This is a genomic window from Mycobacterium sp. MUNTM1 (assembly GCF_054660795.1).
The window spans coordinates 255,871-312,504 of the sequence record NZ_BAAGDE010000001.1 but is presented as its reverse complement, the minus strand read 5'-3'; the positions used below and the strand labels follow the sequence as shown (position 1 = coordinate 312,504).

Genomic DNA, 56,634 nt, shown 5'->3' with positions numbered 1-56,634 from the left:
CGGCGCGCCACAGGGCGTCGAGGTCGCGCTGGTCGGGAACGATCGCCAGCGCCGATCGGCCGGTCCGCACGGTTTGCGCGGCGGCCTCGGCGAAGCGGTCCGTCCACGACTCGCCCGGCAGCGCCTGCCAGACGGCCCGCGCGGCCCGCGATTCGGCTAGCGCGGCCAGGAACTGAGCGCCCCGGCCGTAGCCGTCCCAGCCCGACGGGTCGACGGGCTCCGGGACCGCCGCATCGCGGCTGACCAGGGCTTCCCGCTCCACCCGGGCGTGCCGGGCCGGCACGGCCAGGCGCAGCACGTCGGGACGGGTGCCGGCGTAGTGCGCGGCCACCGCATCGACCAGCCGGCGGATTTCCGGCGTGAGCACCGGCTCGGCCGACACGACGCGATCGAGCCAGCCGAGCTTGCCGGCGTGATCGGTGTCGTTGCGGCGCTCCAGCACGAACCCGTCGACCAGCCGGCCGTGGAAGCGCACCCGCACCCGCACCCCGGGCTGGGCGTCGTCGGACTGCTCGGCCGACACCAGGTAGTCGAACTCGCGGTCCAGGTGCGGCACCGACAGCATCGGCAGCACCCGGGCGATGGGCTCCACCTCCACGGGCGTGCGCACGCCGGGACTCACCGCGTCCCCGGGCCGCGAATCATGTTGTCATCCAATGTGTTTACCGTCGGAGTCCGCAGCGTACCGGGCACCGGCGACACTCAGCCCTCGGCGGGCGCCGGTGCGTCCCCGGCCGGAAGCTCGCGGCCGAAGAAGAACCCGGCCGTGATCAGGATCTGGGCCGCCGCATACGACCACCAGATCGGCACCGCCAGCGCCTCATTGCCCAGGATGAAACGGGCGATGGCGATCATCGAATCCGAGACCGCGAAACACACCGCCCCCACCGCCGTCCAGATCGTCGGTAGCTTCGCCAGCAGGGCCGTGCACACCATCGCGGTCAGTACCACGATGTAGACGGTCACCGGGAGCGTCAGCTTGTCCGCGCCCAGGTGGGGCCAGAACCAGCCCAGCAGCACGATCGACGCCGCACACATCAGGACCACCGCAACGATGCGCACCGTCGACGGCGGCGAATCCTTCGAGAACGCCGGCACCAGCGGCAGCAACGCGCCCACAAAACACATGTGCGCCAACAGGAATGCCGCCAGGCCCACCAGGAAGGACAGTGTCCACCACGGGATCGCCAGTACCCAGTCGCCGACGGCCGAGAGCAGCAGCGCCAGCATCAGCCACCGCCGCTCGCGCACGTAGGCGTGCCCCGCCGCGGCCAGCGTCAGCAGCAACGCCATCGAGGCCTTGAACGCCGGCTGCAGCACCCAGTGCCCGGTCAGCTCGATCCCCGGCGGTGAGCGCAACGCCAGCACGGTCAGGTAAATGCCGTAGCCGAGGGCCACCCAGCCGGCCACCACCCAGGCCCCGGCCACCAAACGAGGTGCGTACGGTACGTCCATGCCCAGCTTGGATAACACAGCCGACGAGAAACCCGCTATCGACCCCATCCTGCAGAAGGTACTGGATGCGGTTCCCTTCCGGCTATCCACTGAGGACGGCATCGACGCGGCGCGGCAGCGGTTCCGCGACCTGCCACGCCGGCCACTGCATCCCGAGCTGCGGGTCGAGGACCGCACGATTCCCGGGCCAGCGGGCGCCATCGCAGTCCGAATCTATTGGCCGCCAAGCCATTCCGACGACCAATCGGCCGGCACCCCGGTGCCCGTCGTGCTGTATTTCCACGGCGGCGGCTTCGTCATCGGCGACCTGGACACCCACGACGGCACCGCGCGCCAGCACGCGGTCGGCGCCGACGCGATCGTGGTGTCCGTCGACTACCGGCTGGCCCCCGAGCACCCCTACCCCGCCGCCGTCGAAGACGCTTGGGCCGCAACGCTTTGGGTCACCGAGCACGCCGCCGAACTGCACGGCGACCCGAACCGGATCGCCGTCGCCGGGGATTCGGCCGGCGGCACCATCTCCGCCGCTGTGGCGCAGCGGGCGCGGGACAACGCCGCCCCGCCGATCGCGTTCCAGCTGCTGTGGTACCCGTCCACCATGTGGGACGCGTCGCTGCCGTCGTTCGCCGAGAATGCCGCCGCACCGATCCTGGACGTCAAGGCCGTCGCGGAGTTTTCCCGTTGGTACGCGGGCAAAGTCGACATGTCGAATCCGCCGTCGGACATGGCACCGGGGAGGGCGAAGGACCTGACCAACCTCGCGCCGGCCTACATCGCCGTCGCCGGGTACGACCCGCTGCGCGACGACGGCATCCGCTACGGCGAGCTGCTGACCGCCGCCGGCGTCGACGCCCGGGTGCACAACGCCGAGACACTGGTGCACGGCTACCTGGGCTATGCCGGCGTGGTGCCCGCGGCCACCGCGGCGCTCGAGGCCGGCCTGGCCGCGCTGCGAACCGCCCTGCACCGGTGAGGTCGCGGCGTACCGTGAACCCATGAGCGAGCCGAGATGCGCCCGGCCCGGGATCGACCCCACATTCAAGGCGTTGCTCGACGCCTATCCGATGACCTTCCGCGAGGAAGACGGCGTCGAGGTGGCCCGCAAGCGGCTCAAGCTGCTCAAGGTGCCCCCGAAAATGCTGCCCGACCTGCGGATCGAGAACCGCACGATCACCCACCGCGAGCGCACCGACATCTCGGTGCGCATCTACTGGCCCGACAGCGACGTCAGCCCGCTGCCCGTGGTGGTCTTCTACCACGGCGGCGGCTTCTGCCTGGGCGACCTGGACACGCACGACCCGGTCGCCCGCGCACACGCCGTCGGCGCCGAGGCCATCGTGGTGTCCGTCGGTTACCGGCTGGCCCCCGAGCATCCGTTCCCGGCCGGTGTGGGCGACTGCTGGGCGGCCCTGCAATGGGTCGCCGACAACGCGGCCGAGCTCGGCGGCGCCCCGGACAACATCGCCGTCGCCGGCGACTCGGCGGGCGGCAACCTCGCCGCGGTGACGGCGCTGCTGGCCCGCGACAACGCCGACAAGGGCGGCCCGGCGCTGCGCTTCCAATTGCTGTGGTACCCGACGGTCACCGCGGACCTGTCCCTGCCGTCATACACCGACAACGCCGAGGCGCCGATCCTGAATCGTGAGGTCATCGACGCGTTTCTGTCCTGGTACGTGCCCGACCTCGATCTCACCGACCCGAAGGCGCTGCCCACCACCATGGCCCCCGCGAACGCCGCGGACCTGTCCGGGCTGGCGCCCGCCTACATCGGCACCGCCGAACACGATCCGCTGCGCGACGACGGGGCCCGTTACGCCGAGCTGCTGGGCGCCGCCGGCGTGCCGGTGGAGCTGAGCAACGAGCCCACCCTGGTGCATGGGTTCGTCAGCTTCGCCCTGGCGATACCCGCCGCCGCGGAGGCCACCGAGCGCGGCCTCACGGCTCTTTACAAGGCGCTGCACCCCTAGGCAGGCAACGATGGTCCCGAGCAAAGACGAAACCCCCGACTATCACACGCTGATCATCGGCGCCGGGTTCTCCGGCATCGGTGCGGCGATCAACCTGGACAGGGCCGGGCTGCCCGACTACCTGGTGATCGAGGCCGGCGACGGGGTGGGCGGCACCTGGCACTGGAACACCTATCCCGGTATCGCCGTGGACATTCCGTCGTTCTCCTACCAGTTCTCCTTCGAGCAGAGCCGGCACTGGTCGCGGACCTACGCGCCGGGCCGCGAACTCAAGGCCTACGCCGAACACTGCGCCGACAAGTACGGCATCCGCTCGCGGATCCGGTTCAACACCAAGGTGCAAACCGCCGAGTTCGACGACGAGCGCGGCCTGTGGCGGGTGCAGACCGACCCGGTCGGGGAGATCACGGCGCGATTTCTGATCAGCGCCTGCGGCGTGCTGACGGTGCCGAACCTGCCCGACATCGACGGCGTCGACTCCTTCGGCGGCATCACCATGCACACCGCGCGGTGGGACCACGGCCAGGATCTGCGCGGCAAGCGCGTCGCTGTGATCGGCACCGGCGCCTCGGCCGTCCAGGTGATTCCCGAGATCGCGCCAATCGTCACGTCGCTCACGGTATTTCAGCGCACCCCGATCTGGTGCTTCCCGAAGTTCGACGTCCCGCTGCCGGCGCCGGCGCGCTGGGCGATGCGAATTCCCGGCGGCAAGTTCCTGCAGCGCCTGCTCAGCCAGGCCTACGTGGAGCTCACCTTCCCCATCTCGGCGCACTACTTCACGGTCCTCCCGCTGGCCAAGAGGATGGCCTCGCTGGGGAAATACTATCTGCGGCAACAGGTTCGGGACCCAGTCGTGCGCGAACAGCTCACCCCGCAGTACGCCGTCGGCTGCAAACGCCCCGGGTTCCACAACGGCTACCTCGCCACGTTCAACCGCGACAACGTGCGACTGGTCACCGAGCCGATCGACAAGATCACACCCGGCGCGGTGGCCACCACCGACGGCGAGAACCACGAGATCGACGTGCTGATCCTGGCGACCGGTTTCAAGGTGATGGACCCCGACAACGTGCCCACCTTCGCCGTGACCGGCAGCGGCGGAAAGTCGTTGAGCCGCTTCTGGGACGAACACCGGCTGCAGGCCTACGAGGGCGTCACCGTGCCGGGATTTCCCAACCTGTTCACCGTGTTCGGCCCGTACGGTTATGTCGGCTCATCGTATTTCGCGCTGATCGAGGCGCAGACGCATCACATCGTGCGCTGCCTCAAGCGGGCCAAGCGCGTCGGCGCGACGCGCGTCGAGGTGAGCCAGGAGGCCAACGACCGCTACTTCGCCGAGATGATGCGCCGGCGGCCCAAGCAGATCTTCTGGCAGGACAGCTGCCAACTGGCCAACAGCTACTACTTCGACAAGAACGGTGACGTGCCGCTGCGGCCCGGCACCACCCCGGAGGTGTACTGGCGCAGCCGGCGATTCAACCTGGACGACTACCGGTTCACCCGCTAGCGTGCTCACGTGGCGAAGGAATTTCCGAGCATCGACAGGTCGCTTCGCGACTTCATCCGGGAGCAGGCGGTTTTCTTCGTCGCCACCGCCCCGTCCGAGGGTGGGCGAATCAACCTGTCCCCCAAGGGATATCGCGACACATTCGCGGTGCTCGACGAGCACACGGTCGCCTACCTGGACCTGTTCGGCAGCGGCGTGGAAACCATCGCCCATCTGCGCGACAACGGCCGCATCACCGTCATGTTCTGCTCGTTCACCCGCAACTCGCGGATCCTGCGGCTGTTCGGCACCGGGCGGGTGATCCGCCCCGACGGCACCGAATTCGCCGATCTGATGCGACATTTCGGCGACCAGCACCCGGGGGTCCGCGCGATCATCGTGGTCGATGTGGAGCGGATCGCCGACGCCTGCGGGTTCGCGGTGCCCTATTACGATCTCGTCGACGAACGGCCGGTGCTCGACGCCGCGCATCGCAAGGCCAGCGACGGCCAGTATGGCCGGCTGGTCGATCGCAACCGGCGCAGCATCGACGGGCTGCCCGCGCTGGACGCGGACCACCCTTCGCCGCGTTAGATCGCGCGCTTGAGCTCGTCGACCTTGTTCAGCTGCTCCCAGGGCAGATCGACGTCGGTGCGGCCGAAGTGGCCGTACGCGGCGGTCTGCGCGTAGATGGGGCGCAGCAGGTCCAGGTCGCGGATGATCGCGCCGGGCCGCAGGTCGAATACCTCGGGGACGATCTTCTCGATCTTGACCGGGTCGACCGTCGCGGTGCCGAAGGTCTCGATGAACAGACCGACCGGGGCCGCCTTGCCGATGGCGTAGGCCACCTGCACCTCCACCCGCTCCGCCAGCCCGGCGGCGACGATGTTCTTGGCCACCCAGCGCATCGCGTAGGCCGCCGAACGGTCCACCTTGGACGGATCCTTGCCGGAGAAGGCGCCGCCGCCGTGGCGGGCCCAGCCGCCATAGGTGTCGACGATGATCTTGCGGCCGGTCAGGCCGGCGTCGCCCATCGGGCCGCCGAGGACGAACTTGCCGGTCGGGTTGACCAGCACCCGGGTCGCCGACGAGTCCAGGGTGTCGTGGGCCAGCTCCTCGAGCACGGTCTTGAGCACGTGCTGCCGGATGTCGGGATCCAGGGTCTTCTCCAGGTCGATGCCGTCGGCGTGCTGGGTGGAGACCACCACGGTGTCCAGGCGGACCGGAACGTCGTCCTCGTACTCGATGGTGACCTGCGTCTTGCCGTCCGGGCGCAGGTAGGGCAGCGTGCCGTTCTTGCGGACCTCGGTCAGCTTCCGCGACAGCCGGTGGGCCAGCGCGATCGGCAGCGGCATCCGCTCCGGGGTGTCGTTGATCGCGTAGCCGAACATCAGGCCCTGGTCGCCGGCGCCCTGCAGGTCCAGCGGGTCGGCGGCACCCTCGACGCGGTGCTCGTGCGCGGTGTCGACGCCCTGGGCGATGTCGGGTGACTGCGCCCCGATGCCGATGTTGACCCCACACGTGTTCCCGTCGAAGCCCTTGTCCGAGGAGTCGTAGCCGATGTCGAGGATGCGCTCGCGGACCGTGTTGGTGATGTCGGCGAACGCTTCCTTGGCCGTGGTGGTCACCTCGCCCACCACGTGCACCTGCCCGGTGGTGACCAGCGTCTCGACGGCGACACGTGAACGAGGGTCCTGCGCCAGGAGGGCGTCGAGGACCGAGTCGCTGATCGCGTCACAGATCTTGTCGGGATGTCCCTCAGTCACCGACTCACTGGTAAACAGGCGACCCTTTTCGCTCACAATGCCAATCCTTCCAATTAGTTAGTTAGCCGAATTATATCGGTTGGCGTCGGCCCGGCCAGCACCTGCCCCGGTGCCGCGAAGAACTCGACCGTTCTATCCGCCGTCCCCATGCAGGAACGCGGCGATCGCATCCACGATACGACTGGCCATCAATGTCTTGGAGCCGTGCTGCAGCGCCGACTCGGTGCCGTCGGCCGCAAGCAGCCAGCCGTCGTTGCTGTCCACCTCGAAGGCCCGGCCGTCGCCCACCGCGTTGACGACCAACAGATCGCAGCCCTTGTTGCGCAGCTTCGCCCGGGCGTGAAACAGCACGTCCCCGTTGGCGTCGCCGGTCTCGGCGGCAAAACCCACGATGGCACGCATGTTGGGCAGCTCGCCGTTGGCCCGCGCCCGCACCGCACCGGCCAGCACATCGTCGTTGCGGACCAACTCGATCGTGGGCGGCTGGTCTTGCTCCTTCGGGCTCTTTTTGATCTTGGCGGCCGCAACCCGGGCGGGCCGGAAGTCGGCGACGGCGGCGGCCATCACCAGCACGTCCGCCTCGGCCGCGTGCTTGGCGACGGCGTCGCCCAGTTGCTCGGCCGAGCTGACGTGGACCACCTCGACGCCGGCGGGGTCGATCAGCCCGGCGGTGTGCCCGGCGATCAGCGTGACCTCGGCGCCGCGCTGGGCGGCGACCCGCGCCACCGCATAGCCCTGCTTGCCGGAGCTGCGGTTGCCGATGAAGCGCACCGGGTCGACCGGTTCACGCGTGCCCCCGGCCGTCACCAGCACCTTGCAGCCGGCGAGGTCGTAGGGCAGCGCGTCCTGGCGTTCCAGCAGCAGATGGGCCAGCGTGGTGATCTCCTCGGCCTCCGGCAGCCGCCCCGAGCCGCTGTCCGTGCCGGTGAGCCGCCCGGCGGCGGGTTCGAGTACCACCGCTCCCCGGCGGCGCAGCGTGGCCACATTGTCGACGGTGGCCGGGTGCAACCACATCTCGGTATGCATGGCCGGCGCGAACAGCACCGGACATCGCGCGGTGAGCAGGGTGGCGGTCAGCAGGTCGTCGGCCCGGCCGTGCACCGCCCGGGCCAGCAGGTCCGCGGTGGCCGGCGCCACCACGACCAGGTCGGCCTTCTTGCCGAGCTGGACGTGCGGAACCTCCGGCACGTCGTCGAAGACGCCGGTGCGCACCGGCTGGCCGGAGAGCGCCTCGAACGTGGCGGCCCCGACGAAGCGCAGCGCGGACTCGGTCGGGATGACGCGGACCGAATGACCGGCCTCGGCGAGCTGACGAACGACGGTGCACGCCTTATAGGCGGCGATACCGCCGGAGACGCCGACGATGACGTTTTTCGCGACCCGATCGCGGTTGTCCACAGCGCGCCCGGCCCGGCCCTGTTACTCGCCCTCGGTGTGCTCGAGGAGGTCGCCGTGGATCTCGCGCATCGCGATCGAAAGCGGCTTTTCCTGCAGCCCCGGCTCGACCAGCGGACCGACGTATTCGAGGATGCCCTCACCGAGCTGGTTGTAGTAGTCGTTGATCTGACGGGCCCGCTTGGCGGCGTAGATCACCAGGGCGTACTTGCTCGAGACGCGGTCCAGCAGCTCGTCGATGGGCGGGTTGGTGATGCCCAGCGGGGTGTCGTAGGCGCCCGGTCCCCCGGCGGACGGATCGAACCGGTCGGGGACGGCGGACAGTGCCGCGTCGGACTGCGAAATACTCACTGAGGTCAATCTCCTGGCGGATTGGAGCGGCTCGTCGCCGCTGAAAGAAACTGAAAAATCGGTGGTCAATCTTGCTGGGAAGTGGTCCGGCTTCTGGACTGGCCAGACGGGTCATGCCGGCCCGGCGCAGTTCCCACCAGCAAGGATACCAATTCGGAGCACGCTGACTCCAATTCACTGTTCACGACCACCCGGTCGAAGTCGTTTTGGGCCGCCATTTCGATGCGGGCGGTCTCCAGACGCCGCTGCATGACCTCCGGCGTTTCGGTGCCGCGGCCGACGAGCCTGGCCCTGAGGGCCTCCCAGCTGGGCGGCGCCAGGAAGACCGCCAGGGCCTCGGGCATCGCCTTCTTGACGGCCCGGGCCCCGGCCAGGTCGACCTCGATCAGCACCGGGAATCCGCGGGCCGTGGCGGCCCGGACCGGCTCGGCCAGGGTGCCGGATCGGTGCAGCCCGGAGTGGATTTCGGCCCACTCCAGCAGCGCGCCCTCGTCGATGAGCTGCTGGAAGCGGGCCGGGGTGACGAAGTGGTAGTCGACGCCGTCGACCTCCCCGGGCCGCGGCGCCCGCGTCGTGGCCGAGACGCTGAAATGCAGGTCCGGAACCCGCTCACGCAGGCACCGGACCACCGTCGACTTGCCGACCGCGGAGGGACCGGACAGCACGACCACACGTCCGTTACCTGATGGTTCAGGACGTGTCCCGTGCTGGACGTCCGGTCCCCCGCCGGCGCTCACAGGCGCTCCCTGGGCCGGTGCGCCCACGGCTCGGTTAGGAGCCGAACTTTTCCAGCAGGGCCTTGCGCTGACGATCGCCGAGACCGCGCAGACGGCGGGTCGGGGCGATCTCCAGCTCAGTCATGATCTCCTGCGCCTTGACCTTGCCCACCTTGGGCAACGCCTCGAGAAGCGCGGAAACCTTCATCTTGCCCAGGACTTCGTCGGTCTCGGCGTCCTTGAGGACCTGGGTCAGGTTGGTGCCGCCACGCTTCAGGCGGTCCTTGAGCTCTGCTCGCGCTCGACGTGCGGCAGCCGCCTTCTCCAACGCGGCCGCGCGCTGCTCGTCGGTCAACTGGGGAAGGGCCACGATTCCTCCGTATCTGATCAATCAATTTCAATCGATCTCATTTTGTCTCGCCGGTACTTCTGCCAGCGGAGACGACCGTACTCAGGCCTTCTGACGAAATCTAACCCGACCCCCTGCTTAACGGGGCAAAGTCCCAGCATGCACCGGCGCCTGACCGGCCGAAGCGGTGCTTCCGGCGGGGCTTACGACGCCAGCGCCGCACGCGGTCCTGGCATCGGCGCCGGCTCCGTTTCGGTTCGTCAATAAGCCCTCTACCTGCGGTTTCATCGCTCGGCGGCGGCGAAGGCCGGGACTGCCGGGCGGTCCCGGAAAGCCGCCGGTGAGCGGCCGTCACGCCTGGTGCGAGGGATCACGGATTTATCGCGGCGTGTCGCGCGTGTCGCGGCGTCGGTCAAACGCCAGGCCAACACCGCCGTTCGGCCAGCGCGCGGGTCCCGACGGCTCCGTAGGGGCCCCGAGGCGGCCGTGTGGCCGCGAATCCGGCACTGCGGACACCGTTTGACGATCCAGGTCACGCGGGCATCGTCCAGCAACCTGGGACACGGCCGCCGGGATTCGTCGTCGAATCGCCCGCCGGGCCGGCTGCCGCGCTGCGACGGCCCCACGTTCGCTGGTTGGCGTTCGAGCGCGCGCCACGCGAACGACGTCGGACGTGATCAAGATCTGATCGCCTGAACGGATGGTGAACTTTCGCCAACCGCCAAGGGCCGCAGCGCCGTTGGCTGCCGGGTATCAGCCGCGGCGCCGGAGGGGCGCGGGCGATTGCGACCGCTCATTTCCGCGAAAGCCGGGCAATTCCTCGGTAATTTCCGCACCCGCGGACTACAGCCAATCCAAATGCCGTAATTGCGGGACAGCGGTGCCGCCGGGCCGCATTTCAGCTAACCGGCGGGGCCGAATCCGATACGATCGAGAAGTGTCCAACCTGCGAATTCGCCAGGCAGCCGAGCTGCTCGGCGTCAGCGACGACACCGTGCGGCGCTGGATCAACCAGGGCACCCTTGCGGTCAGTCACGACGCCGCCGGCCGCAAGGTGATCGCGAGCGAGGACCTCGCCCGCTTCTCCCGCACCAATGCGCCCGCCCCGCCGGCGGACCCGCTCAGCATCGGCAGCTCGGCCCGCAACCGGTTCGTCGGGCTGGTCACCTCGGTGGTCAGCGACAAGGTGATGACCCAGGTCGAGATGCAGTGCGGGCCGTTCACCGTGGTGTCGCTGATGAGCACCGAGGCCGCCGAAGAACTGCAGCTGCGTCCCGGAAGCGTCGCGGTGGCCGTCGTCAAGGCCACCACCGTCATCGTCGAGACCGCGCGGCCCAGCACCGCGGTGGCGTCGGACTAGCGCCCGCCCACTCACACAGCCAGGTAGGCGACCGCGTCCAGCATGCGGTCGGCCGCCGCACGCAGCTCCGCCACCCCCGGCCCGGCCCGCAGCACCTCGCGGGCCACCGCGGGCAGCAGCTGCCCGGGTTCCGCGCCGCCCAGCCCGGCGAGGGCCTCCGGCCGCCCGCCCTGGACGCCGAGCCCGGGCACCAGGACCGGACCGCCCAGCGCGCTGAGGTCGGGCGCCTGCAACACCGTCGCGCCGACCACCACGCCGACATATCCCGGCCCGGACGGGGTCGCGGAACGGTTCACCACCGCCGCCTGGTCGACCACCAGCTGGGCCACCGTCCGGCCGTCGAAGGCGGCACGCTGCACGGTGGTGCCCTCGGGGTTGGACGTGGCCGCCAGCACGAACACCCCGCGGTCGTGCGCCGCGGCGGCCTCCAGCAGCGGCCGCAGCGAGCCGAAGCCCAGGTACGGGGTGGCCGTCACGGCGTCGGCGGCCAGCGGTGAATCACCCGCCCACGCGGCGGCATACGCCGCCATGGTCGTGCCGATGTCGCCGCGTTTGGCGTCGGCCAGCACCAGCACCCCGGCCGAGCGCAGCGCCGCGATGGTGCGTTCCAGCACCGCGAATCCCGCGGCGCCGTAGGCCTCGAAGAACGCGACTTGCGGCTTGACGACGGCCAACCCGGAAAACGCCTCGATGCAGATGTCGCAGAACGCCGCCAGGCCGTCGGCGGTCGTGGGCAGGTCCCAGGCACGCAACAGCTCGGGATGGGGGTCAATGCCCACGCACAGCGGTCCGCGCTCCGCCTTCGCGTCCGCCAGCCGGACGCCGAACCCGGTCACCGGTCCCCGTTACCGGGCGGGCCGCCCTGACCGATCTGGCTGTGCAGTTCTTGCAGGCTGCGCACGCCGATGTCACCGCGGATGCCCGCCTCGATGCCCTGGACGGCGGCCGAGGCGCCCTGCACTGTGGTGACACAGGGGATGTTGACCGACACTGCGGCCGAACGGATTTCGTAGCCGTCGATGCGCGGGCCGGAGTTGCCGTAGGGCGTGTTGATCACCATGTCGACCTCACCGGCCTTGATGGCGTCGACGGCCGACGTTTCGGGACGACCGGGCTGCGGGTCCTCGAAGTGCTTGCGCACCTCGTCGCAGGGAATCCCGTTGCGGCGCAACATCTCCGCGGTTCCCTCGGTGGCGAGCACGCGGAAGCCCAGGTCGGCCAGCCGCTTGACGGGGAACACCAGCGAGCGCTTGTCCCGGTTGGCCACCGAGACGAAGATGGTGCCCCGGGCGGGCAGCGACCCGTAGGCGGCGGTCTGGCTCTTGGCAAAGGCGCTGCCGAAATCGCGGTCGATGCCCATCACCTCGCCGGTGGACTTCATCTCCGGGCCCAGCAGCGAGTCGATGGCGGCCCCGTCGGTGCGGCGGAAGCGGTGGAAGGGCAGCACGGCCTCCTTGACCGCGATCGGGGCGTCCTGCGCGGCGTGGGCGCCGTCGCCGGTCGCCGCCAGCAGGCCCTCCTCGCGAAGCTGGGAGATGCTGGCCCCCAACATGACCCGGGCGCAGGCTTTGGCGAGCGGGATCGCAGTGGCCTTCGACACGAACGGCACCGTGCGACTGGCGCGCGGGTTGGCCTCCAGGACGTAGAGCACGTCGTCCTTGAGCGCGTACTGCACGTTGAGCAGGCCCACCACGCCGATGCCGTGCGCGATGGCCTCGGTCGCGCGGCGCACCTTCTCGATGTCGCTGCGGCCCAGCGTCACGGGCGGCAGCGCGCACGCCGAGTCGCCGGAGTGGATGCCGGCCTCCTCGATGTGCTCCATGATGCCGCCGATGTAGACCTCGGTGCCGTCGCACAGCGCGTCCACGTCGATCTCCACCGCGTCCTCGAGGAAGCGGTCGACGAGCACCGGGTGCTCGGGTGAGAGCTCGGTGGCGCGGGTGATGTAGCCCCGCAGCGTCTCCTCGTCGTAGACGATCTCCATGCCCCGGCCGCCCAATACGTAGGACGGCCGCACCAGCACCGGGTAGCCGATGTCCTCGGCGATCCGCTGGGCCTGGGCGAAAGTGGTTGCGGTGCCGTACTTCGGCGCCGGCAGGCCGGCCGAGGTGAGCACGTCGCCGAAGGCGCCGCGGTCCTCGGCCAGGTCGATCGCCTCCGGCGGAGTGCCGACGATCGGCACGCCCACGTCGGCCAGGCGCTGCGCCAGCCCGAGCGGTGTCTGGCCGCCCAGTTGCACGATCACCCCGGCCACGCCCGGGCCGTCACCGGCGGACTGCTGCTCGGCGCGGAACACCTCGAGCACGTCCTCGAAGGTCAGCGGCTCGAAGTACAGCCGGTCGGCGGTGTCGTAATCGGTGGACACCGTCTCCGGGTTGCAGTTGACCATGACGGTCTCAAAACCGGCCTGCGACAAGGTCGTTGCCGCGTGCACGCAGCTGTAGTCGAACTCGATGCCCTGGCCGATGCGATTGGGACCCGACCCCAGGATGAGCACCTTGGGGCGCTGCGTCTGCGGCGCCACCTCGGTCTCGGCGGCGGGGTCGAGCTCGTAGCTGCTGTAGTGATACGGCGTCTTGGCCTCGAACTCGGCGGCGCAGGTGTCGACGGTCTTGTACACCGGGTGCACACCCAGCCGCTCACGCAGCGACCGAACGCCGTTCTCGCCGGCCAATTCCGGTCGCAGCGCCGCGATCTGGCGGTCGGACAACCCGCTGTGCTTGCCGCGACGCAGCAGGTCGGCGTCGAGCACCGGGGCGGCGATCAACTCGGCACGCAAATCGATCAGCTCACCGATCTGCGCGACGAACCACGGGTCCACGCCGCTGGCCTCGGCGACCTGCTCCACCGACGCACCCAGCCGCAGCGCCAGTTCGATGTCGTAGAGCCGGCCCTCGGTCGGTGTCCGCAGCCGGGTCAGCACCTCGTCGACGTCGCCCTCGGGGTCCGGCTTGGTCCAGAAACCGGCGCGGGTGGTCTCCAGCGACCGCATCACCTTGCCGAGCGCCTCAACGAAGTTGCGGCCCAACGACATCGCCTCGCCGACGGATTTCATGGTGGTGGTCAGCGTGGGATCGGCGCCCGGGAACTTCTCGAACGCGAAGCGCGGCGCCTTGACCACCACGTAGTCCAGGGTGGGCTCGAAGCAGGCCGGCGTTTCCTTGGTGATGTCGTTGACGATCTCATCGAGCGTGTACCCGATGGCCAGCTTGGCCGCGATCTTGGCGATGGGGAAACCGGTCGCCTTGGACGCCAGCGCGCTGGACCGCGACACCCGGGGGTTCATCTCGATGACGATCAGCCGGCCGTCGACGGGGTTGATCGCGAACTGGATGTTGCAGCCGCCGGTGTCCACCCCGACCTCGCGCAGGATCGCGATGCCCAGGTCCCGCATCCGCTGGTACTCCCGGTCGGTCAGCGTCATCGCCGGCGCGACGGTGACCGAGTCACCGGTGTGCACGCCCATCGGGTCGAAGTTCTCGATCGAGCAGACCACGACCACGTTGTCGTTGCCGTCGCGCATCAGCTCGAGCTCGAATTCCTTCCAGCCGTAGATCGATTCCTCGATCAGCACGTTGGCGCTCGGGCTTTCGGCCAGCCCGGCGCCGGCCATCCGGTCGACCTCCTCGACGGACCGCGCCATCCCCGAACCGAGGCCGCCCATGGTGAAGCTGGGCCGCACCACGACCGGCAGGCCGAGCTCGGCGACCGTCTCGCGGACCTCTTCCATGGTGAAACACACTCGGCTGCGGGCGGATTCACCGCCGACCTTGGCGACGATGTCCTTGAACATCTGCCGGTCCTCGCCGCGCTGGATGGCGTCGAAGTCGGCGCCGATCAGCTCGACGCCGTGCCGCTCCAGCGCCCCGTTCTCGTACAGCGCGACCGCGGTGTTCAGCGCGGTCTGGCCGCCCAGGGTGGCCAGCACGGCGTCGATCTTGTTGCCGCGCTCGGCCTGCTGGGCGATCACCTTCTCCACGAACGCGGCGGTGATCGGCTCGACGTAGGTGTGGTCGGCGTACTCGGGGTCGGTCATGATGGTCGCCGGGTTGGAGTTGACCAGGCTGACCTGCAGCCCCTCCGCGCGCAGCACCCGGCAGGCCTGGGTGCCCGAGTAGTCGAACTCGCAGGCCTGACCGATGACGATCGGCCCCGAGCCGATCACCAGCACGTGGTTGAGGTCGGTGCGACGTGGCACTAGCGGCCCTCCCCTGCCATCAGCTCGATGAATTGGTCGAACAGGTACTCCGCATCGTGCGGTCCGGCCGCGGCCTCCGGGTGGTACTGCACCGAGAAGGCTTGCCCGTCTGCGAGTTTGACGCCTTCGACCACTCCGTCGTTGGCGCAGGTGTGGCTGACGATCGCCCGGCCGAACGGCGTGTCGAAGGACTGGCCGGCCTCGCCCTCGAGCGCGAAGCCGTGGTTCTGGGCGGTGACCGCCACCCGCCCGGTGGCGTGGTCGATCACCGGGATATTGATGCCGCGGTGGCCGAACACCATCTTGTAGGTGGACAGTCCCAGCGCCCGGCCCAGGATCTGATTGCCGAAGCAGATGCCGAACAACGGGATTCCGGCGCCCAGCACCTCGCGGGTGACCGCGACGATGTGGTCGGCGGTGGCGGGATCGCCGGGGCCGTTGGACAGGAAGACGCCGTCGGGTTTGAGGTCGGCGATCTGCTCGTAGGTCGCCGCGGAGGCCAGCACGTGGGTGCGGACGCCGCGCCGGGCGAAGTTGCGCGGCGTGTTGGTTTTGATCCCCAGGTCCAGCGCGGCGACCGTAAACCGCTGTGAGCCTTCGGGTTCCACGACGTAGGTGTCCGGCGTGCTGACCTCGCCGGCCAGGTCGGCGCCCAGCATCGACTGCTGGCCGCGCACCCGCGCCAGCAGTTCGTCCGCATCGGCGAGCGCGTCGCCGGAGAACACGCCCGCCTTCATCGAGCCGCGGGTGCGCAGATGCCGCACCACCGCGCGGGTGTCGATGCCGGCGATGCCCACGATGTGCTGGCGGACCAGTTCGTCCTCCAGGGTGCCGGTGGCCCGCCAGTTGGACGGGCGCGGCGACGGGTCGCGCACCGCGTAGCCGGCCACCCAGATCTTGTCGCCGCGGCTCTCGGCGTCCTCGCCGTTCCAGCCCGTGTTGCCGATCTGCGGCGCGGTGGCCACCACGATCTGCCGGTGGTAACTAGGATCGGTCAGCGTCTCCTGATAGCCGGACATGCCGGTGGAAAACACGGCCTCGCCCAATGTTTGGCCGACCTTGCCGAACGGTGCGCCGGTGAAGACGCGCCCGTCCTCGAGTACCAACTGCGCCTTAGTCACGTGCGCCGCTCCTCCTCACTGTGCGATGCGAGCCAGTCGTCGTAATCGCCACGGTTGTTCGCCCGGAAACCGGTGTCGATCTCGACGCCCGACGGCAGCCGCCAGCGGATCGCCAGAATGCCGATCCGGCCCGTCATCCGGCGCTCCATACGGATCTCCCTGACCGAGTCCCGTGGAATCCAAATCGGTTGGGCCCGTATCCGATCCACCATGATGCCCCCCGCGTAGCGGGTCAGCACCGCTTTGCTGCGGAAACCCAGATCGCCGGCCGCGATCCGCTCACTCCAGCCCGGTGCCATCATGGAACCGCAATAGTGGCCACGGGTGCTGATGGTCGCCGCCCCCACATGGTCCGGGATGTCGGGCAACGCCCCGATCAGCTCCGCCTGTTGCTGCGAGCGGCGATGCCAGGTCCGCATCATCAGCTGGATCACCACCGTGATCACCACCACCACCACGGCCGCGAAGATCAACGATCCCACCAGCGTGCCCGAGTTCATGAGCGCCGCTCTCCCACGCAAGCGGGAGGTGCCCCCACCACATCGCTGCGCTCTGCATCGTCGGCGGCGCGGTTCATGCCGGGGACTTCCCGTCTCGGGCGGTGACCTTGCCGCGCAGCAGCGTGGCGGTCACCGTGGCTGGCAGGGTCATCGCCTCATAGGGTGTGTTGGCCGACCGGCTGGCCAGGTCGGAACCGGCGACCGTCCACGAGGCTGTGGGGTCCACCACCGTGAGGTTGGCCGGCTCACCCACCTCCAGCGGACGGCCGTGATCGGGCAGGCCCACGATGCGGGCGGGGTTTTCGCTCATCACCCGGGCGACGTCGCGCCAGGTCAACAACCCGGGGGTGACCATCGTCTGCACCACGATCGACAGCGCCGTCTGCAACCCCAGCATGCCCGGGCGCGCCGCGGAGAACTCCACGCACTTCTCGTGCTCGGCGTGCGGGGCGTGATCGGTGGCCACACAGTCGATGACGCCGTCGGCCAGCGCCTGGCGCAGCGCCACCGCGTCGGCCGCTTCGCGCAGCGGCGGGTTCACCCGGTTTTGCCCGTCGTAACTGGCCAGCCTGCTGTCGTCGAGCATCAGGTGGTGCGGGGTGACCTCGGCGGTGATCGAGATCCCTTGCGCCTTGGCCCATTTCACGATCTCCACGGTGCCCGCGGTGGAAGCGTGGCAGATGTGCACCCGGGCGCCGGCGTCGCGGGCGAGCAGCGCGTCGCGGGCGACGATCGACTCCTCGGCGGCCCGGGGCCAGCCCGCCAGGCCCAGCCGGGCGGCGGTGGGCCCCTCATGGGCGACGGCGCCGACGGTCAGCCGGGGCTCCTCGGCGTGCTGGGCGACGAGCACGCCCAGACCGGTGGCGTATTCCAGCGCGCGGCGCATCACCAGCGGGTCGTGCACGCAGATGCCGTCGTCGGAGAACATCCGCACCTGCGCGGCCCCGGCCGCCATCATGCCCATCTCGGTGAGCTCCTTGCCGGCGAGCCCGACGGTGACGGCGCCTACCGGGTGCACGTCCACCAGGCCGACCTGCTGGCCTCGGTGCCAGACGTGGTCGGTGACCACCGGGCTGTCGGCGACCGGGTTGGTGTTGGCCATCGCGAACACCGCGGTGTAGCCCCCCAGAGCCGCTGCGGCCGAGCCGGTTTCGATGTCCTCGGCGTATTCGCGCCCGGGCTCGCGCAGATGGGTGTGCAGGTCGACGAGGCCGGGCAGCAGGACCTGGTCGGTGGCGTCGATGACGTCGGCGGTGTCCGGGATGTCCAGCGTCGCCCCGATGTCGGCGATCTGCCCGTCATCGACGAGGACGTCGACGCGATCCCCTTCGCCGTACAGCCTGACCCCACGCAGCAGCACGCTCACGCCGCACCCTCTTCTCCGGCTGATTCGGTGCCGACCAGCACGTGGAACAGCACCGCCATCCGCACGTGGACACCATTGGAAACCTGTTGCAGCACAGCCGATTGCGATGAGTCCGCCACCGACGAGGCGATCTCCATGCCGCGCAGCATCGGCCCCGGGTGCAGCACCACGGCGTGGCCGGGCAGCATCGCCTGGCGGCGATCGGAAAGCCCGTACAGCGAAGAGTATTCGCGCACCGACGGGAAGAACCCGCCGTTCATCCGCTCGGCCTGCACCCGCAGCATCAGCACCGCGTCGGCGGCGGGCAGCTCGGCGTCGAAGTCGTTCGACACGGTGACCGGCCAGCCCTCGACGCCGACCGGCAACAGCGTCGGCGGCGCGACCAGCACCACCTCGGCGCCCAGGGTGTGCAGCAGCATCACGTTGGAGCGCGCGACCCGGCTGTGCAGGATGTCGCCCACGATGACGATGCGACGGCCCTCGATGCCGCCGAGCCGCTGGCGAATGGTGAGCGCGTCCAGCAGCGCCTGGGTCGGGTGCTCGTGGGTGCCGTCGCCGGCGTTGATCACCGACGGCCCCCCGTCGTCGTTGGCCGCGGTCCAGTCGGCGAGCAGGTGCGCGGCGCCGGAGGCCGGGTGGCGGATGATCAGCGCGTCGGCGCCGGCGGCGCGCAGCGTGAACGCGGTGTCGCGCAGCGACTCGCCCTTGCCCACCGACGATCCGGAGGCGCTGACGTTGATCACGTCGGCGCTCATCCACTTGCCGGCCACCTCGAAGGACACCCGGGTGCGGGTCGAGTTCTCGTAGAACATCGTGACGATGGTGCGGCCGCGCAGCGTCGGCAACTTCTTGATCTCGCGACCCACCAGCGCCTGCGCGAACCGGTCGGCGTCGTCGAGGATGGCGGTGGCGTCATCGCGGCTCAGGTCGCCGGCCGCCAGCAGATGCCGCGTCATCGTGAGATCACCACCCCGTCATCGCCGTCGTTCTCGCTCAGCAGCACGTGCACGCTCTCGGCGCGCGAGGTGGGGACGTTCTTGCCCACATAGTCGGCGCGCAGCGGCAGTTCGCGATGGCCGCGGTCGACCAGCACCGCCAGCTGCACCACCCGCGGCCGACCCACGTCGCGCAGCGCGTCCAGCGCGCAACGCACCGAGCGGCCGGAGTACAAGACGTCGTCGACCAGGATCACCAGCGCGTCGTCGATGCCGCCGGCCGGAATCGAGGTGGCTTCCAGCGGTCGCGGCGGCTTCTGCATCAGGTCGTCGCGGTAGAGCGTGATGTCCAGGGCGCCGTGGCCGACCTCGACGCCGCTGTATTCGCCGATGTTGGTGGCGAGCCGATTGGCGAGGATCACACCGCGGGTCGGGATGCCGAGCAGCACCACCCGTGGCGCGTCGGGACCGTCCAGCGCGGTCTTTTCGATGATCTGATGCGCAATGCGGGAAATGGTGCGGCCCACATCGGCCGCCGACATCAACTCCCGGGAATCGCTGCCCAAGCCGGTGTCGCCCGCAGCACCCATGACGAAACTTGACCTCCTTCTCCGCCTCGCCGGACGGATCGTTAAAGGATGTCGACTGCGTGGCAGCGTAGCACTTGTTTCGGGTGCTGCGGTCGGCGTGTCCGCGGGATGAGCTACTATCGAATGTATGTTCGAATCACCGGAGGAAGCCGCGTTGCTCGCGCGGATCGCCGCGCAGGAGCGAGCCAAATCGGCGGCTGCGGCGGACCAGGCGCGGGCGGCCGCGGCGCTGGATGCGCTGCGCCGCTCGAACGAGGCGGCCGCCGGGGTGCCGGTCCCTCAGCGCGGCCGCGGCGTGGCCAGCGAGATCGCCTTGGCACGACGGGACTCGCCCGCCCGCGGCGGCAGGCATCTCGGATTCGCCAAGGCATTGGTCCACGAGATGCCACACACCCTGGCGGCGCTCGAGCGCGGGCAATTGTCCGAATGGCGGGCCACCCTGATCGTGCCTGATCGTGCGTGAGTCGGCATGCCTGGACGTCGACGATCGCCGCGCGCTGGACGCCGAATTGTGCGGCGACACGTCCTCGTTCGACGGTATGGGAGATGCCCGGATCGCGGCGGCGGCAAGGGCAATCGCCTATCGGCTCAATGCGCAGGCGGTCGTGGATCGTGCCGCGAAGGCCGAATCCGAACGGACAGTGACGATCCGGCCGGCCCCCGACACCATGACGTGGGTGACAGCCCTGTTGCCCGTGGCCCAGGGCGTCTCGGTGTACGCGGCCCTCAAGCGGGCCGCCGACACCACCTTCGATGAACGCTCGCGTGGCCAGGTGATGGCCGACACGCTGGTTGAGCGCGTCACGGGACGACCCGCCGGGGCCGCTCAGCCGGTGGCGGTCAGTCTGATCTTGTCCGACGAGACCCTATTCGGGAACGCCGCCGAGGCGGCCATCGTCGATGGGTATGGCCCGATTCCGGCGGCCGTGGCCCGCCAGCTGGTAAGCGCTGCGGTCACTGACGCTCGGTCGCGGGCCACGCTGCGACGGCTCTATCGGCATCCGCGTTCGGGGGCCCTGGTGACGATGGAATCGCGGGCGCGCCGTTTCCCAAAAGGCCTGGCCACCTTTATCGGGCTGCGGGATCAGCGCTGTCGCACACCGTACTGCGATGCCCCCATCCGCCACCGCGACCACGCCCGGCCGCATCATCGCGGCGGGCTGACGACCGCGGCCAATGGGCTGGGCCTGTGCGAGCACTGTAACTACGTCAAGGAAGTGCCCGGCTGGCGTGTCACGGCCACAACGGACGAAAATGGTGCACACACAGCCGATTTCACCACGCCCACCGGCATGCACTACCAATCGGGCGCGCCACCGGCACCCGGGCCGTCGGGGGTGGACGTCAGTGAGCTGGAAATCAGCGTGGGTGTCCGTCTCGCCGATCATCGCGCCGCCTAGATGCAGCGCGCCACTACGCGCCGACGGCGTCTACCGTGGCGACAGTGACGGACCCGACCTGTTCCTCCGGATTCTCCGGCTTACAACGGATGGACTTCGACGCGCTCTACCGCGGCGAGAGCCCCGGCGAAGGCATCCCGCCGATGGCCACACCGCCATGGGATACCAAGGCTCCCAAAGACAGTGTCATCGCATGGCATAACCGTGGCTGGGTCCACGGGGACGTCCTCGACATCGGTTGCGGGCTCGGCGACAACGCCATATATCTGGCCAAGAACGGCTACCGGGTGACCGGTCTGGACCTCTCCCCGACCGCATTGATCACCGCCGAACGGCGGGCCGCGGATGCCGGCGTGAACGTGACGTTCGCGGTGGCCGACTCGACCAGGCTCGAGGGCTACACCAGCGTATTCGACACCGTCGTCGACAGCGGCATGTTCCACTGCCTCGACGACCACGGCAAGCGCCGCTACGCCGCCGCGGCACGCCGCGCGACGAAGCCGGGTGCCACGCTGTTGATCAGTTGCTTCTCCGACGCAAACCCCACCGACCCGGAGTGGCCGCGGCCCGCGGTGTCCGAGCAGACGCTGCGCAACGTCCTCGGGGGCGCGGGCTGGGACATCGAGTCGCTGGGGCCGGCGACCATGCGGCGTGAGTTAGACGGCAAGCAAATCGAAATGGCGTTCTGGTACGTCCGCGCGCAGCGGCGCTAACCGTGCACCGCCGACGGCCCGCTAACCTGACCGGGTGAACCTCGACACCAATGCCGCCGCTGTCCGCGAAGTGTGCGACGCCGGCCTGCTCGCCGGTGCGGTGACCGTGGTCTGGCAGCGCGGAGAACTCCTGCAGGTCAACGAAATCGGCTACCGCGACGTGGACGCGGGTCTGCCGATGCAGCGCGACACGCTGTTTCGCATCGCGTCGATGACCAAGCCGGTGACGGTCGCGACGGTGATGAGCCTGGTCGACGACGGCAGGCTGACGCTCAAGGACCCGGTCACCCGCTGGGCGCCGGAGTTGGCCGACGTGCGGGTGCTCGACGATCCGCACGGCCCGCTCGACCGGACGCACCCGGTGAACCGCGCCATCCTGATCGAGGACCTGCTCACCCACACCAGCGGGCTGGCCTACGGCTTCTCGGTGTCCGGGCCGATCTCCAAGGCCTACATGCGGCTGCCCTTCAATCAGGGCCCGGACGCCTGGCTGGCTGAGCTGGCCAAGCTGCCGCTGGTGCATCAGCCCGGCGACCGGGTCACCTACAGCCACTCCATCGACCTGCTGGGCGTCATCGCCTCCCGCGTCGAGGACAAGCCGTTCCACGAGGTGCTCGACGAACGCATCCTGGGCCCCTCGGGCATGACCGACACCGGGTTCTTCGTCTCACCCGAGGCGCGGCGCCGCGCGGCGACCATGTACTCCCTCGACGAACAGAGCCGGCTGCACCACGGCGTGATGGGCCCACCGCACATCACCCCGCCCTCGTTCTGCAACGCCGGCGGCGGATTGTGGTCAAGCGCCGACGACTACCTGCGGTTCGTGCGGATGCTGCTCGGCGGCGGCACGGTCGACGGGGTGCGGGTGCTCTCGGAAGAGTCCGTCCGGTCGATGCGGACCGACCGGCTCACCGACGAGCAGAAGCGGCACAACTTCCTGGGCGCGCCGTACTGGGTGGGCCGCGGCTTCGGGCTGAACCTGTCGCTGGTGACCGATCCGGCCAAGAGCACACCGCTGTTCGGGCCCGGCGGCCTCGGCACGTTCAGCTGGCCCGGCGCCTATGGGACCTGGTGGCAGGCCGACCCGAGCGCGGATCTGATCCTGCTCTACCTGATTCAGAACCTGCCGGACCTGACCGTCGACGCCGCCACGGCCGTCGCGGGAAACACGTCGCTGGCCAAACTCCGCACGGCTCAACCGCGATTCGTCCGCAACACCTATCGCGCCCTCGACCTTTAGAGTCACATCCCGATGCCCGAATACCCACCCGACCGCATCAGCGGTTCGCGGCTGCTGCTGCGCCTACCCACGCTCGACGACGCCGGGGCGCTGTTCCAGCGGGTCGCCCGGGACCCACAGGTCACGAAGTATCTGCTCTGGGCGCCGCACCCCGACGTGGCCGCGACGCGGCGCGTGATCACCGAGAAACTTAACGCCGGCGCGGACGAGAAGACCTGGGTCATCGAGTCGCGGCACCGCGGCGAGGTGATCGGGCTGGCCAGCTGCCGGCGCACCGCGCCGCACTCGGTCGAGGTCGGCTACTGCCTGGGCCGGCGCTGGTGGGGCAAGGGGTTGATGTCCGAGGTGCTCGGCATGCTGCTCACCGCGCTCGACGCCGATCGCGAGGTGTACCGCGTCTGGGCCACCTGCAGTGTGGACAACGAGCGCTCGGCGCGGCTGCTCGAGCACGCCGGCTTCTTCCTGGAGGGGCGGTTGGCCCGGCACGCGGTGTATCCGACGATGGGGCCCGAACCGCAGGACAGCCTGCTGTACGCCAAGATCTTGCGCTGACTAAGCCCTTTCCGCCACGCTGTCCCGCTCGAGCGCCCGGCGCGCGTAGGCCCGCACGTCGGCGTCGCCGTCTTTGAGCGCCAGTCCGAGCGCGTCCCGGGCGGCCGGCTCGGCGGCCCACCGGGTCAGGCTGAGCACGGCCGCCTTGCGCACGTCCAGATGGGCGTCGCCCAGCGCGTCGGCGAGATGCGGAACCGCGAAGTCGACCGGCGCGCCGGCCAGCGCGCGGGCCGCGCCTTCACGCACCTGCCAGGCCGGTGCCCCAAGCGCCTGCTTGATGGCGGCGTAATCGTCTTGGCCGCAACCCAATTGGCCCAGCGCGGCCAGGGCGGCGGCGCGAACCAGTGGGTCGGAGTCGGCGACGAGCCGGCGCACCGCATCGGCCCCGTCGCGCAGCGTTGCCAGCCCGGCGGCCGCCGCGATGCGGACCTCGCGGTTCTCGTCAACGGCGGCGGCGACGACACCGGTCACGTCGTCGACGGACACCAGCGCGCGCACCGCCTCGATGCGGACCCGGTGATCCGCGTCGTCGAGGGCGTGACGGTATTGCGTGGCGTCGCCGGCCCGCCGGGCGGCCAGCACGTATAGCGAGGCCGCGCGCACTACCCGATCGACCGAATCCAGGTGCTCGCGCACGCTTTCCGGCTGCGGCAGCACCTCGACCAGCTCGCGGATGCCGTCGGCGCTGGTGAGGCGGACCGAGGCATCGCCGTCCTTCAGCGCGGCGATCAGGGCCGGCGCATATCCGTCGGGGATGTGCTCGGTCAGCGTCGACACCGCGGTGCGGCGCACGCCGGGATCGGCGTCGGCGAGGTAGGGATCGAGGTCGGCCATCGTGGGCTCCTCGAGCGCCAGGACCTCGGCGATGCGCGGCGACGGTGGCTCGAACGCGGTTGTGGCCGAGGCGATTCGGGACACCGCGCTGACCGGCGCCTGGCCGCCGACCAGCGGCGGCTGCTCCACCGGGTACACGGTCCGGTCGGTGGGCGGCAGGCCATCGAGCTCCGGGACCGGCACGAAATACGGCGCCACCGGCCGTTTGAGGAACACCATCTCGCCATCGGCGTCCTTGCGCAGGTTGAGGTGATAGCCCCATTGGTTGTCGTCGCGGCCGGGCAGGTCGGCGCGATCGTGATACAGGCCCCACCGCGATTCGGTGCGGGTGTGTGACGAGCGGGCGGCCATCTCGGCGCAGTCGCGGATGAACGACACCTCCACCGCGCGCATCAGCTCGTGCGGATTGCGGGCGCCCATCTCGGCGATCTCGGCGCGCATCCGCTCGAAGGTACGGATGGCCAGCGACAGCTTGGCCCCGGTCTTGGGCGGCGCGACGTAATCGTTGACGAAGCGGCGCAGCTTGTATTCGACCTGGGGCTGCGGCGGGCCGTCCGGATGCCGCAGCGGCCGGTAGATCAGCTCGTGCGCCTCGCGCACCTGATCCTCCGGAAGCTGTTGCGGCGCAGCGACATCGGCCAGTGTCGAGGCGGCGTGCGTGCCGGCCAGGTCGCCGAACACGAACGCCCCGATCATGTAGTTGTGCGGCACGCAGGCCATGTCACCGGCGGCGTACAACCCGGGCACCGTGGTGCGGGCATGCTCGTCGACCCATACTCCGGACGCGGAATGCCCGCTACACAAACCGATTTCGGAGATGTGCATCTCGATGTCGTGGGTGCGGTAGTCGTGGCCCCGGTTGGCGTGGAAGGTGCCGCGGGTGGGCCGCTCGGTGGTGTGCAGGATGTTCTCCAGCGCGGTCAGTGTCTCGTCGGGCAGATGGGACACCTTGAGGTAGATGGGTCCGCGCGCGGAGTCGATCTCGGTTTTGACCTCGGCCATCATCTGGCCCGACCAGTAGTCGGAGTCGACGAACCGCTCGCCGTGTGCGTTGACCTGATAGCCGCCAAAGGGATTGGCGACGTACGCGCATGCCGGGCCGTTGTAGTCCTTGATCAGCGGGTTGACCTGGAAGCACTCGATGCCCGACAGCTCCGCCCCCGCGTGGTAGGCCATCGAGTAGCCGTCGCCGGCGTTGGTCGGGTTCTCGTAGGTGCCGTACAGGTAGCCCGATGCGGGCAGGCCGAGCCGGCCGCACGCGCCGGTGGCCAGGATGACCGCCTTGGCGCCGACCGTGACGAATTCGCCGGTGCGCGTGTTCAGCGCGGCGGCGCCGACCGCCCGCCCGCCGTCCACCAGCACCCGCACCGGCATCAGCCGGTTCTCGATCTGGATCTTCTCGCGCATCGACCGTTGCCGCAGCACCCGGTACAGCGCCTTCTTGACGTCCTTGCCTTCGGGCATCGGCAGCACGTAGGAGCCCGAGCGGTGCACCCGGCGCACGGCGTATTCGCCGTGCTCGTTCTTCTCGAACTTCACGCCGTAGCGCTCCAGCCGCTGCACCATCGCGAAGCCGCGGGTGGCGGTCTGATACACGGTGCGCTGGTTGACGATTCCGTCGTTGGCGCGGGTGATCTCGGCGACGTAGTCCTCGGGTTCGGCCTTGCCCGGGATCACCGCGTTGTTGACGCCGTCCATGCCCATCGCCAGGGCGCCGGAGTGGCGCACGTGGGCCTTCTCCAGCAGCAGCACCTGCGCGCCGCTCTCCGCGGCCGACAACGCCGCCATGGTGCCGGCTGTGCCGCCGCCGATCACCAGGACGTCGCAGTCGAGCCGGACCGGGGCCGCCGGGTCAGGAATCTGCATCATGCCGCCACCGCCGAGTGATTAAGTGCCGCAATGACTTCCGCGCGCAGCGCGGGGCGCTGCCGGTCGGCGCGCGGCTCGGGCACGTCGACCACGGTGCGCAGCGGCTGGCCGGCCTTGCCCAGCACGGCGATGCGATCGCCCAGCAGCAGCGCCTCGTCGACGTCGTGGGTGACGAAGACGATCGTCGTCGGATGGGCACGCCAGGTGTCGATCAGCAGCCGCTGCATGGCCGTCCGGGTCTGGGTGTCCAGCGCGCCGAACGGCTCGTCCATCATCACCGCGCGCGGCGCCCCGGCCAGCCCGCGGGCCAGCTGAACGCGCTGCCGCATGCCGCCGGACAGGCTCTTGGGCAAGTAGTCGCCGAAGCCGGTGAGACCGAGCTCGGCGATCCAGCGGTCGGCCTCGGCGCGCCGGCCGGCCCGGGCGACGCCGCGCAGCCGCAGGGCCAACTCGATGTTGGAGCGCACGGTGCGCCAGGGCAGCAACGCGTTGTCCTGGAACACCATGCCCCGGTCGCCCGAGGTGGTGGTCACCTCGTCGCCGTCGGCGACGATCCGGCCCTCGTCGGGCCGCAGCAGTCCGGCCAGCGCCCGCAGCACGGTCGACTTGCCGCAGCCCGAGGGGCCGGTGAGCACCAGAATCTCCCCGGGGCGCACCGTCAGGCTCAGCCCGTCGATCACCGGTTCTCCGGTGTAGGACAAGCGAACCCGATCGAGTTCCAGACTCACTCCCACAGTCATCGCTGTTCCTCCTCCGCACGCGGCAGCCAGTTGGTCACCCGGCGGCCCACCACCTCGACGGCCGCCGCCGTCGCGAAACCCAGGACGCCGATGGTGATGATGCCGACGAACACCTGCGGGTAGGCCAGCACGGTGTAGTCCTGCCAGGTGCGATAGCCGATCCCGAGCCGGCCCGAGATCATCTCGGCGGAGATCACGCAGATCCACGCCACGCCCATACCGACCGACAGGCCCCCGAACACTCCCGGCAGGATGCCCGGCAGCACCACCTGCTTCAGCACATCCCACCGCCCGCCGCCGAGCGTGCGCACCGAGTCCTCCCACAGCGTGGGCAGCGCCCGCACCGCGTGCCGGGTGCTGACCAGGATCGGGAAGTACGCCGCGAGGAAGGTGATGAACACGATGCCCGCCTCGTCGGTCGGGAACAGCAGGATCGCCACCGGCACCATCGCGATGGCCGGAACGGGTCTGACCAACTCGGTCAACGGGCCGAATGTGTTGGCGAACAAGCGGGAACGCCCCAGCAGCACGCCCGTCGCGACCCCGACCACCGCGGCCAATCCGAAGCCGGTGAGGATGCGGATCAGCGACTGCGCCAGGTCAAGCCAGTACTCGGAGGTACCGAGCCGGCGGCCCAGCGCGTGCACGATCTCGGTGACGGTGGGCAGCGTGTCGAAGCGCAGCAGCAGCCGCACCTTGTCGGCGGTGAGCACCTGCCACAGCCCGACCGCGGCGGCGACCGACGCGAGCCGCAGCAACCGCCACTGCCACGGCGAGCCGGCACGGCGCGGGGCGGGCGCCGCCGGGTCCGTGTCGACGACTTGCGCCGACACCGGGGCTGCCGGGTCGCCGGTCAGATATGCGGTCATACCGAACCTCCAAGGGCCTGTTCGTAATTCACGATGGCGCCGCCCGGGTGTGCGGCGAGATAGCGATGCGCGCCGGCCGGCGTTCCGAACGGCAGGTAGTTCTGGCCGTCCTGCACCCAGACCGCCTTGTCGGCGAACCACCGGGTGCCCAGCTCCGCGTCGGGAACATAGGCGGCCCGAACCTTGGCGCCGTGGGCGGTCGCCTCGCGCACCGCCCGAAGCAGGGCGGTCGGGTTGGCGACGGTTTGCGTGGAATCCGAACCGTCCAGCCACAGTTCGCTAGCCAGGGCGGGATCCCCGCGCAGCGCCGACGGGTTGGCGGTGGCGGCCCGGGCCGCGTCGTAGTTCAGGCCGCGGGCGCCGAACACGGTGCGCAGCGGGCCGTCCTGGACGAAGCCGGACACGTCGAGGTCGGCGAAGTCGCCGATCGACTTCAGGTACGGCACATCGTTTTTCAACGCCTCGACCAGCGACGGTTTGAGCGTGGTGTCGAACGAGGTACCACCGGGGCCGTTGTAGAGGTACACCACCTCCTGCGGCAATCCGCTCCCCTGGGCGACGATCCGGGCTGCCTCCAGCGGCTTGGAGTTGAGGAAATCTCCTGCGTCCAGTTGCGCCTGCAGGAAGGCGCCCAGCACCTCCGGATGAGACGCCGCATACGAGCGCCGCACCACCACCCCGTGCAGGGTGGGCAGGTTCAGCTCGGCGCCGTCGTACAGCAGTTTGGCCTTGTTCTGGAACACCAGCAACCCTGGCCAGGCAACGAATTGCGAAAGGCCCTGCACCTGACCGGATTCCAAGGCGGACGCGCCCACCTGCGGCTGCTGATTGAGCACCTCCACACCCTGGATTCCGCCCCTGTCCAGCGCGCGCATCAAGGTACCGTGACCGGCCGACCCCACACTCGCCGAGACCTTGGAGCCGGCCAGGTCGCGCAGCGTGGTGGCCGACGAACCGGGGGCCACCACCACCATGTTCAGCGCGCCCTTGGGGTTGTAGCCGGTGATGGACACGATCTCGGTCTTCGCCAGCGGGTTGGCCTGCGTCTTGGAGCCGTTGATCAGCATCGGATAGTCGCCCATCGAGCCGATGTCGATCTTCTCGGCGAGCATCTGCGCGGTGATCGGGGCGCCGGTGTCGTAATCCTGCCACCGCACCGCGTATTTGGTACCAGTGCGGGTGGTGATGTCGGCCAGCCGGTGCTCCAGGTAGCCCTGCGCGCGCAGCAGCGTGCCCGCGGTGACGGTGTTGATGGTCTTGGACTGGTATCCCACCACCACGTTGACCACACCGGAGGACTGCGACAGGGATTCCAGTGAGCAACCGGTGGTGAGCGCGGCGATCGCGATCACCACCGACGCCAGCCGGATGGCGCGTCGTTTCATGGAAGGTCCTGGGGTCGAGCGCTTTTCAGCGAAGGAGATAGGGCATGTTGACCGTGACGGCGCCGGTGGGACACCGGGCCGCGCAGGGACCGCAGTACCAACACTCGTCGACGTGCATGAAGGCCTTGCCGGTGTCGGGGTTGATGGCCAGCGCATCGAGCGGGCAGACCTCCACGCACAGCGTGCAGCCGTCGATACACAGCGATTCGTCGATGGTGACCGGCACGTCGGCGCGGTTGTTGTTGATCAGCGTCATGGGTTGCTCCTCATCAGGTTGCCCCGCATGGTGATTCGATCGCCCCGCATCCGGATGTACTCCAGGTCGACGGGGGTGCCGTCGGCGAGGCTGGTGAGCCGCTCCAGCATCAGCAGCGCCGCACCGTCGGGCACCTGCAGCGTGGCCGCCGAGTGCGCGTCGGCGGGAATGGCCTCCAGCGCCAGCGCCGCCGACCCCAGCCGTTGCCCGCTCACCTCCTCGATGAGCGCGAACAGGTCGTTGGTCTCCAGCGGGTGGGTCAGCACCTCGCGGCCGATGTCCGGGGCGAGGTAGGTGAGGTCGAGGCTGAGCGGCAGGTCCCCCAGGTACCGCAGCCGCTCGATGAACACCGCCTGCTCGCCCGGTTGCAGCCGCAGCCGGCGGGCCACCGACGGCGGCGCGGTGACCGGCATCGCGGCGCGCACCTCGTTGCGGACCTCACCGAGGTCCTTGAAGGTCTCCTTCAGACCCAGCAGCGCGTCGAGCCCGTGGTCGTACTTGCGCTGTGCGACGTGCGTGCCGACCTTGGGTCCGCGGTCGATCAACCCCTCGTGCTTGAGCACGGTCAGCGCCTCGCGAATGGTGTTGCGGGAGACGGAGAATTCGGCGGCCAGGTCCAGCTCGGCGGGCAGGCCCTCCGGGTAGGCGTCGGAGTGGATCTGCTGGCGCAGCACGTCGGCGACCCGGCGGGCGCGGTCGGCCCTGGGTCCTCCAATGGGTACTGGTTGCGCCACGGGAGTCACGCTAACGCAGCTCAGGGCCGTTTTTCGGGTCGCCGATCGGGCCCCGTCAGGGCGGCCGCGGGTATTGCGCCGGGCGGCGTCAAGGCCCGACCAGCCAAAACCGCCACCCGCCGCGGTATTGCGCCACCTGCGCGAACGCGCCGGCTTTGTGATCCCGGTGAGCAGAACCTGCCAGGCCGTCGGCCCGACGATTCCCGGATGGACTCCCGAGGGCGCAAGATGGCGTGCATGACGGACGTTTCGAAGCACGCGTTGACCAAGGTGCCGGCGGTCACCCTGGGGTTCTGGGTCATCAAGGTCTTGGCGACGACGTTGGGCGAGACGGGCGGCGACACCGTCACGATGACGCTGAATTGGGGCTACGCGGCGGGGGTCGCGATTTTCGGCGTCGCGCTGGTGACGCTGGTCGCGGCGCAGATCCTCGCCAAGCGATTTCATGCGGCCCTCTACTGGGCGACGATCGTGGCCTCGACGACGTTCGGCACCGTGCTGGCCGATTTCGCGGACCGATCGCTGGGCATCGGCTACACGGGCGGGTCGCTGCTGCTGCTGGCGTGCCTGCTGGCCACCCTGGGACTCTGGCGCTGGTCGCAGGGCACCGTGTCGGTCAGCACCGTCTCCACGCCCAAGGTGGAGGCCTTCTACTGGGCGACCATCACGTTCTCGCAGACGCTGGGCACCGCGCTCGGCGATTGGCTGGCCGACACACGCGATTTCGGTTACGAACGCGGCGCGCTGGTGTTCGCGGTCGGCCTGGCGGTGGTCGCGGCCCTGTACTTCTGGACATCCGTCTCCCGCGTCACCCTGTTCTGGGTCGCGTTCATCCTCACCAGGCCGCTAGGGGCGACCGTCGGTGACTTCATCGACAAGCCCGTCGCCGACGGCGGCCTGGCGTGGAGCCGCCCGCTCGCCTCGGCGGTGCTCGCGGCGCTGATCGCTGTGCTGATCGTCGTCATACCGCAGCGCCCCGGTCACCACCCCGGCCGGACCAAAGCCGATGGGACGGAACATCATTCGGAGCCCGGCGTCGAGCAGCCGGACCGGGATCCACGCTGACCCGCCGCTCCGGCGGCGGCGCTCATCGAGAAGTTAATCCGGAAACCGGGCGCCACCGGCGGTGATGGCGACGGCGTGAGGAGCTTTCTCAACGATTTCACAGCGAATTCACCGTACGGTTTGTGACGTCGGTAAGGACGGCGGCACAAAGGAGCGGGATGCCACCCGGCACGCAGCAGCGTCAGGCGACACCGCTCATGATGCTTCCCCCGATGGGCCTGCGCGAGCGTCGCATCGAAGAATGCCCGACGATGTGGTTCAACCGTGACTTCTTCGAACAACCGTGGCCTGATTGGAAAGTCGACGTCGACCTCGACAGCGTGACGACGTTCTTCAGCCACACCAATCCCGGTGAGACCGTCGTCGGCCACCCGGTGCGCATCACGCTGGAAAACCCGGGTGTCGTGTGGGTGTCGACCAACCGGTTCTGCCGGATGGGCGGCCCGTTCGCCGAGGTGCTGATCGAGGCCCGCTGGCCCGACTGAGGGTCCCTGCGGCGCTCGTCGTAGCGTTGAAACATGAGAGTCCTGCTCGTCGAGGATGAACCGCGGCTGTCCGCCACCGTGGCCAGGGGGCTCAAGGCGGAAGGCTTCGTCGTCGTGACGGCCGGCAACGGCGTCGACGGCCTGCGGGAGGCCACCGAAAACGGTTTCGACGCAATCATTCTCGATATCATGCTGCCCGGGCTCAGCGGCTATGAGGTGCTGCGCCGGATGCGGTCGCACAACGTGTGGACACCGGTGCTGATGCTGACCGCCAAGGACGGCGAGTATGACGAAACCGACGCCTTCGACCTGGGGGCGGACGACTATCTGACCAAGCCCTTCTCGTTCCGGGTGCTGGTGGCGCGACTGCGTGCGTTGATTCGTCGCGGGGCGCCGGCGCGGCCGGTGGTGCTGGAAGCCGGGACGCTGGCGCTGGATCCCGCCCGGCACACGGTCAAACGGGGCTCGACCCCGATCGCGCTGACCCCCCGGGAGTACGGGGTGCTCGAATTCCTGATGCGCAACAAGGACGTGGTGGTGACCAAGGCCGAGATACTGCAGAACGTGTGGGACGCGCATCATCACGGCCCGGACAACGTGGTCGAGGTCTACGTGGGATACCTGCGCCGCAAGATCGATGCCCCCTTCGGCACCAACACCATCGAGACGATTCGGGGCGTCGGTTACCGATTGCTCTGCTGAGACACGGGCAACGTCACGATCATCCTGGTTCCACCGGAGGGCGGATCGCCGATGGTGACCGTCCCCCCGTGTGCCGCAACGACCTCGGCGACGATCGCCAGGCCGAGGCCCGTCCCTCCCCCGCTGCGGGACCGGTCGGAGTCCAGGCGCACGAAGCGTTCGAAGACCCGGTTGCGGTCGGCGGGAGCGATTCCCGGGCCGTCGTCGCTGACGGTGAGCACCGCCGCCCCATCCCCGTCGCCGACCTCGATGGCCACACACGAAACCGCGTGGCGGACAGCGTTTTCGACAAGGTTGCGGATCATCCGCGACATGGCCACCGGGTCGGCTTCCAGGCGCACCGGACGGATATCGGTGTGCACCACGCATTGCGTGTCACGCTGCGCGCGTTCGGCTTCGGCGCGCGCGAGGTCATCGAGCGCCACCTGCTCCTTGCGCCGCAGCAGCGTCTGCTCGTCGGCGCGGGCCAGCAGCAGCAGATCATCGATCAGGGTGTGCATGCGCTGCGCCTCGGGCAGCAACGTGTTCACCGCCAGGTCGGCGTCGAGCAGATCGGGATGGGCCTCGGCCACTTCCAGCCCGGAGATGATGGTGGTCAGCGGGCTGCGCAATTCGTGCGACGCGTCGCCGACGAAGCGTTGCTGCGCACGGTGACCCGCCTCCAGCCGCGACAGCATCTCGTTCATCGTGACGGCCAGGGCCGCGATCTCGTCGTGGCTGTCCGGCACCGGCACCCGCTCGGCCAGATCAGACGTCGAGATGTCGGCCACCCTGGCCCGGATGGCGTCCACCGACTGCAGCGACCGGCGCACCAGCCAGTAGGTCGCCCCCGCCACCACCCCGACGATGACCGGCGCGCTGCACGCCAGCAGGATCGCCAGCGTCCGCGCGGTCGCCTCGACCGCCTCGCTGCCTCCCCCCACCAGCACCGTGTACACGCCGGATCGGGTCGCGACTTTCTGGCCGCTGACCCGCATGTCGTCGCCGGCCACCGCGTCGTCGGGCAGGCCGCGGCGCAGGTTGAAGTCGAACTCGCTCGCCGGAACCAGCGGTGTGTTCGGGGCGGAGCCGGATCGCTTGACCACCTTGCCATCCGGACCGAGCAGCTGGGTCGCGACCACCCGCTGGTCGGTGTTCAGCAAATGATTGTCCAGGTCGTCGGGTGAATCGGACTGCAGCGCCTTGGTGATATCGCGGACCCGCTCGGCGGCGGCGTAATCGACGCCCGCCAACAGCGTGCGGTACAGGATCGCGTCCAAACCCGCGCCGGCCACACCGAGCGCGCACAGCACGACGATCGCCGACACGGCCGCCGAGCGAGCCGAGATGCCCAGGTGGGCGAGCCGCCACCGGGCCACCCGCCCGCTTCGCCGAGACGGCCCGACACCGGATATTCGCACGTCGTTAATTCTGCAGCCCCGCGGCCCGACTGAAAACACCGAGCTCAGCGCGTTCTCAGCGGCCTCTCAGCGACAGCGTCCTAGGCTGACCCCGTCATGTTCAGTACTGCACGCCCTGTGCGTCGTCACGATCGTGCGATCGCCCGAATACTCGTCGGCGCGGCAGTCGTGTTCGGCTCCGGTGTCCTGGGAGCGGCACCGGCCGGCGCCGACCCGAGCCCGTTCAACACCCTCAGTTCGAGCTGCAACCAATCGGCTCCCGCGGGCCGCGACGCCCTCCTGCAGGGGATCCGGCGAGGCATAGCCGACTGGTCGCCGGGCGCACCGCACACCTCGGCGCGCACCACGTGCGGCCCGAATCCGGCTCCGACGACCGGCTGATCGCTCAGCTGCTGTCGGCGGCCGACGGCAGAGCCGGGGCGTCGTCGGCACCGTTGTTGCGCGCGCCGTTCGTCGCCGACGCGTCCGCCGGCAGCTCGAAGGCCGCGGTCACCGAGCCGACCGCCGCCATCGCGGCGTTGCGTTGCGCCTCCATGCGCGCCAGCGCCGTCTCGGTGAACACCGATAACCCGAGATCGGGGTTGTACCCGTGGATTTCCTTGACGTCGAGCTGGGCCAGGAAGTAGACGATCTCCTTGGAGACCACCTGGCCCGGGACCAGCACCGGAAACCCCGGCGGGTAGGGCACGACGAAGGTGGTCGACACCAGGGTCTTGCCCTCGGCCAGCCGGCGCCCGGCCATGCCGATCAGCACGTGTTCGCGGTCGGCCTCCTCGTAGCCGGCGTAGAACGCCGATCGCATGTCGCCGAAGTTGCACTCGTCGACCGGCCGGAACGCGACGTCGAATTCACTGAAGTCGGGCAGATGCGGCAGATCCTCGGTGATCTCCTCGACGTGGCGCTCCTGCAGCGCCCGGTCGGCGACGCTGGCCGCCTTCTCGATGCGGTCGAAATCGATTGCCACCCTTCGCAACACGTCGAGCAGGTAATGCACGCTGGACCAGGTGACGCCGATCGTGAAGATCAGCAGCACGCTGTTGATCGACGTCTTGTTGATCTGGATGCCGAACCGCTCCATCAAAATCTTCTCGCGGAAGTCGTAGCCGTTCATCCCGGTCGCGCCCACGAACAGGGTCACCCGCGTCGCGTCCAGCACGAACTGGTCGGAGCGCCAGGCCTCGTTCCACTCGGCCAGCGCGCCCTGCCTGACCTCGCGGTAGGAACTCACCGAGGACTCCCGGAACTCCTCGGGCACCAGGTCGGATTCGTCGAGGATGCGGAACCACTTGCTGATCAACCGGTCTTTTCGCACCCGATGCCGGAAGACCAGCGCCATGTCGTAGACCTGCCGGACCAGCTGGAAGCCCTCGATGTCGACCTGGCGGCGCGCCAAATCCAGCGACGCCAGCAGCTGCTGGTTGGGCGACGTCGAGGTGTGCGTCAGGAACGCCTCGCCGAAGGAATCCCGGGTGAGCGCGTTGAAATCCTGGTCGCGCACGTGGATCATCGACGCCTGCCGCAACGCCGACAACGACTTGTGCGTGGAGTGCGTGGCGTAGACGCGCACCCGGGCGGTGGCCGGGTCCGGCATCAGCTCGCGCTCGATCCACTCCGACCGGTCGACCCCCTCCATGGACGCGGCCCATTTCCGGTATTCCGCAACGTATTCCGGCGATGCCAGCATCTGCTCCAGGCGCTCGGCCGACACCATGGCGGTCCGCTGCCGGGCCCACGGCACGGCCGTGGCGAACGCGTACCAGGCCTCATCCCAGAGGAAGCAGATGTCCGGCTTGATCGCCAGCACCTCCTGCATGACCTGCAGGGGGTTGTAGACGACGCCGTCGAAGGTGCAGTTGGTCAGCAGCAGCATGCGCACCCGGTGCAGCTGCCCGGCCGCCTCCAGGTCCAGCAGCGTCTGCTTGATGGTCCGCAGCGACACCGCGCCGTAGATCGCGAACTGCGGCAGCGGATACGCGTCCAGGTACAGCGGGTAGGCGCCGGCCAGCACCAGCCCGTAGTGATGGGACTTGTGACAGTTGCGGTCGATCAGCACGATGTCGCCCGGCCGGGTCAGCGACTGCACCACGATCTTGTTGGCCGTCGACGTCCCGTTGGTGACGAAGTAGGTGTGGTCGGCGTTCCACGTCTTGGCGGCCTTGTCCATCGCCTTTTTGATGTTGCCGTGCGGGTCCAGCAGCGAGTCGAGGCCGCCGGAGGTGGTGGAGGTTTCGGCCATGAAGATGTTGCGGCCGTAGAACTCCCCCATATCCTGCAGCGACCTGGAGTTGAAGATGCTGGCGCCGCGCGCGACGGGCAGGGCGTGGAACTGGCCGACCGGCGCGGCGGCATACGCGCGCAGCGCATCGAAAAACGGTGTGGCGTAACGGTTTCGCAGTCCGGCGAGCACAGTGCTGTGCAGGTCGGTGACGTCGTTGAGCCGGTAGAACGTGCGGTCGTAGACGTCGGGTTCGGTGTCGTCGCCGGCCGCGATCGACTCGTCGGTAAGCAGGTACAGGTCGATGTGCGGCCGCAGCTCCCGGATCCACTCGCCGCACTCCACCCAGTCGTTGGCCCGATCCGGGATGACGCCGTCCGCATCCTCGTTGGGCCCCAGCAGGGTGTTCATCAGCGGCAGCCGGTCGCGGGACCGCAGCGGCAGGTCGTCGCGGATGATCGCGGCCTGAATCTCGCCGTTCAGCGCCACCGCCGTGATGGCGTCTTCGACGCTGGGCACCACCAGGATCTCGAACTGCACATCGTCGGAGGCGCAGCGCAGCGCGCGCAGGCACTCGGCCAGGCTGTCCGGCGCCGTGCTCGGGGCGTCGTCGGCGAGCAGCACGGTGTAGAAGTGCTGCTGCTTGGCCTGGGCGACCAGCTCCTGGTCATCCAGCGGCGCGGACGTGTCGAAAAGCCCTGCGCGGTCACCGTATTCACTCAGCAGCCGCACCGCCAGCGAGACCTCCTCGGTGAGCCGCACCGTGGACAGGCTCTCCAGGTGGGCCCGGAAGATCGCCAGGTTCCCCGCACCGGGGTACAGCCAGTAGCGCTCGTAGGCGGCGATGCGATCCATGAGGCGCTTCACCCGCGCCACGTCGTGCGTCTTGTCCAGTCCGGCGAGGTCAACCTCGGCGAGGTGACGGCAGGCGTCGTCGAGCAGGTTCCAGGTGTCGACCCGGGCGTAGGACGGGTTGGCCACGGCCGCCAGTGCGGACACTCGTAGTCGTCGCGGCTGGGTGCTGTATCGAATCATGACCTCACCTGTTCTTCGTTCGCCGCCGCTGACGTGCCGCTCGTATTGTGAACCCGCTGCGCCACGCCCGTGGTCGTTTCACCTCAGCTTGATCAGCGATCCACCTCGTCGTCACTGTCCACGACGTCGCCCCGGGGGCGCCGATTGCCGCGCGCGCCGTCCGTCCACCGCAGCATGGGCAGCTCGAGGCGACGGACCGGCAACTCGGTGACGTCGCTGAGCGAGCGCACCACGCCCTGCGTCAGCCCCATGATCGCGGCCATCACCGGCAGCAGCGGTTGCAGCGGCTTGGCCGCCGAACGCACGGTGCTGATGCGGCGGGCGACGACCACCCGTTCGACGCAGTGATACAGCCAGGCGCCCACACCCAGCGCGTAGATGGACAGCACCGAGGCCACGATCGTCAGCCCGTACGCGGCGCAGATCACCGCACCCAGCACCACCGTCGCGGCCAGGACGGCCGCCACGAGCAGGCGCAGCTCCAGCCGGGTCATGGTTGCGGTCCGTGCTCCTCCGGCGTTGTGTCGGGAGCCACCGCACCCCGGACCGCCTGGGCGGCGGCCCTGATCTGCGGTGTCACCAGCATGACGTGGCCGAGCACCCCGTTGACGAAGCCCGGCGAGTCGTCGGTGGACAGCTCCTTGGCCAGCTGGACGGCCTCGTCGACGGCGACCGGTTCCGGCACGTCGTCGGCGTACAAGAGCTCCCAGACCGCGACCCGCAGGATGGCGCGGTCCACGGCGGGCAGCCGGTCCAGCGTCCAGCCCTGCAGATGCGAGCTGATCAGGTCGTCGATGTGTGCGGCGTGTTCGCCGACGCCCCGGGCCGCCGCGGCCGTATAGGGCTGCAGGGGCGCGACTTCCGGGTTCGTCTCGGCGAGCCCGGTGCGGACGTCGACGACCTCCGCCGGGCTCAGTCCACGGGCCTCGGCTTCGAACAGCAGGTCGACGGCGCGCTTGCGGGCCTGATGGCGTCCCCTCACGGGTCTGCTCACGCGTTGACGCGCCCCAGGTAGCTGCCGTCGCGCGTGTCGACCTTCAGCTTGTCTCCGGTGTTGATGAACAGCGGCACCTGGATCTCGGCGCCGGTCTCCACGGTGGCGGGCTTGGTGCCGGCGCTGGACCGGTCGCCCTGCAGGCCCGGCTCGGTGTGCGTGACCTCCATTTCCACCGAGACGGGCAGCTCGAGGTACAGCGGGGCGCCGTTGTGGAACGCCACCTGCACCGGCAGGCCCTCCAGCAGGAACCGGGCGGAATCGCCGACCAGCGACTCGGGCAGCGGGTGCTGCTCGTAGTCCTCGCTGTCCATGAACACGAAGTCCGAGCCGTCGCGATACAGGTACGTGGCGTCGCGCCGGTCGACGGTCGCGGTCTCGACCTTCACACCGGCGTTGTACGTCTTGTCGACGACCTTGCCGGAGAGCACGTTCTTGAGCTTGGTCCGCACAAAGGCCGGGCCCTTGCCCGGTTTGACGTGCTGGAACTCGACGATCTGCCACAGTTGGCCGTCGATCACCAGCACCAGTCCGTTCTTGAAATCGGCAGTGCTTGCCACGGTTCGGTATATCTCCTCGGACGTTGGACAGTCGCTAGGGAACTGTCTGTAACTTGTCGGCCAGTTTAGAGCGCGCCGCGTCCGTGCCCCGCGGGCCGGGGTCGGGCCGTGACGCGCGAAACCCCGCTAGTGGTGCACCTGTTCGGAGCCGACCGCGGCGTGCTCGTCCGGCGACGGCAGCGGCTTGATCATCGTCAGCAGCGGAACGTGCAGCGTGACACCGCTGGCGAACGGCATGTGGATCGCGAAGTAGACGATCTGCATCTCCAGCCGCATCTCCCGAAGGGGCTGGGCGTACATGTCCCACCGGAAATCCCGCAGGCGCGCCAAACGCCGTGCCACCCCGTTCACGCACCCGACTGTACTCGGGGGCGCAACCCCCCGGGCGCCATCAGCTACCCCAGAACCGCGAGCTCCTTGGGGAACCTGGTCAGCAATTCCGGTGGCTTGCCGAGGGTTTCGTCCGGCACCACCAGCGTGTCCTCGATGCGCACCCCGCCGCGGCCGGGCAGGTAGACGCCCGGTTCCACGGTCACCACGGATTCGGCCAGCAAAGTGCCGGTGGACGTGGCGCCGATGCCCGGCGCTTCGTGGATCTCCAGGCCCACGCCGTGGCCCAGGCTGTGGCTGAACTGCTCGCCGTAGCCGGCGTCGGCGATCACCCGGCGGGCCGCGGCGTCCACCTCGCGCAGGTCGGCGCCGGCGTGCAGCGCCTCTCGGCCGGCCCGCTGCGAGTCGGCGACCAACTGGTAGATCTCCAGCTGCCAGTCCGCGGCCTTGCCGAGCACGAAGGTGCGGGTCATGTCCGAGTGGTAGCCACCGACCAGCGCACCGAAGTCGATCTTGACGAAGTCTCCGCTGGCCAGCACCGCGTCGGTGGGGCGGTGATGCGGGATCGCAGAGTTCGGGCCCGCCGCCACGATCGTCTCGAACGAGATCGCGTCGGCGCCGTGGTCAAGCATCAGGGCCTCCAGCTCGCGGCTGACCTCGCGTTCGGTCCGGCCGGGCCGCAGGCCACCCCGCGCCACCAGATCGGTCAGCGCCGCGTCGGCCGCCTCGCACGCCAGCCGCAGCAGGGCGACCTCGCCGGCGTCCTTGACCTCGCGCAAGGCCTCGACGGTTCCGGCGGCCTTGACCAGTTCGGTGGCCGCCTTCCGCTCGTCCAGCTCGCGGGTGAGCGCGTCGAATCCGTCGACGGTCACCACGTTGCTCTCGAAGCCCAGCGTCCGCGCGCCGGCCGCCGCCGCGTGCGCGGCCAGGTGCCGTCCCAGCGCCCGCTCGATGGCGACGTCGAGGTCCGGCGCCTGCTCGGCGGCCTGGGTCCGGTACCGCCCATCGGTGGCCAGCACGGGGCCGCGATCGTCGGCGAACACCAGCAACGCGCCGTTGGATCCGGTAAAACCGGAGAGGTAACGGACGTTCACCAGGTCCGTGACCAGCAGCGCATCCAATCCGCTGGCCTCAAGTCGCGCTCTGAGCCTGTCTCGACGCTGTGAATGTGTCACAGGTCTTGACGGTACTCGCTACGCTTTTGGGCCATGAGTAACTGGATGCTGCGCGGATTGGTCTACGCCGCGGCGATGGTCGTCGTCCGATTGTTCCAAGGTGCACTGATCAACGCGTGGCAGACACAGGCCGGGCTGTTCAGCGTTTCCCTGCTGCTGTTGTTCATCATCGGCGTGGGCGTGTGGGGGGTCCTGGACGGCCGGGCCGACGCCATCGCCAACCCCGATCCGGATCGCCGCGGCGACCTGGCGATGACCTGGCTGCTGGCCGGCCTGGTGGCCGGCGTGCTCAGCGGGGCCGTGTCCTGGCTGATCGCGCTCGTGTACAAGGGCCTGTACACCGGCGGACTGATCAACGAGGTGACGACGTTCGCGGCGTTCACCGCGCTGTGCGTCTTCCTGCCCGGAATCATCGGCGTGACCATCGGGCGCTGGCGGGTGGACCGCAATCCCCCGGCGCGCCGCCCAGGCACCGACGAAGAGCGGGCCGACACCGACGTGTTCTCCGCGGTGCGCGCCGACGACGCCCCCACCGGCGAGATCCCCACGCAGGGCCAGGGCGCCCACGCCGAGCCGCAAACGTCGGCGGTCGCGACGGCCGAGCGCGAGCCGGCCACCGACAAGGTGGGCAGCACCGAATCACCGACCGAAACGATTCACCACACCGAGGACGACCCGAAGACCGAGGTGATCCGCACCGGCGACGAGCACACCAAGCCGGGCACCGAACACGACAAGGGCTAGCTGCCGGCCCCGGGCTCCCCGGCCAGATAGCGCAGGGCGAGCAGATAGCCCTGCACGCCCAGCCCGACGATCACTCCCGTCGCGACCGGGCTGAGGTAGGAGTGTCGCCGGAACTCTTCGCGCGCATGGACATTGGAGATGTGCACCTCGATCAGGGGGGCGCTCAACTCCGCGCACGCGTCGCGCAGCGCCACCGACGTGTGGGTGAGGCCGCCGGCGTTGAGGATCACCGGCTCGCCCGCGTCGGCGGCCGAATGGATCCAGTCCAGCAGTTCGGCTTCGTTATCGCTTTGCCGCACAACGGCTTTGAGGCCGAGCGCGTCGGCTTCCCGCTCGATCAGCGCCGCCAGCTGATCATGGGTGGTGTCGCCGTACACGTCCGGCTCGCGCCGGCCCAGCCGGCCCAGGTTCGGGCCGTTGATGACGTTCACCGTCGTAGTCATGACGCCTCCGCGAGTCCGGCATAGGCCGCCGCCAACAGCGACGGGTCGGGGCCGGCCAGCCGGCCCGGTTTGCCCAGGCCGTCGAGGACCACGAACCGCAGCACCCCGGCCCGCGACTTCTTGTCTCCCGCCATGTATTCCAGCAATTGCGGCAGTGCGTCGGCGTCGTAGCTGACCGGCAGGCCGAGCGCGGACAGGATGGTGCGGTGCCGCTGCGCGGTGGCGTCGTCGAGGCGGCCGGCCAGCCGGGCCAGCTCGGCGGCGAAGACCAATCCCACCGATACCGCGGCCCCGTGCCGCCACTGGTAGCGCTCGCGACGCTCGATCGCGTGCCCCAATGTGTGCCCGTAGTTGAGGATTTCGCGCAGCTCCGACTCTTTCTCGTCGGCGGCCACCACCTCCGCCTTGACGGCGATCGCGCGCCGGATCAGCTCGGCCAGCACATCACCCGACGGGTCGACCGCCGCCTGCGGGTCGGCCTCGATGAGGTCGAGGATCACCGGGTCGGCGATGAACCCCGCCTTGACGATTTCGGCCATCCCGGCCACAAGTTCGTTGTGCGGCAACGTCTGCAGCGTGTCGAGGTCCACCAGCACCGCGTGCGGCTGATGGAACGACCCGACCAGGTTCTTGCCCGCGTCGGTGTTGATCCCGGTCTTGCCGCCGATGGCCGCGTCGACCATGCCGAGCAACGTGGTGGGCACGTGCACGATGTCGACGCCGCGCAGCCAGGTGGCCGCCGCGAATCCGGCGACGTCGGTGGCCGCACCGCCGCCAAGGCTGACCAACGCGTCTTTGCGCCCAATCCCGATGCGGCCCAATACTTCCCACAAGAAGCCAACCACTGGGAGGTCCTTGCCTTCCTCGGCGTCCGGGATTTCGATGCGGTGCGCATCAACGCCCTTGTCCGCCAACCGGCTTCGGATCACCTCGGCGGTCTCGGTCAGCACGGGCTGATGGACGATGGCCACCTTGTGCCGGCCGCCGAGAAGTTCGTCCAGCTCGCCCAGAAGCCGGGTGCCGACGATCACCGGGTACGGCGGGTCGACGGCCACCTCGATGGTGACCGGATCCCCGGAGCGCGTCATGTCGCCGCCCCGGCGGGAGCCTGCAACCGCGAGACGATGTAGCGCACCACCGCGCCGGGGTTGCGCCGGTTGGTGTCCACCCGGATGGTGGCGGCCCGCCGGTACAGCGGGCTGCGCTCGGCCAGCAGCGCGCGGTACTTGTCGGCGCGATCGGGCCCGGCCAGCAGCGGGCGCACGGCGTTGCCGCCGGTGCGGCGCACGCCTTCGGTGGCGCTGATCTCGAGGTAGATGACGGTGTGACCGGCGAGCGCCTCACGCACCCCCGGGCTGGTCACGGCGCCGCCCCCGAGCGACACCACGCCGTCGTGGTCGGCCAGCGCGGCGCGCACCACGTCTTCCTCGATGCGGCGGAACTCCGGCTCGCCGTCGATGGCGAAGATGTCGGCGATGCGGCGCCCGGTCTGCTGCTCGATGGCCACGTCGGTGTCCAGAAAATCGACGCCGAGCGCCTTGGCCAGCCGCCGGCCGATGGTCGACTTGCCCGATCCCGGCAGGCCCACCAGCACCGCTTTGGGCGCCATTACGCGGTACCCCGGGCGGCCGGCGACTCCCGCTCGGCGACCGCCTGCCGGTAGGCCTCGACGTTGCGACGGGTTTCGGCCAGCGAATCGCCGCCGAACTTCTGCAGCGCGGCCCGCGCCAGCACCAGCGCCACCATGGCCTCGACCACCACGCCGGCGGCGGGCACCGCGCACACGTCCGAGCGCTGGTGGATCGCGACGGCCTCGTCGCCGGTCGCCATGTCGACCGTGGCCAGCGCGCGCGGCACCGTGGAGATCGGCTTCATCGCGGCGCGCACCCGCAGCGGCTGGCCGTTGGTCATGCCGCCCTCCAGGCCGCCCGCGCGGTTGGTCGAGCGGACCACGCCGTCGGGGCCGGGATACATCTCGTCGTGGGCGCGGCTGCCGCGGCGGCGCGCCGTCTCGAAGCCGTCGCCGATCTCGACGCCCTTGATCGCCTGGATTCCCATGACGGCGCCGGCGAGCTGGCTGTCCAGCCGGTTGTCGCCGCTGGTGAACGAGCCCAGCCCGACGGGCAGGCCCAGGACCACCACCTCGACCACACCGCCGAGCGTGTCGCCGTCCTTCTTGGCGGCCTCGATCTCGGTGATCATCGCCTCCTCGGCCGCCTTGTCGAAGGCGCGCACCGGGCTGGCGTCAATCGCGGGCAGGTCGCCCGGGCCGGGCGGCGGGCCATCGTAGGGCGCCGACGGGCCGATCGCGATGACGTGCGAGAGCACCTCGACGCCGAGCGCCTGGCGCAGGAACGCGCGGGCGATGGTGGCGGCCGCGACGCGGGCCGCGGTCTCGCGGGCACTGGCCCGCTCCAGCACCGGCCGGGCGTCGTCGAAGCCGTACTTGAGCATGCCCGCGTAATCGGCGTGGCCGGGCCGCGGCCGGGTCAGCGGCGCGTTGCGCGCGCTGTCCGCCAGCTCCCCCGGGTCGACCGGGTCGGCGGCCATCACGGTCTCCCACTTCGGCCATTCGGTATTGCCGATCTCGACGGCGATCGGCCCGCCCAGGGTGACACCGTGACGCACCCCGGACAGCACGCTCACCGCGTCCCGCTCGAACGCCATCCGGGCGCCGCGACCGTAGCCCAGGCGACGACGGGCCAACTGTTCCGAAATGTCGAGGGAGGTGACCTCCACCCCGGCGACCATGCCTTCGAGCACGGCCACCAGCGCGCGGCCATGCGACTCCCCAGCAGTGATCCAACGCAACACAGGTCCCATCTTCCCATGTCGACTTCCGAAAAGCCGATTCGCGCAGCCCGCGGCGGTGCCGACCGCTATCCGGAGGCGGACAGCGCCAGATGTGCCAACCGGCGGCCCGGGGTGGCGTCCAGGAGCGCGCGGGTGTACCCCGCGGCCGGCGCCGCGAACACCGCCGCGGTGGCCCCGCTTTCCACCACCCGTCCGGCCCGCAGCACCACGACGCGATGCGACACCCGCCGGACGATCGACAGGTCATGGGAGATGAACAGATAGGTCAGACCAAGCTCTTCCTGCAGCCGCAGCAGCAGGCCGATGATCTGTTCGGCCGTCACGACATCCAGCGCCGACAGCGGTTCGTCGAGCAGGACGATCTGCGGTCGCACCACCAGCGCGCGGGCGATCGCGACGCGTTGGCATTCGCCGCCGGACAGCTCGGCGGGCCGCCGGTCGAGCTTGTCCGGGGTCAGCCCGACGCCGGCCACCGCCTCCGCGGCGCGCAGCGCCCGCTGACCCCTGTCGGCCAGCCCGTAGGAGCGCAGCGGGCTCTCCAGGATCTGACGGACGGTCCATCGGGGGTCGAGCGCCGAACCGGGGTTTTGATAGACGAACTGGATGTCCTGCCAGTGCTCGCGCCGTCCCCGCGCCGACAGCGAGGCGATGTCGCGCCCCAGCACGCCCACCGTTCCCCGGCTGGGTTTGAGCAGGCCGGCGATCATCTTCGCCGTGGTCGACTTGCCCGACCCGGACTCCCCCACCAAGGCCAGTGTCTCGCCGCGCCGGACGGTGAAGGTCAAATCCGCCACGGCGGTGTGCCTGCCCCGGGCGCCGACCCGGAACTCCTTGGCGACGGCGGCGACCTCGATGACGTCCTCGATAGCGGCGTGCGCGACGGCCGGCGGCTGGGCACCGAACCGACGGATCAGGTGCGCGGCGTACTCGGTGCGCGGCGCCGCGACGATCGCGCCGGTCGCGGCATCTTCCACGACGGCGCCGTCGCGCATCACCACGATGCGCGACGCATGATCGGTGGCCACCCCGATGTCGTGGGTGATGAAGACGACGGTGGTGCCGTGCTCGGCGACGAGCCGGTCGAACACGGCCAAGACGTGGCGCTGGACGGTCACATCGAGGGCGGACGTCGGTTCGTCGGCGACCAGCAGATCGGGATTGAGGCCGAAGGCGATCGCCAGGAGCACACGCTGACGCATTCCCCCGGAGAGCTCACCGGGATATTGCTTCAGTCGTTGCTCGGCGCGGTCGATTTCGACCCGGTCCAACAGGTCGATGCAGCGCTGCCGGATCTGGCGCCGGGAGAGCCTCTCCCCTTTTAGGGCGAAGACCTCGGCGATCTGAGATCCGATGGTGCGCACCGGGTTCAGCGACGCGCCGGGATCCTGCGGAACCAATCCGACGGTACTGCCCCGCAGCCCGCACCACTGGCGCTCACTCAGGCCGAGTGCGTTGCGGCCACCGATGACCAGCGACCCCGCGGTGATCGTCGCGGCCGGCGGTAGCAGCCCGAGCACCGCGTTCGCCAAAGTGGTTTTGCCCGAACCGGATTCGCCGACTACCGCGACGAATTCCCCAGGCTCCACCGCCAGGTCGAGGCGGTCGAGGGCCACCTTGGGCGGATCCCCCGGGTAGGTCACGGTGAGGCCGGACACCTCGAGCAGCGATGGGGCCACGGTGCGTTCCTTCCGTTCAGATCCGGTTGGACGTCAGCGCCCGGCGGCTCAGCACACCGAGCGCCAGGATCACCAGCAGGACGACGGCGCCGGGCAGCGTGGTGAGCCACCATGCGGTCGCCAGGTAGCGGCGGCCCTCGGCGACCAGCAGCCCCCACTCCGGTGTCGGCGGCGGGGCGCTGTAGCCGAGGTAGCCCAACGCCGAGATCAACAAGATCGCGCTGCTGAGATCGATGACGGCCAGGGCGATCACGACCCCGGTCGCGTTGGGGACGATGTGCCGGCGGATCACCGACCACCGGGTCTCCCCGGACAAGAAGGCGGCCTCGACATAGTCCAGCGCGCGGACGCGGAGCACTTCGGCGCGAAACACCCGGGCGAAGATCGCGATCGAACCGATGCCCACACCTATGCCGACCGACAGCGGGCCCGGGCCGTACGCGGTGACGATCCACACGGACACCAGAAAACCCGGCAGCGCCAGCAACACATCGGCGAATCGCATGCCGACCGCGTCGACGACGGGCCCGGATACGCCGGCGAGGATGCCGACAACGCTGCCGATCAGCAGTCCCACCGTCACGGCCAACCCGGCGGTCGCGATGGTGTGCGAAGTCCCGTAGATGACCCGCGTCAGCACATCGCGGCCCAGATGGTCGGTGCCGAACCAATGCGCCCAGCTGGGCGGCTGAAACTTGTCGACGGGCTTGCCCTTCAACGGGTTTCGATCCGTGAACAGCCCCGGGGCGACCGCCCACGCGGCGACGAGGATCAGCACAGCCGCGGACAACCGCACCGACCAGGACGCCGAACGTCGCGCGCGGCGGGCCGGCGCCGCAACCGCGCTCAACCGAACCCGCCCAGCCGGGTGGTGAATCCGCGGCGCTGCAACTTGGTGACGCGCGGGTCCAGCAGCGGGTAGATCAGGTCGACCACGAGATTCGCCGCCACGATGACCACCGCCGTCAGCAGTACCAGGCCTTGAATCAGCGAGATGTCCTGGTTGGAAACCGCCTGCAGCAGTACGGCCCCCAAACCGGAACGGGAGAACACCGTTTCGGTGACCACCGAGCCACCCAGTAACGCACCCACCGTTGTCGCGGTTACCGTCAGTGCCGGCGCGGCGGCGTTCTTCAGCACGTGCTTGCGGATCACCCACCCGGGTGTGCCGCCTTTGGCGCGCGCGGTGTTGATGTGCGGAAGCGCCAGTGTGGCATCGATGTTCTTGCCCAGCACCTGCGCGATCGGCGCCGAGATGGGCACGGCGAGCACCAGCGCCGCGACCAGCAGCGATGTCACAGATCCGTCCGGAAACAACGAGATCAGCCCCAGTTGCACCGAAAAGACCTGCAAAACAACCAATCCCAGCCAAAACGTCGGGACGGCGCCGAACAGCGGTGGGATCGCGCGGACCAACGACTGTACGGGTGCACACGTGGTCGCCAGTACCGTGATCGCCGCGGCGAACAGCAGCGCGAACACGGTCGCCGTGGCCGCCAACTTCACCGTCTCGCCGATCACCCCGCCGATGCGATCGGTGACGGACTGACCGCTGGACAGGGAGAAGCCAAAATGCCCGTGCAGCAGCTGGTTCAGCTGCGAGAAGTACTGCACCCACAACGGCCGGTCATAGCCGTAGAACGCCCTGACCTGGGTCACGATGTCGGGGTTGAAATAGCCCTCGCCCTTGGCCACGAAGATCGCCGCGGGATCGGTCGGCAGGATGCTGACCCCCCAAAAGACGACGGTGAAGGCCACCAGCAGCACGATCGCCGACTGGCCGACGCGGGTGGCAATGTAGGTGACCATCGCGTCAGGCCTTCCACGCGCTCTGCAGCAACGGCTCGGTGTAGCGGGTGAACTCGACGTGGACGTTCGGCGCGGCGGCATGGACCTGCACCTCGTCCCAGAGCACCAGCGCCAGTTGGTCGTCGATGATCTTGCGCTGTTCGCGAGCGACGATGTCTTTGAGCCGGGCCGGGTCGGTCTCCCTGAGCTCTTCCTCCGATAGCGCGATCAGATCGTCGTTCTTGGCAAATGTCAGGTTGCTTTTCGGGCGGCCGAACAACAGGCCCAGGCCGATGTTGTATTGGATTCGGGTGCCGAACAGCGGAGTGGACTGTTGGCTGCTGGAGGCGTTGAAGAACGTCGTATCACCCGCCCGGTTCTGCAGGACGACGCCCAGTTCCCGCCACTGCGATTCGATGAACTCGAACGCCGGGCGGAACACCACGCTCTGGTTGGACGCCGCGAGCGTCAAATTCAGCTTCTTGCCGTCCTTCACGCGCACACCGTCCTCGCCTGGTCGCCATCCAGCCGCATCGAGCAGGCTGGCCGCCTGCTGCGGCCGATATCCGATGTCGGCGCTCACGTTGGCGAACAACGGGTCGTCGTGGCCGAGAACGGAATCGCTGGCCCGATAGCTGTCGGACAGCACGGTATCCACCACCGCTTGGCGATCGATGCCCAATTGCAGCGCCCGGCGCACCCGCACGTCGTTGACGACCTGGTTGTTGATCCGGAACCCGACCAGGTTCGCGGTCTCGGCGGGGGCCGCGACCGAGAGCACCTGCAGCCCACCCTGTTTCAGGGCGGGTTCGTCGGTCGGCTGGATTCCGCGCGCCACGTCCACCTGATGCGACTGGACCGCACCCGCGCGCAGGCCCGGTTCGGCGATCACCCGGAAGACGACCTTGTCGAGATAGGCAGCCCCCCGGTTCGGCCACGACGACGGCGCCCACGCGTAATCGGGGCGTTTCTTGAGCACCACCTGTTGGTCGGGAATCTGCGATTGGTAGACGAACGGGCCTGAGCCGACGACATTTTCGATTTTGGCCTGGTGCTGGTAATCGAGGGCCAGCGTCGACGGCGCGCGGATCCCCGCGCGGCTGTAGGACAAGACCTTGTAGAAGTTCGCATTGGGCCGGTTGAGGAACACGGTGACGACGTTTCCGCTGACCTCGCTGTGGTCGTAGCCCACGAAATCGGCGAAGGGCGGCATCTTCTTGCCGGGGTCGCCCTTGCCGAGCTGGTCGAAGTTGGCCTTCACCACCTCGGCGGTCAGCGGTGTCCGGTCGCTGAATGTCACCCCGTCGCGGATGGTGAAGGTGTATCGGGTGGCGTTCTGGTTGCGGGAGAAGGTTTTTGCCAGCCACCCGTGCACCGCGTCGGTCTTCGGGTCTACGTACACCACCCGGTCGAGCACCTGGAACATCAGGTTGTTGGCGCTGTAGTTGGCCGCCATGGTGTCGGTGACGAACTGCACATCGGAATAGGTCAACGTGCCACCGCGCACCGGCGCCCCGGTGGGCCCGGTGCTGGGAGCGTGCCGGTGGCTCGAACAACCCGCCACCACGACGGAGAAGACCACGCCGAGCACCGCCGCGTGCGTCGCTGCCTTCGACATCCCGGCGCGTTTAGAAGAAACTGGTGTCGGGCAGCGCCGCGCCGTTGACGGCGACGTCGCCCAGCACCCGCGCCTTGTAGATCGTCGGGTTGTGCGAGAACAGGGTTCGTAGGTTTCGCCAGTGCCGGTCCAGCAGCGCCGAGGCCTGGATGGCCGACGCGCCCCCGGCGTCGAAAACGCGGGACGCCGCCCGCAGCGCGGGCTCCTGGATCGCGACCTTGACCCGCGCGGTGGCGATCGACGCCGCGGCTTCCAACTCGGGATCGATCCCGCTGTCGCGCGCGGCCTTTAGCGCGGGCGCGAGGTCGACCGCCGCGCTGCGCACCAGGGCGTGGGCGCCGTAGGCCACGGCATCGATCTCGCCGACGATCTGCAGCAGCTGCGGATCGGCGGTCGGGGTGTCGGTGCTGGCGAAGGTGTAGGTGCGGCGCCGGCCGCGCACCAGTGCCGCGGCGTCCGCCGTCAGGCTGCGCAGGATTCCGGCGGCCACCGCGTGCAGGTACAGCTGCACCAGCGCACCCCGGGCTCGGTTCACCCCGATGGTGGCGCCCAGCGGGAAGACTTCGTCGGCCGCGACCGCAACGTCGTTGAAGACCGTTGTGCCGCTTCCGGTTTGACGCTGGCCGATGCCGTCCCAATCATCGAGGTGCTCGACGCCGGCCCGGCCCACCGGAATCACCACGGCGGTTGGGGCGCCGTCGTCGTCCTGCGCGGTGATCCGCAGGTAGTCGGAGAACTGCGCGCCGGTGCTGTAGAACTTCCTGCCGCGCAACCGCAACCCGTCCTCGGTGGCCACCAGCCGCGTGTCGCGGTTGTTGCCGCCCACCGACTTCTGGCTCTGTTCGGCGTTGGCGCCCCCGATCAACCCGCCCTCGGCGACCACCGCGATCCAGCGGTCGCTGCCGGCGCGTCGGGGCTTGACCTGTAGCTCCTCGACCAGCGCGTAATGGATCCGCAAAATGTGCGCCAGGTCGGGGTCGGCGGCGGCCAGCGCGACGAGATAGTCGAAGAACTCCGGCGCCGTGAAGCCGGCACCCCCGAGTTCGCGGGCCAATCGGACCGCACCCAGCCGATGGTCGCGAACGAGTTTGAGCCCACGCAGCGGCGGCTCCGTTCCCCCGTCGGCCAACCGTAGCCGATAGTCGGCGGCGATCTCGGCGAGCACGTCGCCGATCGCCGGCGGATCCGCGGGTGTTTCGTGCCGGTGAACTCCAACGGGCATGTGTGACAAAGCCTTCCGGATGCGTGCGTGCCGCGGCGATCCGCGGCAACCAGCCCCAAAACCTATGCGCCGCCGACCCATGCCGACAACGGTTTATAGCGTCACAATTTTTAAGTGGAATGGTGTGTGGTCAGCCATCTTCGGGTCGGCGCCGCGCGCGGCGGTTGCATCGCGCGTGCGTCCACGTAACGTCGTGACTCATGCCTGCCACGCTGTCCGTCGGGATCGAGGTCGCCGGCGACGCGATCGGCGACCAGTCGCCTGTACGGGGCGTCGCCGGGCTGGCGCATCGCCTGGAATCCGCCGGTGTGCATTACTGGGTGATCGGCGCCGACCGCGCCGAACCGGTCGGCGCCTCCAGCTTGGACGCCTCGCTGGTCGCCACCGTCGCGGCCCGGCACAGCACCAGGCTGGGCCTGGTCGTGGCCGCGTCCGTGCATCGCGACCATCCCTATAACCTCGCCCGCCGGCTGCTGTCGGTCGAGCATGCGGCGCCAGGGCGCGTCGGCTGGTTCGCCCTCGATGCCGACCGGCGCATCGGGCTCAACGCCGTTGCCGACACCTGGACCGGCGCCGCGCTCGGCCCGGCGCACACCGCGGTGGCGATCGAGGCGGTGCGAACGCTGTGGCGCACGTGGCCCTATGCATCGCTGGTGGGTGACCGCGCGACCGGCGTTTTCGCCGACACCGCACAGATCCGGCGTGCCGACGTGCAAGGCACCTATCGCATCACCGGGCCGCTGAACGTGCCCGGTTCGCCGCACGGCGACCCGCCGGTGTGGCAGCAGGCCGGTGCCCCCACTGCGAACCCGGACGTGGTCGTGGTCGAGGACGGCGACCCGGTCCCGGATGGCGCCGTCATCCGGGTGCGATCGGTCGATCACGCGGCGCTGGATCGGGTGGCGGCAACGCCGGGCGTCCGCGGCGTGCTGCTGCGGGTGACACCGGACGCCCTGCCGGCGGTGCTCGACGACGTGGTCGCCCCGGCGCAACGCCGCGGTATTGCGGCCGCTCCCCCGGCCGGCACACTGCGACAGCAGCTTCGGCTACCCGCATGCGCCGTCCCCGACCTGTCGGCACACCGCCGCGCCTTCGACGGCGCCCCGAATGCGGGGGCCCGGCTGTGAGCGGCCACGAGCGCCGGCTCACGCTCAACGTCAACGTGTTGAACCTGGGCATTCACACCGCATCGTGGCGGCGATCGGCCGAGGCGCCCACCGCCTTCACCGATCCCGGCTATTACGTGCGAATGGCCGAGATCGCCGAACGCGGAACCCTGGACGCGCTGTTCCTGGCCGACGGGCCCGCCTTGCGCGATCACCCGGCCCTGCGCCCGTCGCAGGCCCTGGAGCCGAGCGTGATCCTGGCCGCCATCGCCGCGGAGACCGAGCATCTCGGGCTCATCGGGACGTTGTCCTCGACATTCAACGACCCGGTGGAGCTGGCGCACCGGCTGCTCAGCCTCGATCACCTCTCCGGTGGGCGCCTCGGCTGGAACGTCGTCACCACGTATTCCGAGGCGGCCGGCGGCAACTTCGGCCTGGCCGACCTTCCCGACCGGCAGACCCGATACCGGCGCGCCGCGGAGTTCGTCGACGTGGTGCTGGCGTTGTGGCGCGACGCCGCGACCGGTGGGGCCGGCGTCGACCACCGCGGCGAATTCTTCGGCGTCACCGGCTCGTTGTCGCAGGGGCCGTCCCCGCAACGGCATCCGCTGCTGGTGCAGGCCGGCGGGTCGCCGCAGGGCCGGGACCTGGCCGGCCGCGTCGCGGACGCGGTGTTCAGCGCGGAACTCGACCTGGACGCCGGTATCGAGCACTACCGCTACGTCAAAGACGTCGCCGCGGCGCACGGTCGCGGCCGTGACGCGGTACGCATCCTGCCCGGACTGATCACCACCATCGGCAGCAGCCGCGCCGAGGCGCAGCGGCGCTACGACGAACAGAACGAGCTGCTGCCCGCGGGCCACGACGTCGAACGCTTGTCACAGACCCTCGGGGCGGACCTGTCGGGACTTCCGCTGGACGAACCCATCCCCCCGCGGCTGCTGGGGTCCGTACCGGATCCGTCGAAGTTCGTTGGCTCGCTGGGCTTTCGGGAGTCGGTCGTGCGGCTGGTGACCGGCCGCGGGCTGACGCTGCGGCAGACCCTCCGCGAGTTCAGCGGCTCGGGCCACCGGGTGATCGTGGGATCGCCGGCCGACGTGGCCGACACCGTCGAGCGGTGGTTTTGCGCCGGCGCGGCCGACGGCTTCAATCTGATGCCCGACGTCTTGCCCGACGGTCTGGAGGTGTTCGTCGACGAGGTGGTGCCGATTCTACGGTCCCGCGGGCTCTTCCGTACCTCGTACACGGACAAGACGCTGCGCGAACGGCTCACCGGCGACCGGTACGTCGCCGCGGCCTGAACCCAAGAAAGAAGGTGCACCGTGCCCGCCGAGAAGGGTCAATTTCTCTGGTACATACCGAATACCGTCGAGCCGGGCCATCGAGGCGACGACACCGTCGACGGCTGGGGCAGCCTGGATTACTCGGTCGACCTGGCGCTGCGCGCCGAGCAACACGGCTGGGAGGGCGCGCTGATCGGCACCGGCTGGGGGCGGCCGGACACCTTCACCGTCGCGACCGCGATCGCCGCGCGCACCACCAACTTCGCCCCACTGGTGGCGGTTCGGCCCGGTTACTGGCATCCGGCGCATTTCGCCAGCGCCGCGGCCACCCTGGATCGGCTCAACAACGGCCGGCTGTTGATCAACGTCGTCAGCGGCGCCGACGATCTGGCCGCATACGGCGACGCCGAGGTCGACAAGGGCCGCCGCTACGACCGCACCCGCGAATTCATCCGGCTGGTCCGCCGGTTGTGGAGCGAGGATGACGTGACCTTCCGTGGCGAGTTCTACGGCGTCGAACACTCGACGCTGCAGCCGCGCCCGCTCGGTGCGGCCGACGGCCGCTATCCGAAGCTCTATTTCGGCGGAGCCTCGGCGGCCGCCGAGCAGGTCGCCGCGACCGACGCCGATGTCCAACTGTTCTGGGGCGAGTCACTGGACGGGATCGCCGAGCGCATCGACAGGCTGAAGTCGTTGTCGGACAAGCTCGGTCGCGAGCATGCGCCGCTGGAATTCGGGCTGCGGGTGACGACGCTGGTGCGCGACACGTCCGAGCAGGCCTGGCGCGACGCCGAGGCCAAGGTCGCCAAGCTGGCCGGCACGCCGACCATGCTGTTGCTGCACGACCCGGCCGGGTCCGAGGGGCAGCGGCGGCTCAACGACCTCGCCGGGCGCGGCGAGGTGCTCGATTCCTGCCTGTATACGACGCCGAGCAAGTACGGCGGGGAGGGCGCCGGGACGACCTGGCTGGTCGGCTCCGCGGCCGAGGTCGCCGACGCGCTGCGCAAATACGTCGATCTCGGTGTCAGCCATTTCGTGCTGTCGGACACCCCGTACAAGTCGGAGACGGTCAGGCTCGGCGACCAGCTGCTGCCGCTGCTGCGCCCCACCGCCGTTCCGAGCTGAGGGACTCAGAGCAGCGTCAGCCCCACCGCCGCCGCGCTGGACAGACACATCGACGGCCCGTGCGGCACCGATCTACCGGCGCCCCGCGCCATCGCGACCACCCCGAGCGCGGCCGTCAGCAGCGGCGCGCCCAGCGCCGCGAAAAACCAGACGCCGACGCCGAAGCAACCGGTCAACGCGCCCAGACCGAGGGCCAGCTTCACGTCGCCGGCGCCCATTCCACCCGGCGCCGCGCAGTGCACCACCAGGTAGGTCGCGCCCAGGGCCAGGGTCCCGGCCAGCGCCGCCGGCCCGCGCCCGGCCAGCGTGGCGGCCGCCAGGATCGCCGCGGCCCCGGTCAGCGTCAGCGCGTTGGGCAGGCGGCGTTCGCGAACGTCGTAGCCACTCAACGCCGCCAGCCAGGCCAGCACCAGGCACGCCGCCGCAATCCGCATGCGCGGCATGCTATTCCGGTGCGGCCACCGCGCAAGTCATGGCCTCGCGCGGCGCGGGGCGACCGGTGAACTGTTCCACCTGCGCGAAGGCCTGGTGCAGCAGCATCTGCAGGCCGCTGATCACCCGCCCGCCGGCGGCGCCGACCGCGGCGGCCAGCGGCGTGGGCCACGGGTCGTAGACGGCGTCCAGCAGCACCCCGATGCCCGCGAAGGTGCCGGCGTAGCGCTCGGCCACCTCGGCGGGGATGGTGCTGACCAGCACCTCGGCGCCCGCCACCTCATCGGCCAGCGCGTCGCCGTCCAAGTCGCAGAACCGCGTCCGCACGCCCAGCTCGTTGCCCAGCTCCACCAGCCGGGCCGCCTTGTCGGGGTTGCGGGCCACCACGGTGATGCCGGCGACGCCCAGCTGCGCCAAGCCGGCGACGGCCGCGGGCGCGGTGCCCCCCGATCCACAGACGAGCGCCCATCCCGAGGCGCTGCCCAGCGCCCCGGCGACCCCGTCGATGTCGGTGTTGTCGGCCCGCCAGCCCGCGGGCGTGCGCACCAGGGTGTTGGCCGACCCCACCCGCCGCGCCCGGTCGGTCCGCTCGTCGGCGAATCGCAGGGCGGCGAACTTGCCGGGCATGGTCACCGAGACCCCGACCCATTCCGGCCCGAAACCGCCGACCACACCGGGCAGCTGCTCGGCGTCGCACTCGATGCGCTCGTACGTCCAGTCGGTCAGACCCAGCGCACGATAGGCGGCCAGGTGCAATTGCGGGGACTTCGAGTGGGCGATCGGCTTGCCGAGCACGGCCGCCTTGCGGGGGCCCGCGCTAGCGGGGCGTGCTGTCGAGGACACCGTTGCGCTTAGCCAGCTCGATGTTGGCCAGATGTTGTTGATAGTCGCGGGTGAACAGCGTCGTGCCCTGGGCGTCGATGGTGACGAAATACAGCCAGTCGCCGGGCTGCGGGTGCTCGGCGGCGTTGAGCGCGTCGGTGCCGGGCGAACAGATCGCGGTGGCCGGCAGGCCCTGCGACACATAGGTGTTCCACGGCGTCTTCTGGGCGCGGTCGGCGTCGCTGGTCGCCACCTCACGGCGGTCCAGCGGATAGTTGACCGTCGAGTCGAACTCGAGGGTGTGGTGGGCGTGCAGGCGGTTGTAGATGACCTGCGCGACCTTCGCGAAGTCCTGGGAGTTGGATTCCTGCTGCACCAGCGACGCCACCACCAGGATGTCGTACGGTGACAGGCCCATGGCCTGGGCGGTGTCCACCAGCCCGGACTTCACGTACTCCTCGCCGCCCGCACCGATCAGGGTGGCCAGGATGCTCTCCGGCGACGCGGACGGATCGATGTTGAAGGTGCCCGGCGCGATCAGCCCCTCGATCCGGCGGTGGTCCTTGCCGAGCTCACCGACGGGCTCGGTGGCCCACGGCGGCACCGCCAACGCCAAGGGGGAACTGTTGGTCGCGGCGGCCCGCAGGCCGTCCACCGGGACGCAGCGCGTGTCGCCGTCCAGGTCGACGCAGGTCGCGCGCGAGATCAGCGTCAGGATCCCGGGCGTCACCACGTTGGTCTTCATGTCGGTGGTGTCGTCGAGCTGGCGGCCCTCCGGGATGACCAGCCGGCCCACCCGGCTCTTCGGGTCGGTCAGCCGCGCGACCGCGTTGGCCGCCGGGATCTCGGTGCGCATCCGGTAGAAGCCGGGCTGGATCGAGTTGATGGCGCTGTTGCCGTGCGCGGCGTTGACGAACGCCCGCACCGTCTTGATGACCTGCTCTTTCTGCAGCGTCTCGCCGATGTTGGTGGTCGAGTCACCGGCCTGCACCTGGATCACCAGGTCCCGCTTGCCGCCACCGCTGTAGTCGTCGCCCGGCCCGAAGATCGTGTGCCACAGCTTGCCGCCCGCGAAGACACCCGCGAGCACCACCACGACGAACACCGCGAGCGCGATCTTGCCGAAGAACCGGCGCCGACGGCCCCGCTTGGCCTGCTTGCGGGAGACGCGGCTCGGCCTGCGCCCCGACGGCGCACCCACCGCCTCGGGCTCGGCCCGTTCCCGCCGTGCGCTGTCAACCATCGCTGAGCTCCCCCGCCACCGCCGCGCGGCGCTGATCCAGCCAACTCTGCAGGATCGCCACCGCCGCCGCCTGATCGATCACCGCACGTTGTTCCTTGGCCCGCACCCCGGCCGCGGGCCGCGCGCGCCGCGCGGGCACCCGGGTGGGGGCCGCGGAGGGCCCCCCCCCCCCGGAGGGGGGGAGGCGAGGGGGCCGCGCGGGGCGCCACA

General features: G+C 69.6%; 54 protein-coding genes and 2 pseudogenes (1 of these 56 only partly in view). 16 read left to right on the top strand and 40 right to left on the bottom strand.

All coding sequences use genetic code 11. The annotated features are described in order from the left end of the window. Together ACYQ8K_RS01385 and ACYQ8K_RS01380 are read right to left on the bottom strand one after the other, a co-directional pair. Window positions 1–565 carry the beginning of a primosomal protein N' gene (locus tag ACYQ8K_RS01385; RefSeq protein ID WP_459966615.1) on the bottom strand. 1,391 nt of this gene lie to the left of the window's left edge, so the window shows 565 of its 1,956 coding nt (coding positions 1–565); the start codon lies at window positions 563–565; its stop codon lies beyond the left edge, outside the window. Window positions 566–702: 137 nt separating this feature from the next. After that, window positions 703–1,455, bottom strand: coding sequence for a lysoplasmalogenase (locus ACYQ8K_RS01380; protein ID WP_459966566.1), 753 nt, complete (start codon window positions 1,453–1,455; stop codon window positions 703–705). Between ACYQ8K_RS01380 and ACYQ8K_RS01375 the strand changes: the two genes are divergently transcribed. From ACYQ8K_RS01375 to ACYQ8K_RS01360, 4 genes are read left to right on the top strand one after another with little or no spacing between them, the layout of a single operon-like run. Further along, window positions 1,454–2,428 carry an alpha/beta hydrolase gene (locus ACYQ8K_RS01375; RefSeq protein WP_459966565.1) on the top strand — a complete coding sequence of 325 codons (975 nt, stop codon included), beginning with the start codon at window positions 1,454–1,456 and terminating at the stop codon, window positions 2,426–2,428. The genes ACYQ8K_RS01380 and ACYQ8K_RS01375 overlap by 2 nt on opposite strands. Window positions 2,429–2,450: 22 nt before the next feature. After that, window positions 2,451–3,422, top strand: a complete 972-nt coding sequence (locus tag ACYQ8K_RS01370; protein WP_459966564.1) for an alpha/beta hydrolase — start codon at window positions 2,451–2,453, stop codon at window positions 3,420–3,422. Between the two features lie 10 nt (window positions 3,423–3,432). Then, on the top strand, window positions 3,433–4,929 hold the full coding sequence (locus tag ACYQ8K_RS01365; protein WP_459966562.1) for a flavin-containing monooxygenase: 1,497 nt from the start codon (window positions 3,433–3,435) through the stop codon (window positions 4,927–4,929). A 9-nt stretch (window positions 4,930–4,938) separates the two neighbouring features. Next, window positions 4,939–5,502 (top strand): pyridoxamine 5'-phosphate oxidase family protein, encoded by a 564-nt coding sequence (locus ACYQ8K_RS01360; RefSeq protein ID WP_459966561.1) that lies wholly within the window; start codon window positions 4,939–4,941, stop codon window positions 5,500–5,502. Here the strand turns inward: ACYQ8K_RS01360 and metK are convergent. The 5 genes from metK to mihF all read right to left on the bottom strand — a co-directional run bounded on the left by metK (window position 5,499) and on the right by mihF (window position 9,506). Further along, the gene (gene metK, locus ACYQ8K_RS01355; protein ID WP_459966560.1) at window positions 5,499–6,710 is read right to left on the bottom strand and encodes a methionine adenosyltransferase; all 1,212 of its coding nucleotides are present in this window, start codon (window positions 6,708–6,710) and stop codon (window positions 5,499–5,501) included. The two genes, ACYQ8K_RS01360 and metK, sit on opposite strands and share 4 nt — an antisense overlap. Window positions 6,711–6,806: 96 nt before the next feature. Then, window positions 6,807–8,072, bottom strand: coding sequence for a bifunctional phosphopantothenoylcysteine decarboxylase/phosphopantothenate--cysteine ligase CoaBC (gene coaBC, locus ACYQ8K_RS01350; RefSeq protein WP_459966559.1), 1,266 nt, complete (start codon window positions 8,070–8,072; stop codon window positions 6,807–6,809). Window positions 8,073–8,093: 21 nt separating this feature from the next. Next, window positions 8,094–8,420, bottom strand: coding sequence for a DNA-directed RNA polymerase subunit omega (gene rpoZ, locus ACYQ8K_RS01345; protein ID WP_459966558.1), 327 nt, complete (start codon window positions 8,418–8,420; stop codon window positions 8,094–8,096). Window positions 8,421–8,485: 65 nt separating this feature from the next. Continuing rightward, window positions 8,486–9,157 (bottom strand): guanylate kinase, encoded by a 672-nt coding sequence (gmk, locus tag ACYQ8K_RS01340; RefSeq protein ID WP_459966557.1) that lies wholly within the window; start codon window positions 9,155–9,157, stop codon window positions 8,486–8,488. Window positions 9,158–9,191: 34 nt separating this feature from the next. Continuing rightward, complete coding sequence (mihF, locus tag ACYQ8K_RS01335; protein ID WP_007171927.1) at window positions 9,192–9,506, bottom strand: integration host factor, actinobacterial type; 315 nt, start codon at window positions 9,504–9,506, stop codon at window positions 9,192–9,194. A 916-nt stretch (window positions 9,507–10,422) separates the two neighbouring features. Here mihF and ACYQ8K_RS01330 point away from each other — a divergent pair. Continuing rightward, window positions 10,423–10,845 (top strand): TOBE domain-containing protein, encoded by a 423-nt coding sequence (locus ACYQ8K_RS01330; RefSeq protein WP_066861659.1) that lies wholly within the window; start codon window positions 10,423–10,425, stop codon window positions 10,843–10,845. Window positions 10,846–10,856: 11 nt separating this feature from the next. On the opposite strand, the gene pyrF is transcribed toward ACYQ8K_RS01330, so the two are convergent. The 7 genes from pyrF to pyrR all read right to left on the bottom strand — a co-directional run bounded on the left by pyrF (window position 10,857) and on the right by pyrR (window position 19,555). After that, window positions 10,857–11,681, bottom strand: a complete 825-nt coding sequence (gene pyrF, locus ACYQ8K_RS01325) for an orotidine-5'-phosphate decarboxylase (RefSeq protein ID WP_459966556.1) — start codon at window positions 11,679–11,681, stop codon at window positions 10,857–10,859. Continuing rightward, the gene (carB, locus tag ACYQ8K_RS01320; RefSeq protein WP_459966554.1) at window positions 11,678–15,043 is read right to left on the bottom strand and encodes a carbamoyl-phosphate synthase large subunit; all 3,366 of its coding nucleotides are present in this window, start codon (window positions 15,041–15,043) and stop codon (window positions 11,678–11,680) included. Before carB ends, pyrF begins: the two co-directional genes overlap by 4 nt. Then, window positions 15,043–16,164 carry a glutamine-hydrolyzing carbamoyl-phosphate synthase small subunit gene (gene carA / locus ACYQ8K_RS01315; protein ID WP_459966553.1) on the bottom strand — a complete coding sequence of 374 codons (1,122 nt, stop codon included), beginning with the start codon at window positions 16,162–16,164 and terminating at the stop codon, window positions 15,043–15,045. Before carA ends, carB begins: the two co-directional genes overlap by 1 nt. Then, on the bottom strand, window positions 16,161–16,664 hold the full coding sequence (locus tag ACYQ8K_RS01310; protein WP_459966552.1) for a PH-like domain-containing protein: 504 nt from the start codon (window positions 16,662–16,664) through the stop codon (window positions 16,161–16,163). Before ACYQ8K_RS01310 ends, carA begins: the two co-directional genes overlap by 4 nt. A gap of 73 nt (window positions 16,665–16,737) precedes the next feature. Further along, window positions 16,738–18,030 (bottom strand): dihydroorotase, encoded by a 1,293-nt coding sequence (locus tag ACYQ8K_RS01305; protein WP_459966550.1) that lies wholly within the window; start codon window positions 18,028–18,030, stop codon window positions 16,738–16,740. Next, complete coding sequence (locus ACYQ8K_RS01300) at window positions 18,027–18,986, bottom strand: aspartate carbamoyltransferase catalytic subunit (RefSeq protein WP_459966549.1); 960 nt, start codon at window positions 18,984–18,986, stop codon at window positions 18,027–18,029. The genes ACYQ8K_RS01305 and ACYQ8K_RS01300 overlap by 4 nt, the downstream gene beginning before the upstream one ends. Next, entirely contained in the window at window positions 18,983–19,555 is a 573-nt protein-coding gene (gene pyrR / locus ACYQ8K_RS01295; protein ID WP_459966548.1) for a bifunctional pyr operon transcriptional regulator/uracil phosphoribosyltransferase PyrR, read from the bottom strand. Before pyrR ends, ACYQ8K_RS01300 begins: the two co-directional genes overlap by 4 nt. 127 nt (window positions 19,556–19,682) lie before the next feature. Between pyrR and ACYQ8K_RS01290 the strand changes: the two are divergent. The 4 genes and pseudogenes from ACYQ8K_RS01290 to ACYQ8K_RS01275 all read left to right on the top strand — a co-directional run bounded on the left by ACYQ8K_RS01290 (window position 19,683) and on the right by ACYQ8K_RS01275 (window position 23,460). Next, window positions 19,683–20,955, top strand: a pseudogene (locus tag ACYQ8K_RS01290) (HNH endonuclease). An 89-nt stretch (window positions 20,956–21,044) separates the two neighbouring features. Continuing rightward, window positions 21,045–21,668 carry a class I SAM-dependent methyltransferase gene (locus ACYQ8K_RS01285; RefSeq protein WP_459966614.1) on the top strand — a complete coding sequence of 208 codons (624 nt, stop codon included), beginning with the start codon at window positions 21,045–21,047 and terminating at the stop codon, window positions 21,666–21,668. Window positions 21,669–21,702: 34 nt separating this feature from the next. Then, complete coding sequence (locus tag ACYQ8K_RS01280; RefSeq protein ID WP_459966547.1) at window positions 21,703–22,908, top strand: serine hydrolase domain-containing protein; 1,206 nt, start codon at window positions 21,703–21,705, stop codon at window positions 22,906–22,908. Window positions 22,909–22,920: 12 nt separating this feature from the next. Next, complete coding sequence (locus ACYQ8K_RS01275) at window positions 22,921–23,460, top strand: GNAT family N-acetyltransferase (RefSeq protein ID WP_459966546.1); 540 nt, start codon at window positions 22,921–22,923, stop codon at window positions 23,458–23,460. Here the strand turns inward: ACYQ8K_RS01275 and ACYQ8K_RS01270 are convergent, their stop codons facing one another. Genes ACYQ8K_RS01270 through ACYQ8K_RS01245 form a run of 6 tightly spaced genes read right to left on the bottom strand, consistent with a single transcriptional unit; the run spans window position 23,461 to window position 30,156 of the window. Then, window positions 23,461–26,163: a fumarate reductase/succinate dehydrogenase flavoprotein subunit gene (locus ACYQ8K_RS01270; protein WP_459966544.1), complete on the bottom strand. Its 2,703-nt coding sequence runs from the start codon at window positions 26,161–26,163 to the stop codon at window positions 23,461–23,463. Further along, window positions 26,160–26,903, bottom strand: a complete 744-nt coding sequence (locus tag ACYQ8K_RS01265) for an ABC transporter ATP-binding protein (protein ID WP_459966542.1) — start codon at window positions 26,901–26,903, stop codon at window positions 26,160–26,162. Before ACYQ8K_RS01265 ends, ACYQ8K_RS01270 begins: the two co-directional genes overlap by 4 nt. After that, the gene (locus ACYQ8K_RS01260) at window positions 26,900–27,772 is read right to left on the bottom strand and encodes an ABC transporter permease (RefSeq protein ID WP_459966541.1); all 873 of its coding nucleotides are present in this window, start codon (window positions 27,770–27,772) and stop codon (window positions 26,900–26,902) included. The genes ACYQ8K_RS01265 and ACYQ8K_RS01260 overlap by 4 nt, the downstream gene beginning before the upstream one ends. Beyond that, a complete protein-coding gene (locus ACYQ8K_RS01255; protein WP_459966539.1) occupies window positions 27,769–29,157 on the bottom strand; it encodes an ABC transporter substrate-binding protein in 1,389 nt (462 codons plus the stop codon). The genes ACYQ8K_RS01260 and ACYQ8K_RS01255 overlap by 4 nt, the downstream gene beginning before the upstream one ends. A gap of 25 nt (window positions 29,158–29,182) precedes the next feature. After that, entirely contained in the window at window positions 29,183–29,413 is a 231-nt protein-coding gene (locus ACYQ8K_RS01250) for a 4Fe-4S dicluster domain-containing protein (protein WP_064885673.1), read from the bottom strand. Continuing rightward, window positions 29,410–30,156, bottom strand: coding sequence for a GntR family transcriptional regulator (locus tag ACYQ8K_RS01245; RefSeq protein ID WP_065053945.1), 747 nt, complete (start codon window positions 30,154–30,156; stop codon window positions 29,410–29,412). Before ACYQ8K_RS01245 ends, ACYQ8K_RS01250 begins: the two co-directional genes overlap by 4 nt. Window positions 30,157–30,384: 228 nt before the next feature. Here ACYQ8K_RS01245 and ACYQ8K_RS01240 point away from each other — a divergent pair, with 228 nt between their 5' ends. The 3 genes from ACYQ8K_RS01240 (at window position 30,385) to ACYQ8K_RS01230 (ending at window position 32,399) form a co-directional block, all read left to right on the top strand. Continuing rightward, complete coding sequence (locus ACYQ8K_RS01240; RefSeq protein ID WP_459966537.1) at window positions 30,385–31,212, top strand: COG4705 family protein; 828 nt, start codon at window positions 30,385–30,387, stop codon at window positions 31,210–31,212. Window positions 31,213–31,370: 158 nt separating this feature from the next. Then, window positions 31,371–31,697 (top strand): hypothetical protein, encoded by a 327-nt coding sequence (locus ACYQ8K_RS01235; RefSeq protein WP_459966536.1) that lies wholly within the window; start codon window positions 31,371–31,373, stop codon window positions 31,695–31,697. A gap of 33 nt (window positions 31,698–31,730) precedes the next feature. Then, on the top strand, window positions 31,731–32,399 hold the full coding sequence (locus tag ACYQ8K_RS01230) for a response regulator transcription factor (protein ID WP_459966535.1): 669 nt from the start codon (window positions 31,731–31,733) through the stop codon (window positions 32,397–32,399). On the opposite strand, the gene ACYQ8K_RS01225 is transcribed toward ACYQ8K_RS01230, so the two are convergent. The 7 genes from ACYQ8K_RS01225 to ACYQ8K_RS01195 form a co-directional block, all read right to left on the bottom strand. Further along, complete coding sequence (locus tag ACYQ8K_RS01225) at window positions 32,381–33,838, bottom strand: sensor histidine kinase (protein WP_459966534.1); 1,458 nt, start codon at window positions 33,836–33,838, stop codon at window positions 32,381–32,383. The two genes, ACYQ8K_RS01230 and ACYQ8K_RS01225, sit on opposite strands and share 19 nt — an antisense overlap. A gap of 346 nt (window positions 33,839–34,184) precedes the next feature. Next, window positions 34,185–37,049, bottom strand: coding sequence for an aminotransferase class I/II-fold pyridoxal phosphate-dependent enzyme (locus ACYQ8K_RS01220; RefSeq protein ID WP_459966533.1), 2,865 nt, complete (start codon window positions 37,047–37,049; stop codon window positions 34,185–34,187). Between the two features lie 92 nt (window positions 37,050–37,141). Next, the gene (locus ACYQ8K_RS01215) at window positions 37,142–37,543 is read right to left on the bottom strand and encodes an antitermination protein NusB (RefSeq protein ID WP_459966532.1); all 402 of its coding nucleotides are present in this window, start codon (window positions 37,541–37,543) and stop codon (window positions 37,142–37,144) included. Then, the gene (gene nusB, locus ACYQ8K_RS01210) at window positions 37,540–38,043 is read right to left on the bottom strand and encodes a transcription antitermination factor NusB (RefSeq protein ID WP_459966531.1); all 504 of its coding nucleotides are present in this window, start codon (window positions 38,041–38,043) and stop codon (window positions 37,540–37,542) included. Before nusB ends, ACYQ8K_RS01215 begins: the two co-directional genes overlap by 4 nt. Continuing rightward, a complete protein-coding gene (gene efp / locus ACYQ8K_RS01205) occupies window positions 38,040–38,603 on the bottom strand; it encodes an elongation factor P (protein ID WP_459966530.1) in 564 nt (187 codons plus the stop codon). The genes nusB and efp overlap by 4 nt, the downstream gene beginning before the upstream one ends. Before the next feature lie 126 nt (window positions 38,604–38,729). Next, window positions 38,730–38,954, bottom strand: coding sequence for a hypothetical protein (locus ACYQ8K_RS01200; RefSeq protein WP_459966529.1), 225 nt, complete (start codon window positions 38,952–38,954; stop codon window positions 38,730–38,732). A gap of 44 nt (window positions 38,955–38,998) precedes the next feature. Next, complete coding sequence (locus ACYQ8K_RS01195; RefSeq protein ID WP_459966527.1) at window positions 38,999–40,108, bottom strand: M24 family metallopeptidase; 1,110 nt, start codon at window positions 40,106–40,108, stop codon at window positions 38,999–39,001. Window positions 40,109–40,141: 33 nt separating this feature from the next. Between ACYQ8K_RS01195 and ACYQ8K_RS01190 the strand changes: the two genes are divergently transcribed. Further along, window positions 40,142–40,852, top strand: a complete 711-nt coding sequence (locus ACYQ8K_RS01190) for a B-4DMT family transporter (RefSeq protein WP_459966526.1) — start codon at window positions 40,142–40,144, stop codon at window positions 40,850–40,852. Here ACYQ8K_RS01190 and aroQ read toward each other — a convergent pair. From aroQ to ACYQ8K_RS01145, 9 genes are all read right to left on the bottom strand, one after another. Further along, window positions 40,849–41,295: a type II 3-dehydroquinate dehydratase gene (gene aroQ / locus ACYQ8K_RS01185; protein ID WP_459966525.1), complete on the bottom strand. Its 447-nt coding sequence runs from the start codon at window positions 41,293–41,295 to the stop codon at window positions 40,849–40,851. The genes ACYQ8K_RS01190 and aroQ overlap by 4 nt on opposite strands. Next, window positions 41,292–42,383: a 3-dehydroquinate synthase gene (aroB, locus tag ACYQ8K_RS01180; protein ID WP_459966524.1), complete on the bottom strand. Its 1,092-nt coding sequence runs from the start codon at window positions 42,381–42,383 to the stop codon at window positions 41,292–41,294. The genes aroQ and aroB overlap by 4 nt, the downstream gene beginning before the upstream one ends. Continuing rightward, window positions 42,380–42,904 carry a shikimate kinase gene (locus tag ACYQ8K_RS01175; protein ID WP_459966523.1) on the bottom strand — a complete coding sequence of 175 codons (525 nt, stop codon included), beginning with the start codon at window positions 42,902–42,904 and terminating at the stop codon, window positions 42,380–42,382. The genes aroB and ACYQ8K_RS01175 overlap by 4 nt, the downstream gene beginning before the upstream one ends. Then, entirely contained in the window at window positions 42,904–44,109 is a 1,206-nt protein-coding gene (gene aroC / locus ACYQ8K_RS01170; RefSeq protein WP_459966522.1) for a chorismate synthase, read from the bottom strand. The genes ACYQ8K_RS01175 and aroC overlap by 1 nt, the downstream gene beginning before the upstream one ends. 65 nt (window positions 44,110–44,174) lie before the next feature. Further along, complete coding sequence (locus tag ACYQ8K_RS01165; protein ID WP_459966520.1) at window positions 44,175–45,785, bottom strand: ABC transporter ATP-binding protein; 1,611 nt, start codon at window positions 45,783–45,785, stop codon at window positions 44,175–44,177. Between the two features lie 16 nt (window positions 45,786–45,801). Beyond that, a complete protein-coding gene (locus tag ACYQ8K_RS01160; protein WP_459966518.1) occupies window positions 45,802–46,635 on the bottom strand; it encodes an ABC transporter permease in 834 nt (277 codons plus the stop codon). Continuing rightward, window positions 46,632–47,594 (bottom strand): ABC transporter permease, encoded by a 963-nt coding sequence (locus tag ACYQ8K_RS01155; RefSeq protein ID WP_459966517.1) that lies wholly within the window; start codon window positions 47,592–47,594, stop codon window positions 46,632–46,634. Before ACYQ8K_RS01155 ends, ACYQ8K_RS01160 begins: the two co-directional genes overlap by 4 nt. Window positions 47,595–47,598: 4 nt before the next feature. Further along, window positions 47,599–49,191, bottom strand: coding sequence for an ABC transporter substrate-binding protein (locus ACYQ8K_RS01150; protein WP_459966516.1), 1,593 nt, complete (start codon window positions 49,189–49,191; stop codon window positions 47,599–47,601). A gap of 10 nt (window positions 49,192–49,201) precedes the next feature. Further along, a complete protein-coding gene (locus ACYQ8K_RS01145; RefSeq protein WP_459966515.1) occupies window positions 49,202–50,413 on the bottom strand; it encodes an acyl-CoA dehydrogenase family protein in 1,212 nt (403 codons plus the stop codon). Between the two features lie 200 nt (window positions 50,414–50,613). Here ACYQ8K_RS01145 and ACYQ8K_RS01140 point away from each other — a divergent pair, with 200 nt between their 5' ends. Genes ACYQ8K_RS01140 through ACYQ8K_RS01130 form a run of 3 tightly spaced genes read left to right on the top strand, consistent with a single transcriptional unit; the run spans window position 50,614 to window position 53,927 of the window. Beyond that, window positions 50,614–51,540, top strand: coding sequence for an LLM class oxidoreductase (locus ACYQ8K_RS01140; protein WP_459966514.1), 927 nt, complete (start codon window positions 50,614–50,616; stop codon window positions 51,538–51,540). Between the two features lie 35 nt (window positions 51,541–51,575). After that, entirely contained in the window at window positions 51,576–52,820 is a 1,245-nt protein-coding gene (locus tag ACYQ8K_RS01135) for an NtaA/DmoA family FMN-dependent monooxygenase (RefSeq protein ID WP_459966612.1), read from the top strand. Between the two features lie 21 nt (window positions 52,821–52,841). Continuing rightward, a complete protein-coding gene (locus tag ACYQ8K_RS01130) occupies window positions 52,842–53,927 on the top strand; it encodes an LLM class flavin-dependent oxidoreductase (protein ID WP_459966513.1) in 1,086 nt (361 codons plus the stop codon). A gap of 5 nt (window positions 53,928–53,932) precedes the next feature. On the opposite strand, the gene ACYQ8K_RS01125 is transcribed toward ACYQ8K_RS01130, so the two are convergent. The 4 genes and pseudogenes from ACYQ8K_RS01125 to ACYQ8K_RS01110 form a co-directional block, all read right to left on the bottom strand. Further along, entirely contained in the window at window positions 53,933–54,361 is a 429-nt protein-coding gene (locus tag ACYQ8K_RS01125) for a prepilin peptidase (protein ID WP_459966512.1), read from the bottom strand. A 10-nt stretch (window positions 54,362–54,371) separates the two neighbouring features. Further along, complete coding sequence (locus tag ACYQ8K_RS01120; RefSeq protein WP_459966510.1) at window positions 54,372–55,202, bottom strand: shikimate dehydrogenase; 831 nt, start codon at window positions 55,200–55,202, stop codon at window positions 54,372–54,374. Continuing rightward, window positions 55,177–56,424, bottom strand: coding sequence for an endolytic transglycosylase MltG (locus ACYQ8K_RS01115; RefSeq protein ID WP_459966509.1), 1,248 nt, complete (start codon window positions 56,422–56,424; stop codon window positions 55,177–55,179). Before ACYQ8K_RS01115 ends, ACYQ8K_RS01120 begins: the two co-directional genes overlap by 26 nt. Beyond that, a pseudogene (locus ACYQ8K_RS01110) lies at window positions 56,417–56,555 on the bottom strand (Holliday junction resolvase RuvX); the annotation flags it as partial. The pseudogene ACYQ8K_RS01110 and the gene ACYQ8K_RS01115, both read right to left, overlap by 8 nt. Between the last annotated feature and the right edge of the window lie 79 nt (window positions 56,556–56,634).

What these genes read in the sequence shown, in the direction of transcription:
- ACYQ8K_RS01155 (WP_459966517.1), bottom strand. Translation starts at nt 47,594, where the DNA reads ATGGTCACCTACATTGCCACCCGCGTCGGCCAGTCGGCGATCGTGCTG.
- ACYQ8K_RS01175 (WP_459966523.1), bottom strand. Translation starts at nt 42,904, where the DNA reads ATGGCGCCCAAAGCGGTGCTGGTGGGCCTGCCGGGATCGGGCAAGTCG.
- ACYQ8K_RS01215 (WP_459966532.1), bottom strand. Translation starts at nt 37,543, where the DNA reads ATGACCCGGCTGGAGCTGCGCCTGCTCGTGGCGGCCGTCCTGGCCGCG.
- ACYQ8K_RS01365 (WP_459966562.1), top strand. Translation starts at nt 3,433, where the DNA reads ATGGTCCCGAGCAAAGACGAAACCCCCGACTATCACACGCTGATCATC.
- ACYQ8K_RS01220 (WP_459966533.1), bottom strand. Translation starts at nt 37,049, where the DNA reads ATGATTCGATACAGCACCCAGCCGCGACGACTACGAGTGTCCGCACTG.
- ACYQ8K_RS01115 (WP_459966509.1), bottom strand. Translation starts at nt 56,424, where the DNA reads ATGGTTGACAGCGCACGGCGGGAACGGGCCGAGCCCGAGGCGGTGGGT.
- ACYQ8K_RS01310 (WP_459966552.1), bottom strand. Translation starts at nt 16,664, where the DNA reads ATGAACTCGGGCACGCTGGTGGGATCGTTGATCTTCGCGGCCGTGGTG.
- ACYQ8K_RS01260 (WP_459966541.1), bottom strand. Translation starts at nt 27,772, where the DNA reads ATGACCGCATATCTGACCGGCGACCCGGCAGCCCCGGTGTCGGCGCAA.
- ACYQ8K_RS01150 (WP_459966516.1), bottom strand. Translation starts at nt 49,191, where the DNA reads ATGTCGAAGGCAGCGACGCACGCGGCGGTGCTCGGCGTGGTCTTCTCC.
- ACYQ8K_RS01240 (WP_459966537.1), top strand. Translation starts at nt 30,385, where the DNA reads ATGACGGACGTTTCGAAGCACGCGTTGACCAAGGTGCCGGCGGTCACC.
- ACYQ8K_RS01190 (WP_459966526.1), top strand. Translation starts at nt 40,142, where the DNA reads ATGAGTAACTGGATGCTGCGCGGATTGGTCTACGCCGCGGCGATGGTC.
- ACYQ8K_RS01285 (WP_459966614.1), top strand. Translation starts at nt 21,045, where the DNA reads ATGGACTTCGACGCGCTCTACCGCGGCGAGAGCCCCGGCGAAGGCATC.
- ACYQ8K_RS01250 (WP_064885673.1), bottom strand. Translation starts at nt 29,413, where the DNA reads ATGACGCTGATCAACAACAACCGCGCCGACGTGCCGGTCACCATCGAC.
- pyrR (WP_459966548.1), bottom strand. Translation starts at nt 19,555, where the DNA reads ATGGGTGCTGCGGGCGACACCGGCTTGGGCAGCGATTCCCGGGAGTTG.
- ACYQ8K_RS01235 (WP_459966536.1), top strand. Translation starts at nt 31,371, where the DNA reads ATGCCACCCGGCACGCAGCAGCGTCAGGCGACACCGCTCATGATGCTT.
- ACYQ8K_RS01255 (WP_459966539.1), bottom strand. Translation starts at nt 29,157, where the DNA reads ATGAAACGACGCGCCATCCGGCTGGCGTCGGTGGTGATCGCGATCGCC.
- aroQ (WP_459966525.1), bottom strand. Translation starts at nt 41,295, where the DNA reads ATGACTACGACGGTGAACGTCATCAACGGCCCGAACCTGGGCCGGCTG.
- ACYQ8K_RS01380 (WP_459966566.1), bottom strand. Translation starts at nt 1,455, where the DNA reads ATGGACGTACCGTACGCACCTCGTTTGGTGGCCGGGGCCTGGGTGGTG.
- ACYQ8K_RS01145 (WP_459966515.1), bottom strand. Translation starts at nt 50,413, where the DNA reads ATGCCCGTTGGAGTTCACCGGCACGAAACACCCGCGGATCCGCCGGCG.
- ACYQ8K_RS01230 (WP_459966535.1), top strand. Translation starts at nt 31,731, where the DNA reads ATGAGAGTCCTGCTCGTCGAGGATGAACCGCGGCTGTCCGCCACCGTG.
- ACYQ8K_RS01125 (WP_459966512.1), bottom strand. Translation starts at nt 54,361, where the DNA reads ATGCGGATTGCGGCGGCGTGCCTGGTGCTGGCCTGGCTGGCGGCGTTG.
- ACYQ8K_RS01270 (WP_459966544.1), bottom strand. Translation starts at nt 26,163, where the DNA reads ATGATGCAGATTCCTGACCCGGCGGCCCCGGTCCGGCTCGACTGCGAC.
- aroB (WP_459966524.1), bottom strand. Translation starts at nt 42,383, where the DNA reads ATGACGCGCTCCGGGGATCCGGTCACCATCGAGGTGGCCGTCGACCCG.
- ACYQ8K_RS01300 (WP_459966549.1), bottom strand. Translation starts at nt 18,986, where the DNA reads ATGACGCGGCATCTGCTGGCGGCCGGCGACCTGAGCCGCGATGACGCC.
- ACYQ8K_RS01275 (WP_459966546.1), top strand. Translation starts at nt 22,921, where the DNA reads ATGCCCGAATACCCACCCGACCGCATCAGCGGTTCGCGGCTGCTGCTG.
- ACYQ8K_RS01140 (WP_459966514.1), top strand. Translation starts at nt 50,614, where the DNA reads ATGCCTGCCACGCTGTCCGTCGGGATCGAGGTCGCCGGCGACGCGATC.
- ACYQ8K_RS01370 (WP_459966564.1), top strand. Translation starts at nt 2,451, where the DNA reads ATGAGCGAGCCGAGATGCGCCCGGCCCGGGATCGACCCCACATTCAAG.
- ACYQ8K_RS01375 (WP_459966565.1), top strand. Translation starts at nt 1,454, where the DNA reads ATGCCCAGCTTGGATAACACAGCCGACGAGAAACCCGCTATCGACCCC.
- ACYQ8K_RS01265 (WP_459966542.1), bottom strand. Translation starts at nt 26,903, where the DNA reads ATGACTGTGGGAGTGAGTCTGGAACTCGATCGGGTTCGCTTGTCCTAC.